The organism is Grimontia marina, from assembly GCF_900060185.1.
Lineage (GTDB): Bacteria > Pseudomonadota > Gammaproteobacteria > Enterobacterales > Vibrionaceae > Enterovibrio > Enterovibrio marinus.
The window spans coordinates 1-57,671 of the sequence record NZ_FIZY01000006.1; the positions used below are offsets into that span (position 1 = coordinate 1).

At 46.4% G+C, this 57,671-nt stretch carries 49 protein-coding genes (1 of these 49 running past the window's edge); 25 read left to right on the top strand and 24 right to left on the bottom strand.

Annotated elements, in window-relative coordinates; all coding sequences use genetic code 11:
• Positions 1–316 precede the first annotated feature (316 nt).
• From GMA8713_RS04485 to btuD, 14 genes are all read left to right on the top strand, one after another.
• The gene (locus GMA8713_RS04485) at positions 317–1,930 is read left to right on the top strand and encodes a methyl-accepting chemotaxis protein (protein WP_084387648.1); all 1,614 of its coding nucleotides are present in this window, start codon (positions 317–319) and stop codon (positions 1,928–1,930) included.
• A 344-nt stretch (positions 1,931–2,274) separates the two neighbouring features.
• Positions 2,275–4,203: a threonine--tRNA ligase gene (thrS, locus tag GMA8713_RS04490; protein WP_002540102.1), complete on the top strand. Its 1,929-nt coding sequence runs from the start codon at positions 2,275–2,277 to the stop codon at positions 4,201–4,203.
• 3 nt (positions 4,204–4,206) lie between these two features.
• Positions 4,207–4,752, top strand: a complete 546-nt coding sequence (infC, locus tag GMA8713_RS26545; protein ID WP_082111321.1) for a translation initiation factor IF-3 — start codon at positions 4,207–4,209, stop codon at positions 4,750–4,752.
• A gap of 100 nt (positions 4,753–4,852) precedes the next feature.
• Positions 4,853–5,047 carry a 50S ribosomal protein L35 gene (gene rpmI / locus GMA8713_RS04500; protein ID WP_002540100.1) on the top strand — a complete coding sequence of 65 codons (195 nt, stop codon included), beginning with the start codon at positions 4,853–4,855 and terminating at the stop codon, positions 5,045–5,047.
• Between the two features lie 41 nt (positions 5,048–5,088).
• A complete protein-coding gene (gene rplT / locus GMA8713_RS04505) occupies positions 5,089–5,442 on the top strand; it encodes a 50S ribosomal protein L20 (protein ID WP_002540099.1) in 354 nt (117 codons plus the stop codon).
• Between the two features lie 630 nt (positions 5,443–6,072).
• Positions 6,073–7,572, top strand: coding sequence for a sugar ABC transporter ATP-binding protein (locus GMA8713_RS04510; protein WP_062706161.1), 1,500 nt, complete (start codon positions 6,073–6,075; stop codon positions 7,570–7,572).
• 60 nt (positions 7,573–7,632) lie between these two features.
• The gene (locus tag GMA8713_RS04515; protein WP_062706163.1) at positions 7,633–8,670 is read left to right on the top strand and encodes an ABC transporter permease; all 1,038 of its coding nucleotides are present in this window, start codon (positions 7,633–7,635) and stop codon (positions 8,668–8,670) included.
• Positions 8,671–8,816: 146 nt separating this feature from the next.
• Positions 8,817–9,926, top strand: coding sequence for an ABC transporter substrate-binding protein (locus GMA8713_RS04520; protein WP_084387649.1), 1,110 nt, complete (start codon positions 8,817–8,819; stop codon positions 9,924–9,926).
• 415 nt (positions 9,927–10,341) lie between these two features.
• Positions 10,342–11,325: a phenylalanine--tRNA ligase subunit alpha gene (gene pheS, locus GMA8713_RS04525; RefSeq protein ID WP_062706165.1), complete on the top strand. Its 984-nt coding sequence runs from the start codon at positions 10,342–10,344 to the stop codon at positions 11,323–11,325.
• 19 nt (positions 11,326–11,344) lie between these two features.
• Positions 11,345–13,735 carry a phenylalanine--tRNA ligase subunit beta gene (pheT, locus tag GMA8713_RS04530; RefSeq protein ID WP_062706169.1) on the top strand — a complete coding sequence of 797 codons (2,391 nt, stop codon included), beginning with the start codon at positions 11,345–11,347 and terminating at the stop codon, positions 13,733–13,735.
• Positions 13,736–14,145: 410 nt separating this feature from the next.
• Positions 14,146–14,442 (top strand): integration host factor subunit alpha, encoded by a 297-nt coding sequence (gene ihfA, locus GMA8713_RS04535; RefSeq protein ID WP_062706172.1) that lies wholly within the window; start codon positions 14,146–14,148, stop codon positions 14,440–14,442.
• Between the two features lie 187 nt (positions 14,443–14,629).
• A complete protein-coding gene (locus GMA8713_RS04540; RefSeq protein ID WP_062706176.1) occupies positions 14,630–15,703 on the top strand; it encodes a succinylglutamate desuccinylase in 1,074 nt (357 codons plus the stop codon).
• Between the two features lie 62 nt (positions 15,704–15,765).
• On the top strand, positions 15,766–16,752 hold the full coding sequence (btuC, locus tag GMA8713_RS04545; RefSeq protein ID WP_062706179.1) for a vitamin B12 ABC transporter permease BtuC: 987 nt from the start codon (positions 15,766–15,768) through the stop codon (positions 16,750–16,752).
• The gene (btuD, locus tag GMA8713_RS04550; protein WP_062706182.1) at positions 16,749–17,504 is read left to right on the top strand and encodes a vitamin B12 ABC transporter ATP-binding protein BtuD; all 756 of its coding nucleotides are present in this window, start codon (positions 16,749–16,751) and stop codon (positions 17,502–17,504) included. The genes btuC and btuD overlap by 4 nt, the downstream gene beginning before the upstream one ends.
• A 326-nt stretch (positions 17,505–17,830) precedes the next feature.
• Here the strand turns inward: btuD and GMA8713_RS04555 are convergent, their stop codons facing one another.
• The 3 genes from GMA8713_RS04555 to GMA8713_RS04565 form a co-directional block, all read right to left on the bottom strand.
• Positions 17,831–18,283, bottom strand: coding sequence for a tellurite resistance TerB family protein (locus GMA8713_RS04555; protein ID WP_062706186.1), 453 nt, complete (start codon positions 18,281–18,283; stop codon positions 17,831–17,833).
• Positions 18,284–18,410: 127 nt separating this feature from the next.
• A complete protein-coding gene (locus GMA8713_RS04560) occupies positions 18,411–18,824 on the bottom strand; it encodes an OsmC family peroxiredoxin (protein ID WP_062706189.1) in 414 nt (137 codons plus the stop codon).
• A 575-nt stretch (positions 18,825–19,399) separates the two neighbouring features.
• A complete protein-coding gene (locus GMA8713_RS04565) occupies positions 19,400–19,756 on the bottom strand; it encodes a YibL family ribosome-associated protein (protein ID WP_062706192.1) in 357 nt (118 codons plus the stop codon).
• Positions 19,757–20,075: 319 nt separating this feature from the next.
• On the opposite strand from GMA8713_RS04565, the gene hrpA reads away from it, so the two are divergent.
• The 4 genes from hrpA (at position 20,076) to GMA8713_RS04585 (ending at position 27,076) form a co-directional block, all read left to right on the top strand.
• The gene (gene hrpA / locus GMA8713_RS04570; protein ID WP_062706496.1) at positions 20,076–23,978 is read left to right on the top strand and encodes an ATP-dependent RNA helicase HrpA; all 3,903 of its coding nucleotides are present in this window, start codon (positions 20,076–20,078) and stop codon (positions 23,976–23,978) included.
• A gap of 340 nt (positions 23,979–24,318) precedes the next feature.
• On the top strand, positions 24,319–24,930 hold the full coding sequence (locus GMA8713_RS04575) for a murein L,D-transpeptidase catalytic domain-containing protein (protein WP_062706195.1): 612 nt from the start codon (positions 24,319–24,321) through the stop codon (positions 24,928–24,930).
• A gap of 176 nt (positions 24,931–25,106) precedes the next feature.
• Positions 25,107–25,964, top strand: a complete 858-nt coding sequence (locus GMA8713_RS04580; protein ID WP_062706198.1) for a DNA ligase — start codon at positions 25,107–25,109, stop codon at positions 25,962–25,964.
• A 113-nt stretch (positions 25,965–26,077) separates the two neighbouring features.
• Positions 26,078–27,076 (top strand): substrate-binding domain-containing protein, encoded by a 999-nt coding sequence (locus GMA8713_RS04585; RefSeq protein WP_062706201.1) that lies wholly within the window; start codon positions 26,078–26,080, stop codon positions 27,074–27,076.
• 23 nt (positions 27,077–27,099) lie between these two features.
• Here the strand turns inward: GMA8713_RS04585 and GMA8713_RS04590 are convergent, their stop codons facing one another.
• The 6 genes from GMA8713_RS04590 to GMA8713_RS04615 are packed head-to-tail and all read right to left on the bottom strand — an operon-like array spanning position 27,100 to position 33,812.
• Positions 27,100–28,005 carry an SMP-30/gluconolactonase/LRE family protein gene (locus tag GMA8713_RS04590; RefSeq protein ID WP_062706204.1) on the bottom strand — a complete coding sequence of 302 codons (906 nt, stop codon included), beginning with the start codon at positions 28,003–28,005 and terminating at the stop codon, positions 27,100–27,102.
• A 23-nt stretch (positions 28,006–28,028) separates the two neighbouring features.
• Positions 28,029–29,603 (bottom strand): aldehyde dehydrogenase (NADP(+)), encoded by a 1,575-nt coding sequence (locus GMA8713_RS04595; RefSeq protein WP_062706205.1) that lies wholly within the window; start codon positions 29,601–29,603, stop codon positions 28,029–28,031.
• 2 nt (positions 29,604–29,605) lie between these two features.
• Complete coding sequence (locus tag GMA8713_RS04600; protein WP_062706208.1) at positions 29,606–30,556, bottom strand: YncE family protein; 951 nt, start codon at positions 30,554–30,556, stop codon at positions 29,606–29,608.
• A gap of 12 nt (positions 30,557–30,568) precedes the next feature.
• Positions 30,569–31,579 (bottom strand): AraD1 family protein, encoded by a 1,011-nt coding sequence (gene araD1 / locus GMA8713_RS04605; protein WP_062706211.1) that lies wholly within the window; start codon positions 31,577–31,579, stop codon positions 30,569–30,571.
• 8 nt (positions 31,580–31,587) lie between these two features.
• Positions 31,588–32,760: an L-rhamnonate dehydratase gene (locus tag GMA8713_RS04610; protein WP_062706214.1), complete on the bottom strand. Its 1,173-nt coding sequence runs from the start codon at positions 32,758–32,760 to the stop codon at positions 31,588–31,590.
• Complete coding sequence (locus GMA8713_RS04615; RefSeq protein WP_198159448.1) at positions 32,757–33,812, bottom strand: 4-hydroxythreonine-4-phosphate dehydrogenase PdxA; 1,056 nt, start codon at positions 33,810–33,812, stop codon at positions 32,757–32,759. Before GMA8713_RS04615 ends, GMA8713_RS04610 begins: the two co-directional genes overlap by 4 nt.
• Before the next feature lie 606 nt (positions 33,813–34,418).
• Between GMA8713_RS04615 and GMA8713_RS04620 the strand changes: the two genes are divergently transcribed.
• The 6 genes from GMA8713_RS04620 to GMA8713_RS04645 all read left to right on the top strand — a co-directional run bounded on the left by GMA8713_RS04620 (position 34,419) and on the right by GMA8713_RS04645 (position 40,931).
• Positions 34,419–35,516 carry an ABC transporter ATP-binding protein gene (locus tag GMA8713_RS04620; protein WP_062706218.1) on the top strand — a complete coding sequence of 366 codons (1,098 nt, stop codon included), beginning with the start codon at positions 34,419–34,421 and terminating at the stop codon, positions 35,514–35,516.
• 187 nt (positions 35,517–35,703) lie between these two features.
• Entirely contained in the window at positions 35,704–36,924 is a 1,221-nt protein-coding gene (locus GMA8713_RS04625; protein WP_232314352.1) for an extracellular solute-binding protein, read from the top strand.
• A gap of 53 nt (positions 36,925–36,977) precedes the next feature.
• The gene (locus GMA8713_RS04630; protein WP_062706224.1) at positions 36,978–37,946 is read left to right on the top strand and encodes a carbohydrate ABC transporter permease; all 969 of its coding nucleotides are present in this window, start codon (positions 36,978–36,980) and stop codon (positions 37,944–37,946) included.
• Between the two features lie 11 nt (positions 37,947–37,957).
• Complete coding sequence (locus tag GMA8713_RS04635; protein WP_062706227.1) at positions 37,958–38,785, top strand: carbohydrate ABC transporter permease; 828 nt, start codon at positions 37,958–37,960, stop codon at positions 38,783–38,785.
• Positions 38,786–38,787: 2 nt separating this feature from the next.
• Complete coding sequence (locus GMA8713_RS04640) at positions 38,788–39,756, top strand: c-type cytochrome (protein WP_062706230.1); 969 nt, start codon at positions 38,788–38,790, stop codon at positions 39,754–39,756.
• Complete coding sequence (locus tag GMA8713_RS04645; protein ID WP_062706234.1) at positions 39,753–40,931, top strand: cytochrome and DOMON domain-containing protein; 1,179 nt, start codon at positions 39,753–39,755, stop codon at positions 40,929–40,931. The genes GMA8713_RS04640 and GMA8713_RS04645 overlap by 4 nt, the downstream gene beginning before the upstream one ends.
• A gap of 12 nt (positions 40,932–40,943) precedes the next feature.
• On the opposite strand, the gene GMA8713_RS04650 is transcribed toward GMA8713_RS04645, so the two are convergent.
• The 11 genes from GMA8713_RS04650 to GMA8713_RS04700 all read right to left on the bottom strand — a co-directional run bounded on the left by GMA8713_RS04650 (position 40,944) and on the right by GMA8713_RS04700 (position 53,529).
• A complete protein-coding gene (locus GMA8713_RS04650) occupies positions 40,944–41,684 on the bottom strand; it encodes a FadR/GntR family transcriptional regulator (RefSeq protein ID WP_062706237.1) in 741 nt (246 codons plus the stop codon).
• Positions 41,685–41,914: 230 nt separating this feature from the next.
• The gene (locus GMA8713_RS04655; RefSeq protein ID WP_062706240.1) at positions 41,915–44,746 is read right to left on the bottom strand and encodes an FAD-binding and (Fe-S)-binding domain-containing protein; all 2,832 of its coding nucleotides are present in this window, start codon (positions 44,744–44,746) and stop codon (positions 41,915–41,917) included.
• A complete protein-coding gene (locus tag GMA8713_RS04660) occupies positions 44,743–45,423 on the bottom strand; it encodes a LutC/YkgG family protein (RefSeq protein WP_062706243.1) in 681 nt (226 codons plus the stop codon). Before GMA8713_RS04660 ends, GMA8713_RS04655 begins: the two co-directional genes overlap by 4 nt.
• Positions 45,420–46,850 (bottom strand): LutB/LldF family L-lactate oxidation iron-sulfur protein, encoded by a 1,431-nt coding sequence (locus GMA8713_RS04665; RefSeq protein ID WP_062706246.1) that lies wholly within the window; start codon positions 46,848–46,850, stop codon positions 45,420–45,422. The genes GMA8713_RS04660 and GMA8713_RS04665 overlap by 4 nt, the downstream gene beginning before the upstream one ends.
• The gene (locus GMA8713_RS04670) at positions 46,847–47,620 is read right to left on the bottom strand and encodes a (Fe-S)-binding protein (RefSeq protein ID WP_062706249.1); all 774 of its coding nucleotides are present in this window, start codon (positions 47,618–47,620) and stop codon (positions 46,847–46,849) included. Before GMA8713_RS04670 ends, GMA8713_RS04665 begins: the two co-directional genes overlap by 4 nt.
• Positions 47,621–47,842: 222 nt before the next feature.
• The gene (locus GMA8713_RS04675) at positions 47,843–48,667 is read right to left on the bottom strand and encodes an HDOD domain-containing protein (protein ID WP_062706251.1); all 825 of its coding nucleotides are present in this window, start codon (positions 48,665–48,667) and stop codon (positions 47,843–47,845) included.
• A 135-nt stretch (positions 48,668–48,802) separates the two neighbouring features.
• On the bottom strand, positions 48,803–49,522 hold the full coding sequence (locus GMA8713_RS04680; RefSeq protein WP_062706254.1) for a DUF3581 family protein: 720 nt from the start codon (positions 49,520–49,522) through the stop codon (positions 48,803–48,805).
• 78 nt (positions 49,523–49,600) lie between these two features.
• Positions 49,601–50,050, bottom strand: coding sequence for an NUDIX domain-containing protein (locus GMA8713_RS04685; protein ID WP_062706257.1), 450 nt, complete (start codon positions 50,048–50,050; stop codon positions 49,601–49,603).
• A gap of 81 nt (positions 50,051–50,131) precedes the next feature.
• Entirely contained in the window at positions 50,132–51,760 is a 1,629-nt protein-coding gene (locus GMA8713_RS04690) for a sensor domain-containing diguanylate cyclase (protein WP_062706260.1), read from the bottom strand.
• Positions 51,744–52,178, bottom strand: coding sequence for a type 2 periplasmic-binding domain-containing protein (locus tag GMA8713_RS04695; protein WP_084387650.1), 435 nt, complete (start codon positions 52,176–52,178; stop codon positions 51,744–51,746). The genes GMA8713_RS04690 and GMA8713_RS04695 overlap by 17 nt, the downstream gene beginning before the upstream one ends.
• A gap of 1 nt (position 52,179) precedes the next feature.
• Entirely contained in the window at positions 52,180–53,529 is a 1,350-nt protein-coding gene (locus tag GMA8713_RS04700; protein WP_232314353.1) for a hypothetical protein, read from the bottom strand.
• A 114-nt stretch (positions 53,530–53,643) separates the two neighbouring features.
• On the opposite strand from GMA8713_RS04700, the gene cobB reads away from it, so the two are divergent.
• Entirely contained in the window at positions 53,644–54,360 is a 717-nt protein-coding gene (gene cobB / locus GMA8713_RS04705; protein ID WP_062706269.1) for a Sir2 family NAD+-dependent deacetylase, read from the top strand.
• A gap of 51 nt (positions 54,361–54,411) precedes the next feature.
• Here cobB and GMA8713_RS04710 read toward each other — a convergent pair whose 3' ends face one another.
• The 4 genes from GMA8713_RS04710 to potA form a co-directional block, all read right to left on the bottom strand.
• Positions 54,412–55,452 carry an extracellular solute-binding protein gene (locus tag GMA8713_RS04710; RefSeq protein ID WP_062706272.1) on the bottom strand — a complete coding sequence of 347 codons (1,041 nt, stop codon included), beginning with the start codon at positions 55,450–55,452 and terminating at the stop codon, positions 54,412–54,414.
• 121 nt (positions 55,453–55,573) lie between these two features.
• On the bottom strand, positions 55,574–56,344 hold the full coding sequence (gene potC / locus GMA8713_RS04715; RefSeq protein ID WP_062706274.1) for a spermidine/putrescine ABC transporter permease PotC: 771 nt from the start codon (positions 56,342–56,344) through the stop codon (positions 55,574–55,576).
• Positions 56,341–57,198: a spermidine/putrescine ABC transporter permease PotB gene (gene potB, locus GMA8713_RS04720; protein WP_198159451.1), complete on the bottom strand. Its 858-nt coding sequence runs from the start codon at positions 57,196–57,198 to the stop codon at positions 56,341–56,343. The genes potC and potB overlap by 4 nt, the downstream gene beginning before the upstream one ends.
• Positions 57,182–57,671 carry the final stretch of a spermidine/putrescine ABC transporter ATP-binding protein PotA gene (potA, locus tag GMA8713_RS04725; protein ID WP_062706280.1) on the bottom strand. Its footprint extends 626 nt past the window's final position, so 490 of the gene's 1,116 nt are visible here — the last part of the coding sequence; its start codon lies off the right edge, out of view — the gene reads right to left on this strand; it ends in the stop codon at positions 57,182–57,184. The genes potB and potA overlap by 17 nt, the downstream gene beginning before the upstream one ends.

The window sequence follows — 57,671 nt, forward strand, 5'->3', positions numbered from 1 at the left end:
ACGGTGGCAACACCAAGATTGAGGCAGAGCGCGATGTTGCGATGCGACAGGCCGCAGTCGAATTTGAGGCGTAACACCTCTTTGATTTTGTTCATAGGGGTTCTCTTTTTTGCCATTGCCGCGTCCTAACCATCACTGTGAGAAGGGTAAGGATAGCGAGCGATTGATTTAAAAGAGAAAAATGGAGGATTTCGGGCATTCCGATCACGGTTTTCGCTATTCCGATCACCGATTTCGGAGTGAGGCTAAAAGTGATCGGATAATCGCGGAATCAGTGATCGGTTTAAACCGAAATGGGTGATCGGATAATCCCGAAATGACTGATCGGAATGCTCCGAAATATGCAGCCATTTATTTTGAAACGACTGCCCTCACGGCATCGCAAATCAAAGTCACTCACGAAGGACTTATGGAGCAAAAGAAACAAGAGCTTTCATCATATTTAGATGTGGCTACTTCTGCCATTGCACCTCTAAAAGCCAGAGACGCGTCTCGCGAAGAGGTGGTATCTGTTCTTCAATCCATTAACTTTGGTGAAAGCGGTTACATGTTTGGTTTGGACTCTAAAGGGAACCGTTTATTTTTAGGGGACACAGGCAAGGGGATTGGAAAAAACTTCTACGATGCTCAAGATACGAAAGGTAATTACCACGTTAGGGACCTTATCAAAAATGCCAAAACAGGTGCTTTTACGACCTATCATAGGCCTAAACTAAACGAAGAAAAACCTTTGCCAAAGCTTAGCCTTTCAACGTACTTACCTGAGTGGGATATTGTTCTTGGAACAGGCTTCTACACCGACGATGTTGATCTTCAAATCAGTTTGATGGATGAAAAGGCACAAGCCCTGATGCAAGAAGGGTTAATTAAAGTCACTGCGTTGTCTGTAGCAATTCTGTTATTATCAATGATTGTTGCCATCTTTATTTCTAGGACCATTATCAATCCGCTGCGAATGTTTGATGACTCTATCCAATCGTTCGCAGAAGGCGAAGCTGATCTGACAGCAAGAGTGCAACCTTTCACTATTCCTGAGTTCGCAAGGCTCAGTGCAAACTTCAACAAGTTCGTGGCCAGTCTCCAGGATATCATTACGAGTGTGAATGAGGTAAGCCTGAACGTGGTTGCTGAAACTGATTCAATCAAGGACAGGGCTAAACAGGTTGATGACTCTGCGCTGGAACAAAGACAAGAAACAGAGCAAATCGCGACGGCAATGACGGAAATGACAACGACGGCGATTGAAATATCAAACAATGCAAATCACGCAGCCGAATCGGCAAAAGATGCTGATATCAACGCGAAAGATGCTGCAATGATTGTCGGTAACGCGGTGAACTCAGTAGAAAAGCTCGCCGAAGAACTGTCACACGCCAGCAATGTCATGTCGCAACTGGAAGGAAGCGTAAAGAACATTACATCTTCCCTATCTGTGATTCAGGATATCGCTGAACAAACTAACCTTCTGGCTCTCAATACAGCGATTGAGGCGGCGAGGGCAGGTGAACAGGGTAGGGGCTTTGCTGTTGTGGCCGATGAGGTGCGAACGCTTGCGAGCCGAACACAGACCAGTGCTGGGGAAATCCATGAAATGATTCAGTCACTGAAACAGGCATCTGATTCTGCTGTAAACGCGATGGAATCGAGCCAGACAAGAGGAGGAGAGACAGTCAGCGAGGCAGAAAAAGCCAGAGAAGCCATTGGAAGGATAGAAGACTCAGTCGGCACTATTCTGGATATGAATGCTTTGAAAGCAACGGCAACCGAGGAACAAAGTATTGTTGGCCAAGAGATTTCAGAACGTATTGTGGTTATCTCTGATAAGAGCTCTCTATCAGCTGACTTAGCGAACCAAAACCGACAAGGCAGTGCAACACTCAATGGGTATGCCAATGAGCTGAACGGCCTTGTTTCACGGTTTACGGTTTAGCATTTACATAAAAAGTATATTCATTACACCGTCTGTTTTCGGGCGTTGATGCTTGTAGATCTTGTAGATGTTGGAAGATTCTGTTCAGCATGGCATTAAGGCTCTTTGACAGACGGTAATCGATGGGACTATCTGTTTCTCTAAGCGAGCTCTTGGTATTGCGTTATTCCTCCACACAGTTACAATCCTCCTTCTGTTCTCGTACACACATTTTGATTTGTACCAAAATTTGTACTGTCAGAACTTTCCCAAAGACTCATTATCCATAATGCATTGCTATTAATGAGAAAACTTTAAGCAAGTGCTACTTCGTGTGTAGCACCACTGTAAGATAGGACGAAATAATGCCTGTAATCACTCTTCCTGACGGTAGTCAACGTTCATTCGACAACCCTGTCTCTACTTATGATGTCGCTGCGGACATTGGTCCAGGTCTTGCTAAAGCATGTATCGCGGGTCGTGTTAACGGTCAACGCGTTGATGCGTGCGACCTGATTGAAAACGACGCGAATCTGGAAATCATCACCGCAAAAGACGAAGACGGTCTTGAGATCATTCGCCACTCTTGTGCTCACTTGCTGGGTCATGCGATTAAGCAGCTTTTCCCTGACGTGAAAATGGCGATCGGTCCAACCATCGACAGCGGTTTCTATTACGACGTTGACCTTGACCGTTCTCTGACTCAAGAAGACCTGGATGCGATTGAAAAGCGCATGAAGGATTTGGCGAAAACCAAATACCAGGTGATCAAGAAGAACGTGAGCTGGCAGGAAGCGCGTGATGCTTTTGAATCACGTGGCGAACCGTACAAAATGGAAATTCTGGATGAAAATGTATCTCGCGATGATCGTCCAGGCCTTTACCATCACGAAGAATACATCGACATGTGTCGTGGTCCGCATGTACCGCACATGGGTTTCTGCCAAAACTTTAAAATCCTGAACGTTGCTGGTGCATACTGGCGCGGTAACAGCGATAACAAGATGCTGCAACGTATCTACGGCACGGCTTTCAACGACAAGAAAGAACTGAAAGCTCACCTGCAGCGTTTGGAAGAAGCCGCAAAACGTGACCACCGTAAACTGGGCAAGCAGCTTGACCTTTACCACATGCAACAAGAAGCACCGGGTATGGTGTTCTGGCATCACAACGGTTGGGTTGTTTTCCGTGAACTGGAAACTTTTGTTCGTGCAAAACTGAACGAATACGATTACCAAGAAGTGAAAGGTCCGCTGATCATGGACCGTGTTCTGTGGGAACGTTCTGGTCACTGGGACAAGTACGCCGACTACATGTTCACCACTCAATCTGAGAACCGTGAATACGCACTGAAGCCAATGAACTGCCCTGGCCACGTTCAGATCTTCAACCAAGGTTTGAAATCTTACCGTGACCTGCCACTGCGTATGGCTGAATTCGGCAGCTGTCACCGTAACGAGCCATCAGGCGCGCTGCACGGCCTGATGCGTGTTCGTGGTTTCACGCAAGATGACGCACACATTTTCTGTACCCCAGAGCAGGTGCAACAGGAAGTGACGTCTTGTATCAAGATGGTTTACGACACTTACCAGACTTTCGGTTTCGACGAGATCGTGGTTAAGCTGTCTACCCGTCCTGAAATGCGTGTAGGTTCTGATGAAATGTGGGATCGCGCTGAGAAAGCACTGGCTGAAGCACTGGAATCTATGGACATTAAGTTCGAGATTCTGGAAGGCGAGGGTGCATTCTACGGTCCTAAGATTGAATTTACTTTGCATGACTGTTTGGATCGTGCGTGGCAGTGTGGTACTGTGCAGCTCGATTTTGCTCTGCCTGAGCGTTTGGGCGCAACGTACGTTGGCGAAGACAACGAACGTCACACCCCTGTGATGATTCACCGTGCAATTCTGGGTTCACTGGAACGTTTTATCGGTATTCTGATTGAAGAATACGCGGGTCATTTCCCAAGCTGGTTAGCTCCACAACAAGCTGTAGTGATGAACATTACCGACAATCAAGCGGAATATGTTCAGGAAGTAGCGAAAAAACTGCAAAAAGCAGGATTTAGAGCGTCTGCAGACTTGAGAAACGAGAAGATTGGCTTTAAAATCCGCGAACACACTTTGAAGCGCGTACCTTATATGTTGGTTTGTGGCGACCAGGAAATGGAAGCTGGCGAAATCGCGGTACGTACACGCAAAGGTAAAGACTTGGGTAAATATAAAATTGACGAATTCGTTTCTCTGCTCGAGAACGAAGTTCGCACCCGAACTCTTAATATTTTGGAGGATTAAGGTATTAAAGGCGCAAGAAAAGTCCCGGCTAAACAAAATGCTCACCGTCTTAACGAAGAACTTCGTGGTCTGCGTGAAGTACGTCTGACTGGTATTGATGGTGATCAGCTTGGTATTGTTTCATATGATGAAGCGATTAAAGCGGCAGAAGATGCTGGTGTTGATCTGGTAGAAATTAGCCCTAATGCCGAGCCGCCAGTATGTCGTGTGATGGACTACGGTAAGTTCATCTACGAAAAGAGTAAGGCTGCGAAAGAGCAGAAGAAAAAGCAAAAGATTGTCCAGATCAAGGAAGTTAAATTCCGTCCTGGAACCGATATTGGCGACTATCAGGTAAAACTACGCAACCTGGTTCGCTTTATTGAAGAGGGTAACAAGGTCAAGGTTACTATCCGTTTCCGTGGTCGCGAAATGGCGCACCAGGATATCGGTGTTGACGTTCTGAACCGACTGAAGGAAGACACTGCTGAAATCGCTTCAGTAGAAAGTTTCCCTTCAAGAATTGAAGGTCGTCAAATGATCATGGTTCTTGCCCCTAAGAAGAAGTAATTTCGGCATACAAGTAACGAGAGGCTATGCCTTCGGGCATAGCCTCTTTGTTCGCCAAATTACACTGTTATTAATTGCATACAATGCGGAGTTATTCATCATGCCTAAGATGAAAGCAAACAAAGGCGCTGCTAAGCGTTTCAAGAAAACTGGTGGCGGTTTCAAGTTCAAGCACGCAACTAAGCGTCACATCCTGACTAAGCGTACTACTAAGAACAAACGTCAACTGCGTCCTAACTCAATTCTGCCTAAGTGCGAAATGGGTGCAGTTGCGCGTATGCTTCCATACGCATAATTTTCTTAGTATTTTTAACGAATTAGTTTAGGAGAGACATAATGCCTCGCGTAAAACGTGGTGTACAAGCTCGTGCACGTCATAAGAAAGTTCTGAAACAAGCTAAAGGTTACTACGGTGCACGTTCACGTGTTTACCGCGTAGCTTTCCAAGCAGTAACCAAAGCTGGTCAATACGCTTACCGTGACCGTCGTCAGAAGAAACGTCAATTCCGTCAACTGTGGATTGCACGTATCAACGCTGCGGCTCGTCAAAACGGTATGTCTTACAGCCGTTTCATCAACGGTCTGAAGAAAGCGTCTATCGAAATCGATCGTAAGATCCTGGCTGATATCGCTGTATTCGACAAAGCTGCATTCTCTGTTTTGGTAGAGAAAGCGAAAGCTGCTCTGTAATTTATTACAGAATAGACTTTGTGAGAAAGGGGAGCTTAGGCTCCCCTTTTTCTTTCTTTTTTCCTACCAGCGATATATCCACCCCCCTCAAGATGCGTGAATGCAGCAACTTCAGGTCGTTTGTTCATGCACTATCCAGCTATTTAGAACTCTTATCGTTCGCATTGCTGTCCGATGGTTTAGGCAAAATTAGTTTCATCTTTCAAGGCTTTTAAGCATTTCAATACACAGTGTTGCCTTCTCATTTTTCACTATCGTCCGCAGGATAGAAGTCTAAGATTAGTTTTCATGAAAATGTTGACCAGATATCTAGATATTTGACTTGAAACTGGTATGAATACTAGGCCAAATTTCTGCGGGATTACATACGAGAGTAAAATATTGTTATTAAGCCATGCGCGCGTCCTCGTCTATACTTCATCTTTAAGTGACAAGAAATGAATATAAGATGTTGTTATATATGAATATAATTACGTAATGTCTTTATTGCTCCAAACTTAAAGATGTTTTAATTATGAGATTTTAGATGTGTTATCAAAATCCAAAGAGACTAGGTGATCATAACTAGACTAGACTACTGGTACTTAATAAATACCAGTTTAGAATTGCACTGGTGTCGAAGGAGGAACGATGACCACAGCTGTACCATTACTTCAGCTTCAAAACGTTGATAAACGATTTGGAGGTAACCACGCGGTCAAGAGCGTGTCATTAGACATAGACCGAGGTGAAGTTGTTGCGCTGCTTGGAGAAAATGGCGCTGGTAAGTCCACTATCATAAAGATTTTGGCTGGCGTTTATAAGGCCGATCATGGAACTATTCGATGGGAAGGAGAAAGAATTTCTTCTGCGCGATCTCTTATTAATGAGAAATCACAACCTATCGCGTTTATTCATCAGGATCTTGGTCTCGTCGAATGGATGACCGTTGCTGAAAATATGGCTTTAGTGATGGGCTTTCCCAAGAAGCTAGGTTTCATTGACTGGGGAAAACTTAACATCGTTGCCTCTGATGCTTTGGCAAATGCCGGCATTTCTATTGACCCAGAAGCTAGAGTCTTTGACCTTTCGAGAACAGAAAAGTCACTTCTCGCAATTGCGAGGGCTATTGCAGTGAATGCAAAAATTCTCGTACTTGATGAGCCAACGGCCAGTCTCCCTGCGGATGACGTCCAACATCTCTTTCGCGTTATCAATAGATTACGGGATGAGGGAGTGGGCATGATTTATGTTACACACAGGCTTGATGAGGTCGTCGAAATTGCGGACAAGATATGCGTCATGCGTGATGGTAACCGCATAGAGGTTGGTAATGCCAAAGACTATGATATACGCCAGCTTGTTCATTTAATCGTTGGTGAAGAAACAAAAGAGCGTGTACCACACCATTGCGCGCCAAACTCTCCTACAACGCTCACTTGCACCAATGTGGTATTTGGAAATACAGGCCCAGTGTCTTTCTCGTTAAGGAAAGGAGAAATGATAGCCTTGGTCGGGCTTCGTGGGGCTGGCCAAGAAGACATCGGTCGGGGCCTATTTGGTGAATGTTCTTATGAAGGTGGACACATCTTTTTCAACGGTAAGGATTACGTCCCTTCTGACCCGTTGAAAGCCATTTCTAATGGTATTTCCTTAGTCGCAGGTGACAGGAATAACGAGTGCTTAATTCCCTCTATGTCTGTCCGTGAGAACCTCTTTGTTAATCCGGCACTAACGTCTGATAGCGCTATCGGTTTTTACGGCGGTAAAGAGGAAATAGGCAAGGCGTGGTGGAAAGTGCAGCTTTTTGATATTCGCCCAAAGGATGTCGACATAGAAGTCAGTGCGTTGTCGGGTGGAAATGCACAAAAAGTCGTTATTGCAAGGTGGATGGACCTTGAAAATCCGTTGCTCATCTTAGAAGACCCAACGACAGGCGTGGATGTTGGAGCTAGGTCAGAGATTTATGACCTTTTAGACAAAGCGCTGGAGCAGGGTATTTCTGTCATTGTTATCTCTTCCGATCTGGAGGAGGTATCGAAGATATGTCGTCGGGCATTGGTGTTTGAGCGGGGTAGAGTTGTTGGCGAACTCACGGAGAGTGACGTTTCGTTTTCAAATTTGCTGGCGATGTCTATGGGCAGCGCTTAAAACCCAACCTGAATAACAAGGCTTAAACATCGTTGACACGTATAAAGGATTAAAAGTGTTATGTCTAAAACATCAATAAAATCTACAGCTTTGGAGTCGAACGTCAATATCGCTCAAGATGGATTCGCAGCTTGGAGCCTACAGGGAATGACACGATACGGGCTGTTTTTTCTTTGTATTCTGATGGTTTTACTTTTCTCTGCATTGACCCCTTCTTTTGCTTCAATGCTAACCGTTCAGGCTATCTTGGCAAGCAAATCAAAGATTGCCCTGTTGGCGCTAGCAGCAACAATCACCATGATCGTTGGAAAGATAGATTTAAATGTGGGCTTCGGTATCGTTCTTTGGCACATACTCGCAATTAACCTTCAACATGAACATGGATTGTCTTGGCAGGCTGCCATGTTGGTTGTATTAGCGGCATCAGCGCTATATGGCTTTCTTAATGGTTTGCTTGTTGCTTTAGCGGACATAGATAGCTTTGTTGCTACGTTGGGCTCTGGAACTGTCATTTATGCAATTGCACTATGGTATTCAGGAGGTAGGCAGATCGTCGCTGATTTGCCTGACAGCTTTTATGCACTGCACCATACCGAGCTTTTTTCCATTCCTCTCCCAGCATTTTATGTAGTTGCGGCTGCAATCATTCTGTGGCTATTGACTGAAAGAACACCCGTTGGTCGTTGCATGTATGCAGTAGGTGGTAATCCTACTGCCGCTAGATTAAATGGCATCTCGGTTAACCGTTATGTGATCGGCGCCTTTGTTGGCTCTGGCCTACTTACTGGTTTCACGGGTGTTTTAGTAGCGGCAGAGCAGGGCGTTGGACAGGCAAGCGTTGGTTTAGATTTCCTGTTGCCATCTTTAGTGGGGGCATTTCTCGGTTCAACAACTATCCGTCCAGGGCGGGTTAACGTCTGGGGAACTGTTATTGGAATAAGCATTCTGGCCATTGGTATTGCGGGTATCCAGCAATTTGGCGGTGCATTTTGGGTTGAACCGCTTTTTAACGGGGCAACTTTGTTGTTATCGATTTCTTTGGCGGGTTATGCCCAACGCCGCAGAATGAGTAGTCGGAAAAAACCAAAGAAAGGGTAGCGTTCGGCAAGGTTCCCCATACCCAAGACGAGGAATCGTGATGTTGAATGACGTTATCTATAGATGCTGTTGATGGATGCAGTAGGCATAGTCCAAACATCCATCATTTCACTAAAAAATGGTAATCCAAACGAAAGGAGTAAGTTATGGTAAGCCTTAGAAAGTCAGTTGCTTTAGCGTTATGCATATCTCTTGGTTATATCCCTTGGCAGGCGTCAGCTGATACTTTCGTAGACAATGCGAAGGAGATTGTAGAAAAAGCAACAGCACCCAATGCACCTTGGACTGGCCCAACAACAGGTCCATCACTGCAAAAAGATAAGTACATTGTATACATTGCCTCTGACATGAAGAATGGTGGTGTTTTGGGTGTGAAAGATGGTTTAGAGGAAGCAGCAAAAGCTGCTGGTTGGAAACTGGATGTTTTTGACGGAGCTGGCTCGGTAAAAGATCAACTAGCTGCGCTAAACCAAGCTATAGCGAAAAAACCTCATGCGATTATCGTGGGTGGCTGGAACCCGAATGTTGCAAAATTTCCTTTAAAAAAGGCAAGAAAACAGGATATTGTTTTAGTTGGCTGGCATGCGGTGACTGACCCTGGCCCAGTTCCCGAGTTTGACATGTTTTATAACGTGACGTCAGATTCACAAGACGTTGCAAAAATTGCTGCGATGTATGCAGTTGCAGAGTCGGAAGGGAAAGCGAAGGCGATTTTCTTTACTGACTCGCTCTATCAGATAGCCCTTGATAAAGCGAATGCAATGAAAGCTGTTATCGAACAATGTGAGAAATGTGAAGTGGTTGAGTTTATTGACACACCGCTATCTGACACTTCAAATCGTATGCCAGCAATGACCTTTAGTTTACTTCAAAAATATGGCGACGATTTCGAATATGCACTCGGGATTAATGACCTTTACTTTGACTTTATGGCTGCGTCTTTGAAAACGGCTGGTAAAGGCGGCGTAGATGCACCTTACAATATTTCTGCTGGTGATGGCTCAGTCTCCGCTTTTCAAAGGATTAGAGAGGGTAATTCTCAAGCCGCAACTGTACCTGAACCACTTCGCCTTCACGGATGGCAGATCCTTGATGAAGTCAATCGTGCATTAGCAGGAGAGGCGCCATCGGGATACGTTACGCCAGTGCACCTTGTCACCAAGGAGAATATTGCATTTGATGGTGGTGACAGAAACGTATACGATCCTGAAAACGGCTACCAAGATGCGTACAAAAAGATTTGGGGTGTTAATTAACCCTTAATAGGAGAACCATCTGCTTAGCAGGTGGTTCTCTTAACCAAACTTAAAATGCTTAATTTATGCGATGCCTAGTTGTTGCATGCACTTCAACTCCACTTTTGAATGAAACTTAAGGAATCATTCAAGCAAGAAAATTGCTTAGGCGTTACAACAATTCACAATCTTCCTCCATAAAGTCCAATCTCATAAATAAATATGGCGATGAAATAGGCATGACAGGCACTTATCGTGTATTTCAGATTGGATTTAAGCCGCGGTTTAATTACTATGTATCGTTACGTCTTATACCAATTCTCAGAGCGTGATCTGCCGATGCGAATTCGTACTGGAAAGACGGATTCTGCTACGAGAATTGGTATATCTTTTACTCCCCCGTAGGACACTGTCTGGACAGGCAGATGAGGAAACGATGCAACAACTAGAAGAGATTCTATCCAACGCAACGGCTGCTATCGAAGCAGTTGATTCAGTTGCGGCTCTGGATGAGGTACGTGTTAAGTACCTGGGCAAAAAAGGCGAGCTAACCCTCCAGCTTCAGCAGTTGGGTAAACTTCCGCCGGAAGAGCGCCGTGAAGCGGGTGCAAGCATCAACAAAGCAAAGCAAGCAGTTCAACAAGCGCTGACCGAGCGTAAAGTTGCACTGGAAAGTGCAGAGCTTGAAGCAAAACTGGCTGCTGAGACCATTGATGTGACTCTGCCGGGGCGTCGTATCGAAAACGGTGGTATTCACCCAGTGACCCGCACTATCGAACGTATCGAAAGCTTCTTTGGTGAGCTTGGCTTTAGCGTTCAAACTGGCCCAGAAATCGAAGACGCATTCCATAACTTCGATGCACTGAACATTGCGGAAGATCACCCAGCACGTACTGATCACGACACTTTCTTCTTTAACCCTGATCTGATGCTGCGTACGCACACTTCAGGTGTTCAAATCCGTACGATGGAAACCAACCAGCCGCCACTGCGCTTTATCGCACCGGGCCGTGTTTACCGTAACGACTACGACCAGACTCACACCCCAATGTTCCATCAGGTCGAGGGTATGCTGGTTGACGAAAACGTAAACTTTGCACAGCTGAAAGGTATCCTGCACGACTTCCTGTGTAACTTCTTCGAAGAAGATCTGGAAGTACGTTTCCGTCCTTCATACTTCCCATTCACCGAGCCTTCAGCAGAAGTTGATGTTAAAGGCAAAAACGGTAAATGGTTGGAAGTACTGGGCTGCGGTATGGTTCACCCGAACGTACTGCGTTCTGTTGGCATTGACCCAGAAAAATACTCAGGTTTCGCATTCGGTATGGGCGTAGAGCGCTTGACCATGCTGCGCTACGGCGTAAATGACCTGCGTGCGTTCTTCGAGAACGATCTGCGTTTCCTGAAACAATTCAAGTAAGCATTGGGGTAATTGATAAATGAAATTCAGTGAATCCTGGCTTCGCGAGTGGGTTAATCCTGCAGTAAACAGCGAAGAACTGGCACACCAAATCACCATGGCGGGTCTGGAAGTAGACGACATTGAAGCCGTTGCAGGTGATTTTACCGGCGTTGTTGTTGGTGAGGTGGTTGAGTGTGGCCAGCACCCTGATGCAGACAAACTGAGTGTCACCAAAGTGAACGTTGGCGGCGAAGAACTGCTGGACATCGTTTGTGGTGCACCGAACTGCCGTCTTGGCCTGAAAGTAGCCGTAGCGACTGTTGGCGCTGTGTTGCCAGGCGACTTCAAAATTAAGAAAGCGAAACTGCGTGGTCAGCCTTCTCACGGCATGCTGTGTTCGTTCTCCGAGCTGGGCATTGATGTTGAATCAAACGGCATCATCGAGCTGCCTGCGGATGCAGTGATCGGTACCGACTTCCGTGAGTTCCTGAAGCTGAACGATGTGACTATTGATGTGGATCTGACTGCAAACCGTGCAGACTGTCTGAGCATCAAAGGTCTGGCACGTGAAGTGGGCGTTCTGAACCGTGCTGAAGTATGTCAGCCAACGTTCGAGAAAGTCACTCCGGCAATCGACGACAAAATCTCTGTTGCCATCGAAGCGCCAGCAGCGTGTCCACGTTATCTGGGTCGTGTGGTTCGCAACGTGAACGTTAAAGCGGCCACGCCACTGTGGATGCAGGAAAAACTGCGTCGTAGCGGTATCCGTTCTATCGACCCAATTGTAGACATCACCAACTACGTGATGCTGGAGCAAGGTCAGCCAATGCACGCATTCGATCTGGCGAAGATCGAAGGTGGTATTGTTGCACGTATGGCGAAACCAGGTGAAAAACTGGTTTTGTTGGATGGTAATGAAGCTGAACTGAGCGAAAATACACTGGTTATCGCTGACCACAACAGGGCGCTGGCTATTGCTGGTATCTTTGGCGGTCAGGATTCTGGCGTAAACGCGGAAACCACGACCGACGTTCTGCTAGAAGCGGCATTCTTTGCACCAGACGCTATCCGCGGCCGCGCGCGCAACTACGGCCTACACACTGATTCTTCACACCGCTTTGAACGTGGTGTTGATTCAACACTGCAAAACTACGCGATGGAGCGTGCTACTCAGCTGCTTATCGAAATCTGTGGCGGTGAAGCAGGGGAGATCGTGGGTCAGGAGTCTGACGAACACCTGCCTAAGGCGAACACTATTGCGCTGCGTCGCACCAAGCTGGACAATCTGCTGGGCCACCACATTTCTTCCGAAGATGTAGTGGAAATCCTGAGCCGCCTGGGCTGCGAAGTTGAAACGAGTGAACAAGGCTGGTCTGCGAAAGCACCGTCTTGGCGTTTCGACATGGCGATTGAGCAAGACTTGATTGAAGAAGTTGGCCGTATCTACGGTTACGACAACATTCCAAACCAAGCACCAATTGCGTCTCTGAACATGAACGAGCACAAAGAAGCCAATCAGTCTCTGAAGCGTGTTCGTGATCTATTGGTTGACCGTGGTTATCTCGAAGCGATTACTTACAGCTTCGTCGAGCCAAACCAACAGAAGCTGATTGTGCCAGATGTAGAGCCTTTGGTTCTGCCTAACCCAATCTCTGCAGATATGTCAGCCATGCGCCTGAGTCTTTGGACTGGCCTGTTGAACACTGTTGCTTACAACCAGAAGCGACAGCAGCCGCGCGTTCGTCTGTTTGAAGCTGGCCTACGTTTTATCCCTGCAGAAGGTGCTGAGAACGGCATGTTGCAAGAAATGATGCTGGCAGGGGTGATTGCAGGTCCTCGTTCTGAAGAGCACTGGGATATTGCCACTAACACAGTGGATTTCTTCGACCTGAAAGGTGATCTGGAAGCGATTCTGGAGCTGACTTCTAACGAACTCAACTACAGCTTTAAAGCGGCGAAACACCCTGCACTGCACCCCGGTCAATCAGCAGCAATTGAAGTCGATGGCAAAGTCGTGGGCTACATCGGTACGGTTCATCCAGAACTTGAGTGTAAGTTTGGCCTGAACGGCCGCACCATCGTATTCGAAATCGAATGGTCAGCGATTAACACTCGAGTCATTCCAGAAGCGGTTGTTATCTCCAAGTTCCCGGCTAACCGCCGTGACATCGCTGTGATTGTTTCTGACGCCGTTGAGTCAGAGGCTGTGGTTCGTGCTTGTTTGGAAACCGATAATGCACTGATCACTGGTTCTAAGCTGTTTGACCTTTACAAGGGCAAGGGCGTAGAAGAAGGCAAGAAGAGTTTGGCTATCGCTTTGAGCCTGCAATCCACTGAGCGTACACTGGAAGAAAGTGATATTTCTGAGGCGGTTGCATCGGTTGTCGCTCTGCTTGGTGACAAGTTTGGTGCGCATCTTCGCGACTAATTACAAAGATGTTAATAAAAAGCAGCCATGTGGCTGCTTTTTTTATGTCTAAAAGTTCTAACACATATTGTTCTGATAAATCTGTGTTTTATCATAATCTTAACTTGTTGTGTCAAGTAAACGATTAAAACCCCAGTAAAAACATTACTTAATGATTATATTCGCAATGGTATGTCTCAGTTTTTATGCATAGTTTAAGAATGAAAAGCTCACAAACAGAGCATTGTTCCAAATATTGATATGGAAAAAAGTTGGCGCAAATCAGCCAGTTGGCTTACACTATTTGTAAGTTGCTGCTAGAGATTATGCTGCCCGGCGAAGGAGCAAGTGAATAATTCTTTATGTAGTGCAATCATGGTGTAGATACGACGTATCACATTTGTGTTCAACATTTCTTGAGGGAATAACCTATGGCGCTCACCAAGGCCGAGTTGGCTGAGAACTTGTTTGAGAACGTCGGGATGAGCAAGCGGGACGCCAAGGAAACTGTCGAGGCGTTTTTCGAAGAGGTTCGTAAAGCGTTAGAAACTGGCGAACAAGTTAAGTTGTCTGGCTTCGGAAATTTTGACCTTCGTGACAAGAACGAACGCCCTGGCCGTAACCCAAAAACGGGTGAAGATATTCCTATTACGGCACGTCGTGTTGTTACGTTCCGTCCGGGCCAAAAACTGAAGGCGCGTGTCGAAAAAGCCAAAGTAGACAATTAATCGTCGTACGAGAGTTTTCCAAAGAACCGTGGTTATTTAACCGCGGTTTTTTATTGCCTGTAAGTTAGGGTCTGATGACCTCGTCGGATTGCTATATAGTCGCCTAATTACGTTTGTTATCAGTGTGTTTAATTTGTATATTGGGGCGAGATACGAAGAGCACATAAAATAAAAAGGACAGCTTGAAATGGACAGTCAACTCTCCGGGGGCTTTCTAAAGCACACGTTATTTCCACCCAGTAATTTCATCCCTAGCAGCATAACCCTTTCAAACGGTATTAACGTCAGTCATAACGCAATTGGTGTTGTTGAAATCACGCCACCAAAGGCTGATAAAGCCATTGTGGTATCGTCGGGTATTCATGGTGACGAAACCGCACCTATCGAGCTTGTAGACGACTTGGTTTCCAGTATTCTCGATGAAGCATTTCGGCCTACAACTCGCTTACTGTTCATCATCGCCCATCCAGACGCTATTCATGCCCATACGCGCTTCATTGAAGAAAACTTGAACCGTTTGTTTGCCGTTAAAAACCCTGTCAGAAACAAAGAATGTGAGCTTGCAAATGAGCTGCAGGCACAAGTTCAGACCTTTTTTGCAAAGGGTTGTGAAGAACCTTGGCATTTTGACTTACACAGCGCCATCAGGGCATCTAAACACTATATGTTTGGTGTGGTGCCGGCGTCTTCAAAAGCGACCGATGTCAGGCCACTTGTAGGTTTCCTCAAAGCATCCCATATGGATGCCGTCATGCTTAGTCGAACACCTTCATCAACATTCAGTTGGTATAGCGCTGAAAAGTTCGGCGCAATGGCTGCCACGTTTGAAATGGGACGTGTTGCACGCCTTTACGAAAACGACATGGGGGAGTTTGTGCCATTACGCGAAGCATTAGTGGCGCTGATGTGTAGTGAGGCACTTCCCGCTCCATCTTCAGAGAAGGGGTTCTCCAGCTATAAAGTGACGAGAACTATTACTAAAACCGATGATGCTTTTAACCTCGCTTTCAGTGATGACGCTGCTAACTTTACGTATTTTGCAGAGGGTGAAGAGTTAGCAGAAGAAAATGGCACTGTATTTTCCGCAATTGCAGGCGGTGAAGCAGTGGTGTTCCCAAATTCAAAAGTGGCTATAGGTCAGCGTGCAGCGCTATTGGTTCAGCCATTCGAGCCAGACCTGTCGGAACCGCTCTATGTCAACGTAGAGCGGGAGCCAGGGCCTATCGCTTATAGTGCCAATCACAGCAGGTCCTTAAGTTAGCGCTTTTCATTTTCATCTGTTCTATGTATGGTTGGCGGCAATTGTGATCAAAACCCGAAACCATGCATTTATTTCAACTTGTCCAGCGCCGGGAAAGGCGCTGGCATGCAGCACTTATCATCTCTCTTTGCCTTCTCACTGTCAGTGTACTTCTTTCGTTGTCCGCCGGTGAAATCTGGATATCTCCAATTTCTTTTAGTTCTCCTCTGGAACAGCAGCTCTTGACTGAACTGCGGATTCCCCGCGTTATTGCCGCTATTATAATTGGCGCATCTCTGGCGGTCTCTGGTGGGGTATTGCAAGTCCTGCTCGGAAACCCCTTGGCTGAACCGGGAGTGTTGGGAATATCCGGTGGTGCAAGCTTGGCTTTGGTTTTGGTGCTATTTCTCTTTCCAACACTTGCCACACCTTATGGTTTAATGGCATCTGCGATGATGGGAGCTTTGGCTTTCACAGCAATTTTGGTCATGCTGGCCAGAAAGAGAACCATGTCCACTGCCAGATTATTGTTGATTGGTGTGGCGTTGGGAATACTATCTAGTGCTATCGTGACTTGGGCATTCTATTTCAGCTCTGATCTCAATTTGCGCCAGCTAATGTATTGGTTGATGGGAAGCCTGTCCGGCGTCCATTGGCCGCAACTGACACTAACCGCCATTGTTGTTCCGGCCTTGATATGGCTTTGCTTTCAAGGAAAAAGGCTAGACCTGATGATGTTAGGTGAAACCCAGGCAAAGCAATTGGGGCTCGATACAGACTCACTGCGATGGCGTTTGATCCTCTTGGTTAGTCTGTTGGTGGGGGCGTCTGTAGCCATGGCAGGTGTTATTGGCTTTGTTGGTCTTGTTGTTCCACATTTTCTTCGTCTTTGGCTGGGAACAGAAAACAAGTTCTTGCTGCCGCTTTCGGCAGTTGCAGGCGCTGCATTGATGTTGGTTGCTGATACTATCGGCCGAACAGCAATTGCGGAAGCCGAGTTGCCAGTGGGTGCGGTAACGACCACCATCGGCGCGCCGTTGTTTATTTGGATGTTGTTAAGACGCGTATGATTATTGCAAAAGATATTGCGCTTGGTACGCGACTGCTACCTCTTAATTTCAGTATCAATGAAGGTGAGATTATTCACCTGTTAGGGCCGAATGGAAGCGGGAAAAGTACGCTTCTAGAACTGATATCTGGTCTAACCGTAGGGCAGGGAAGCGTTGAGCTTGGAGGGGTTGATGTACGCAATATTGACAGCTTGTCACTTGCTCGTCAGCGAGCCTATCTCAGCCAACAGCAGAGACCTGCTTTTGCTATTGGTGTTTATCAGTATCTAAGCCTCAGTTTATCTGCTATTTCTCAACAGAATTCACTAACAGTAGAGCGTGCCGTTGCTGAAGTTTGTGAAGAGTTGGGCATTGCCGACAAACTGAACCGCAACATTGAACAACTTTCTGGCGGGGAATGGCAACGTGTTCGCCTCGCCGGTATATGTTTACAGATCTGGCCAGACATTAATCCTGATGGCAAGTTATTGATCCTTGACGAGCCTGCAACTGCTTTGGACATCGCCCAGCAAAGTGTCATGTACAAAATGGTCAGGAATATTGCGGATAAAGGTGTATCAGTAGTGATGTCGAATCATGACTTCAACCGCACGCTATCGGATGCTGACAGGGTGATATTGCTAAAAAGCGGTAATATCGTCGCCCAAGGCATACCCGGTGACGTAATGGATGTGGAAACTCTTGAGGAAACATTCGGTGCTCAACTTCGCCGTGTGGAAGTAGATGGGCAAGTGTTGATACTTAACCATTAAAAAGATGCGATATAGGAACTGTATACCCAAACGACCTGAAGATGCGCGCATTCAGAGGTCTTCAATGCGTTCAATTCGAGGCAAATTTCACGAGAAGTAGTCGTTCTATTTCCGTGGGATTTAACGAAGAAGTGGGCGCATTTAAGGCCTCCCTTCGGGCGAGTTGACTGACGCCGTGCTCTTTGGTGTTCCTTTTTGATGGAGATGACAACACCTACAAAGGAACGCCGCGATCACAACGCCAGTCAATCTCGCTGAATCCTGCATCTTCAGGTTGTTTGGGTATATATGGTGAGTATGCGATAGTGACTTTCGAGGAACAGCAATTACTGTTGTCCAGTCACCTCTAGCTTTGCTTTTATGAACAAAGCATGGTCCAGATATAGCAGCTCTGCCGTTTTACGTATTACTGAATCCTCCAGTGGATCAAGCTCGCCGTCCGCATACGCGACCTCCCACATCGCTTTGACTAAATCGTACCGCTGACTTTGCTCTAACTGACGCAGTTTGTCGGTGTAGTCGTAGAGTGAAACAGATTGATGACTATCCTTTCTAGCATCCTCGACCAAGGTATCTGCCTCGTCTTCCTCTATATCAAGTAGTGAGCAGAGTAGACTGACCTTGGCCGTTTCCTCCCTGGGGTCTACCTGATGATCTGCACCAGCTACTTCACATAGCAGACCTGCCATTGCGCGTTGATATCGCATTTCATTTGAAGTGGCGCTGCCACCTTCTTCGTAAAATACTTCTTTTAAAATCGAAGACAGTTTTGAAAACATAACCGCCGCATCTCCTGATTTGCTGTCTATCAAAGAGTACGCGACAAAGAAACGTGATGTAAACCGTATTTATAAAGCATGAGGGAAAGACGCTCCTCAATGAAACCGTAAAGGAGCGTCAATAAGCTTAAGCGAGGGTCAATTGAAGTGTCACTTCAGCACCAGTGAACAGACGAGACACAGGACATTTTTGCTTGGCAATTGCTCCCAATTCTTGAAGTAAGTTGTCTTCCAGTCCATCAGCCGACACTTGAGATTCCAGTTCGATAAGCGTAATTTTTGGACCATCGTCATCACCTAAGTGAACTTTGGCTTGTGTGGAAATGGTTGGAACTAGCCCTTTTTCCGATAGAAGGGCGGAAAGAAACATTGAGTAACATCCAGCGTGGGCTGCACCTAACAGCTCCTCAGGGTTGGTACCTTCACCATTCTCAAAACGGGAAGCGAAAGTGAACGGACCCGTGACATCACCATATTTCATTACGCCTTTGCCTGACTTTAACGTACCTTCCCATACTGCATTGGCTTTTTGTGTTGGCATTTTTTTCTCCTAGTTTAAATTTACCCAGTCAATCGGGAACTTGTCCCAGCTACAGGGTCTTAACCTACTGACCTTAGGTTGCAGTTAGATTGTCTCAGTGCAGGGAGCTTAGAACAAACAATGAAAAGTTGCCCGGTAAGAGAGGATATATATGTCGGTGGGGAATAAAAAAACGCGCCATTAGGCGCGCAACGTAGCATTGGCAGACGACCGCACTACAAAACTGATTTTGGACTCAACGCGCTCTATTTCGCCATATTTTATGAGGAGTTATTTTCTCACTATAAAGACATTATCCTAAAGTCGTAGACGTAGTAGTGTACTTAGGTGATTTTTCTTAAACGTTGTAGGAACATAAAGTTATCGGCTGAAAAATCATAAAGTTGGGAGCTATCTAAGATAATTTTACTCAAATAACCTGACGATGGTTTTTCAGAGATCATCAATGCGTTCAACTCGGGGCAAATTCCACGAGGAATGAGGTGTTTTTAGTGAAGGGAAAGCGCGTCAGGAGAGTTTTTGGCTAAGTGATGCCATTCTTTTTTATAAAAGAGAATGGCATCAATTGGTAGAAATCAGAATTGCTTAGGTGCAAAACCTGTTACAACTTCCAACTTCAGTTCTTTACCGAGTTTTGTCAATGGGTGAACAACAACTAAACCACGAACAGATTTCTTCAGTTTACCCATGTCAGCTTGTTCTTGCTTAGTGATTTCACGAGAAAAAGGCATATCAAGTAGCGCTTTGCGCTCTTTGTTTATGGTGAAGTTTTGTTTGTGTGCCAGTTGGCTGATTTTCTTATTCAAGTCTTCAATGTCGTTAGTGAATTTAGTCACCATCACGTCGTCACCACGAGACTTAGCGGCATCAAGTTTGACTTGGCTTTTGTTCAGACGGTTTTTCAGTTGTTGAAGTTCTTGTTTAATGCTCATGGTAATCGACCACTTAGATTGATTTGGGCGCGGAGTGTACCATAGCCTAAGAAAGATGGTATACCCAAGCATCTTCCGTTAGATCGTAGACTCTCCATAAAATGCAGCCTCTTGCGGTTCTTCGCCAATCCTACCAAGTTTTTCTCCCTAACTATCTCTATGCCGCAAGGGTGGAAACGAGAAGTAAGATTGCCGATCGAGCTTGCGGTGTGTTGTGGTAGAATCTTCGCAATTTTTAAAACGGTACTGAGCCTTAATGAGTCTTACGCTCGTATCGTGAGTGGATTTTCTTCAAAACAGCATTTCTTTGGATATCGATTTGACCGCTTCAATCCATCAAAACAACGCTAAAACGCTTTTCGCTGCGCTTGATGATTGCATGCTGAAAGACAAGTTCCGTCTCAGCAAACGCATCAAGGGAGCACAACGCATTAAGAAAGACGAAGCCCGTCAGGCTGTCTTCGATGAGATCGCGCTGGACATCGCTAAGTCGATGCAAGTGCGCATGCAACGCTTGGCCAATAAGCCAAACATCACTTTCCCTGAGCAACTGCCAGTCAGTCAGAAAAAAGACGACATTGCAGAGGCGATTTCCAACAATCAGGTGGTGATTGTCGCCGGTGAAACCGGTTCGGGTAAAACCACGCAGTTGCCTAAAATCTGTATGGGGCTTGGGCTTGGTGTATCAGGCGTCATTGGTCATACCCAACCCCGCCGTCTGGCAGCGCGCTCAGTAGCAACCCGTATTGCAGAAGAACTGGAAACTGAACTGGGTAAAACGGTCGGTTACAAGGTTCGATTCAACGATCAGGTTTCAGAAGAGTCCCGTGTAAAACTGATGACGGACGGTATTCTGCTGGCGGAAATCCAGCATGACCGTTTTCTGAATCAGTATGACTGCATCATCATCGATGAAGCGCACGAACGCAGTCTGAACATTGACTTCATCCTTGGCTACCTGAAACAGCTTCTGCCAAAGCGTCCAGACCTCAAACTGATCATCACATCAGCGACTATCGACCCTGAGCGTTTCTCAAACCACTTCCGCGGTGCGCCAATCATTGAAGTGTCTGGCCGTACCTATCCCGTGGAAGTGCGATACCGTCCACTAGTCGAAGACAGTGAAGATACGGATCGAGACCAACTTCAGGCGATTTTCGATGCAGTCGATGAGCTGCATGACGAAGGCCCGGGCGATATTCTGATCTTCATGAACGGTGAGCGTGAAATCCGTGATACGGCCGATGCGTTGAATAAACGCAATCTGCGTGATTGTGAGATTTTGCCGCTCTATGCACGTCTGTCATCGGCAGAGCAAAACCGCGTGTTCCAATCTCACTCTGGTCGACGTATTGTCCTGGCAACCAACGTCGCGGAAACCTCGCTGACAGTACCAGGTATCAAATACGTGATTGACCCGGGTACGGCGCGTATTTCGCGTTACAGCTATCGCACCAAGGTTCAGCGCCTGCCAATCGAACCCGTTTCTCAGGCGAGCGCGAACCAGCGTAAAGGTCGCTGTGGTCGTGTGTCTGACGGTATCTGTATTCGCCTGTACTCAGAAGAAGATTTCCTGTCGCGTCCTGAGTTTACCGATCCGGAAATTCTGCGTACCAATCTGGCGTCCGTTATTCTTCAAATGACGGCCATTGGTCTGGGTGACATTTCTGCCTTCCCATTCGTTCAGCCGCCTGACAGCCGAAACATTTCTGACGGTGTTCGTCTGCTTGAAGAACTCGGTGCGCTAAAAGAAGGTAAGAAAGGCGATGATCACAAACGCTTGACCGAAACGGGACGTAATCTGGCGCGTTTGCCAATCGACCCGCGTTTGGCGCGTATGGTGCTGGAATCAGCCCGTCTTGGCTCATTGCACGAGGTCATGGTGATTGCGTCTGCGCTATCAATCCAGGATCCGCGCGAGCGTCCATCGGATAAACAGCAGCAGTCTGATGAAAAGCATCGCCGCTTTAATGATAAGGAATCAGATTTCCTCGCTTATGTGAATCTTTGGGAATACATCAAAGAGCAGCAAAAAGAGCTTTCCGGTAACCAATTCCGCAAGCAGTGTAAGAAAGACTATCTGAACTATCTTCGTGTTCGTGAGTGGCAGGATGTTCATTATCAAATTCGTCAGGTAGTGAATGAGTTGGGCTTTAAGATCAATCAGGAACCGTCTGACTATCAGTCCATTCATATGTCGTTGCTGGCTGGCTTGCTCTCGCACATTGGTTTGAAAGATCAGGAGAAGAACGAATATCAGGGGGCGCGTAATGCCCGTTTCAATATCTTCCCAGGCTCAGGCATTTTCAAGAAACAGCCGAAGTGGGTGATGGTGGCAGAGCTGGTTGAAACCTCTAAGCTTTGGGGCCGTGTTGCCGCTAAGATCCAGCCTGAATGGGTAGAGCCACTGGCGAAACATCTTATCAAGCGCAGCTATTCTGAACCGCACTGGGAGAAGAAACAGGCAGCGGTATTCGCGTTTGAGAAAGTCATGCTTTACGGCATTCCTATCGTTCCAAAGCGTAAGGTCAATTACGGCAGCATTGATTCGGTGGTCAGCCGTGAGATCTTTATCCGCTCTGCGCTGGTGGAAGGGGATTGGGATACCAAACACAAGTTCTTCCATCAGAACCGTAAAATGCTGGCAGAAGTCGAGGAGCTTGAGAAGAAATCACGTCGCCGCGATATTCTGGTTGATGATGACACGCTCTACGAGTTCTACGATCAGCGTATCGAACATACCGTTGTATCTGGTCGTCATTTCGACAGCTGGTGGAAAAAAGCCAGCCGTGATGAACCGGAAAAGCTGAACTTCGAGAAGGCCATGCTGCTGGCAGGCGATGCCAGCCATGTGACTGAGCTTGATTACCCGAACTTCTGGCACCAAGGCAATCTGAAGCTCAAGTTAAGCTATCAGTTTGAACCAGGTGAAGATCACGATGGTGTGACAGTTCACATTCCGCTGCCGGTGTTGAACCAGATTGAACCTGAAGGGTTTGATTGGCAAATCCCGGGATTACGTCATGAGCTGGTTGTTGCGCTTATTAAATCGCTACCTAAAACGTTACGACGTAACTTTGTGCCGGCGCCAAACTATGCTTCTGCATTCCTGCAGCGTGTTACGCCAATGGAAATGCCGTTGCTAGATGCGCTGGAGAAAGAGCTCAAACGTATGACGGGCGTGACTGTGCTTCGTGAAAGCTGGCAACTAGACCAATTGCCTGAGCATTTGAAGATCACTTATCGCGCGGTGGACCATAAGAATCGCAAGTTGAACGAAAGCTACGATTTGTATGAGCTGAAAGATGGCTTGAAAGAGAAAGTGCAGGAAACTTTGTCTCAGGTTGCGGATGACGATATCGAGCAACAAGGGCTGACGACCTGGAGCTTCGGCACGCTGCCGAAAATGTATCAGCAAAAACGCGATGGTTTTGAAGTAAAAGCTTTCCCAGCGATTGTTGATAACAAAGATTCGGTGGGTATTAAGCTTTACGAAACCGAAGAAGAGCAGCGTCAAGCGATGCAACAAGGTCAGCGTCGTTTAATCCTCCTTAACGTACCATCGCCAATCAAATACCTGCACGACAACTTGCCGAATAAGTCCAAACTCGGTTTGTACTTCAACCCTTACGGCCGCGTACTGGATTTGATTGATGACTGCATAGCCTGTGGTGTCGATAAGCTGATTGAGTCGCAGGGCGGTTTGAAGTGGCAGCCTGAAGAGTTTGAAGCGCTCAAGGAATATGTTCGTGCAGATCTTGGTGACACTGTAGTAGACATTGCCAAACAGGTAGAGCAGATCCTGACGACCGCATTCAGCATCAACAAGAAGCTGAAAGGTAAAATCGACTTCACTATGGCGTTCGCCCTGTCGGATATCAAAGCACAGGTTGAAGGCTTGATCTTCAAAGGCTTTGCAACGGAATGTGGCTGGAAGCGTCTGCCGGACATCCAACGTTATCTCAATGCGGTAGAGCGTCGTCTGGAGAAGCTGCCGATTGATCCTAATAAGGATCGTCTGCACATCCTCAAGATCGAATCTGTCACTAACGACTATAAAGAGCTGCTGAACAAAATCCCGAAAGGGCAGCGTATTCCTGAGTCGGTGAAGGAAATTCGCTGGATGATTGAAGAGCTTCGTGTCAGCTACTTCGCCCAGCAACTTGGTACGCCTTATCCGATTTCAGATAAGCGAATCAAGAACGCTATCGACGCTATCTAGATCTTCTTTACAGTCACGTTTCATCTTAGAGTCACTTATCTATAAAAATAGAAAGCCAGCGTTGTCGCTGGCTTTCTCACCTTTTGCCGCTATGGCAACATTCCTTCATACAGGTGATGACAAACGGCAAGCATATGCCTTTCTCACCGACCACATGCAGGTTACGCACGAAAGGAAGAATGCGCAGCTTGTAAACTGAAAAAGCTAACTTACTGAAAAAATATAATTAATCGTTTCAGATAAGGCTCTGGCACGAATTTTGGTGTGACATAAATGGGATTAGCCGATTTGCATTGTTCGGCACGCATTTTTTAATCACATACCATTTACGGGGAATGTTATGTTTAAGGCGTTGAAAGCGACTTTTGCGCTCATTTTATTACTGTTTTCTGCGAACGTATTTGCAGCCATTCTGCCAGATGCACATTCGATGTATCGGCAACTTAACCTCTCTGATGAAGTGACCTTTGATAAATTCCAGAAAGCCTACAATCACTTCCGCACACACAGAACAGGGAAATCTGTTTTTACTCTCATTGACTATGGCAAGCCCTCTTCTGAAAAGCGTTTTTGGGTCATTGATGCAGCGAAGCGTAAAGTACTGTTTGCTTCTTATGTCTCCCATGGCAAAAACAGCGGCTCACTGTATGCGGAGACATTTTCTAACGTGGTGAACTCTCGCCAAACCTCCATTGGCGTGTTCCGTGCTGCGGAGACTTACTACGGGAAACACGGCTACTCATTGCGTCTCGATGGTTTGTCTAAAGGCGTAAACGACAACGCACGCCAAAGAGCGATTGTTATCCATGGTGCGGCGTACGCCCATCCCAATGTCATTGCCAAAACTGGCCAACTTGGGCGTAGTTGGGGTTGCCCGGCACTGCCAAAATACTTATCGAAGAAGGTGATTAATACCATTAAAGATGGAACTTACATCTACGCTTTTGCTTGATGAGTCAATCCAGTATAAGAAGCGGTACATTCAGACGGATGCGCCGCTTTTTTGTTTTTCTCTGTAACAACAGGATGAGATTTTGATGAGGCATCCCAAATAGCTCACTCAAACTGGTATTCGGGCGAACAGGAGGAAAAATGGATTCAACATCCTGAAATCATTGAGTCGATACCATGAAAACAGCGCCACTCCTATTAGCCATCTCATTAGGCCTATTCGCGACTACAACCGTCTCTGCTACTACCTGCCTTCACTATAAGCCGCAACTTGCTATCCCTTATGAAAACGCAAAAATCAACAATTGGGAAAACTATCTCTTCAGTGAAAAACTCGATGGTATTCGTGCTTACTGGAGCGGCGAGTACCTTTTCACCCGTCAGGGTATACTTATCTATGCGCCGAAATGGTTTATTGATGCCTTACCGCAAATACCGCTGGAAGGTGAGCTTTGGATAGGACGTAACCGGTTTGAAGAAACCATGGCAGCGGTGATGGATGGCAAGCCCGATGATAAAGAATGGGATAAGGTGAAGTTTATGGTTTTCGATCTTCCTGCCAGCTTGGATAGTTTTGATGTTCGCTACAAGCAGTTTAAGAGTATGGCGCAGGGGCTGAACATTCCTCATCTAGGTTATGTTGAACACAAACCGGTTGAAAGCAAAGCGTCTCTGTTAGCGCTGCTTGAATCTGTAAACGAGTCAGGTGGAGAAGGCCTTATGCTTAGGAAGCGCAGCGGAATTTATCAGCCAGGCCGCTCAACGAATGTGATCAAAATGAAGCTCGTCGACGATGCGGAAGCGGAAGTGATTGGATATGTGAAAGGGAAGGGAAAGCATAAGGGTAGGATGGGCGCCTTGCTGGTGAGAATGCCAGATGGAAAGGAATTCAAAATCGGCACGGGATTCTCAGATGCTCAAAGGGAAAATCCGCCAGAATTGGGTGATATGGTGACCTATCGCCACAACGGTTTCACCAAAAACGGCATTCCCAAGTTTGCGCGTTTTATGAGAGTAGATGCCAGTAAGCAATAACCTTCATTTGTCGTCTAAGAGTTAATGTTATGGGTCACACTTTGCATATTCTCAGTGGCGAATAGCTGAATTAGCTCAAAAACTTATATCAAGAGATTTTTGAGGAGGTTGCTATGGAAAAGAATCGCCGTCCCACCATGAATGATGTGGCTAAACGTGTGGGTGTGACCAAAATGACCGTTAGTCGCTATCTCAAATATCCTCACAAAGTGGCAAAAAAGACCGGCGAAAAAATCCAGATTGCGCTAGATGAACTGGGTTATATTCCCAACCGGGTGCCTGACATTCTCTCAAACCGCAGCAGTAAAACGCTTGGCGTTATTCTTCCTTCCTTATGCCATTCGGTTTTTCAACAAGTGATTGCGGGAATAGAAACTGTGGCTGAAGAAAATGGCTATCAAGTGATGCTTGCACACGGTAGCTATAGCGCAGAGACTGAACAGCAGCGCATTGAATCGTTGCTCTCTTTCAATGTTGATGGACTTATCTTGGCTGACAGTGACCATACCCAGAAATCGCTAAAAATGATTCAAACGGCGGGTATTTCCTACGTAGAAATCATGGAATCAACACCGAAAAATACAGCACAAAGCGTGGGCATTGATAATGAGCTTGCTGCATTTTCAATGGTGACGCTTATGATTGAACGGGGGTTCGAGCACATTGTCTGCCTTAACGTGAAAAAGGGGATTCGCACTTCAAATAAGCTTCAAGGTTATGTGGATGCAATGGAAGATGCTGGATTGACGCCAAGAAGTATAACGGCGAAAGCGGAGTCGTCAGTTTCACTAGCCCGTAAAATGACCACTAAGGTTTTTGACCGGTACCCAGATACTGACGCCTTCTTCTGCACAGATGATGAGCTTGCTGCCGGGGTATTGATTGAATGCCAAAATCAGGGGCTGTCTGTTCCTGAGCAAATTGGGATCGCAGGCATACATGCGCTCGATATCGGGCAATCTATGATGCCGAAATTAGCCAGTGTCATTACGCCTGATAGAGAAACTGGGGAACATGCTGCGCTAGCTCTATTGAGTCAAATTCATGGCGCCCAAATTGACATAGAACCGCTTGGTTTTGACATTGATGAAGGAGAGAGCCTTAGCTCTTGAATCAACCCAAACGGCCTAAAAAATTAGGTCGTTTGGGCGTACTGGACTCCTTTCGTATTCAGTTTGATACCATAAAGTGACGTTGTTGCCGTGATGAATAGGTAAGACTGATCTTCACCGCCAAATGTACAGTTGCTGACCCGCTCAGGAACGGGTATTAGTCCAAGCTTCTCACCAGTTGGTGTAAAGACAGCGATTCCTTCATCACAACTGCAGAAGATGTTCCCGTGTATGTCTACTCGAAACCCATCTGGGATCCCAGGTTCCACAATACAGAGGGTTTCCCCTTTACCGAGTGAACCGTCTTCATCGACAGTAAACTGGCGGATTTCACGTCGGCCCTTGGTAGGAAATTCGACGATCGACATGTCGGCAACGTAAAGCGTCTGTTCATCCGGCGAGAAGGCGAGCCCATTGGGCCTCTGCACGTCTGTTGTCATGATGTCCAGATCCCCCGTTTGGGGGTCGAAACGATAGACATGACATCCTATTATTTGACTTTGAGCCTGAAAGCCTTCGTCATTCCCTAAAATGCCGTATGGCGGATCGGTAAACCAAATGCTTCCATCTCGCTTAACCACAACATCATTTGGGCTGTTCAATCTTTTGCCATCAAAATTATCAACAAGGATAGTGGTGACGCCATCAGGTGAAGTTTTGCTGATACAACGCCTACCATGCTCACAACTAATGAGATTGCCATTTAAGTCGAGATAATTCCCGTTAGAAAAATGAGAGTAAGCTTTTTCTATCGTTAGGCCTTCGGCCTCACTCCAGCGGTAGAGTTTACAACCTTTGACGTCACTAAAAAGTACTGCATTGCTTTCTCTCAACCAGACGGGACCTTCAGCCCATATTACGCCTGAGCAAAGTTTCTGCGGTATTTTACCTTCAGCGAAAATATCGTCGAAATGAATGGTGTAATCCATGAGGCACTATCCTGATTCTTTATTTATTCTGGCTGACCGTCTATCGTTCTACTGACATTTAGTGGGTTATCTGCTTTTAACTCATCAGGCAGAAATGCCTCTGGAACGTTTTGGTAGCAAACAGGACGAACAAATCTATCAATCGCGAGTGTACCCACCGATGTCGTTTGACTGTTCGATGTTGAAGGATATGGACCGCCGTGGACCATCGCGCTTGATACCTCTACCCCTGTGGGGAAGCCGTTAAACAGGATTCGTCCAACCTTTAGCTCCATCGCTGATACGATGCCATGAACACACTCGGGATCATCCTCAGAGTTAGCATGTACAGTACCCGTCAGCTGACCTTCAAGTCGTTGAATGACATCAATAATATCCGCCGTGTTCTGGCAGGTAACCAGCATGGAGAACGCCCCGAAGACCTCAGCATGAAGACTGTCGTCGTCCAGGAAGGCTTTGCTGGCGACTTCAACAAGTGCTGGAGTACAATGATTTACTCCACCAGATAGCCCTTCAGCAACCAAGCTAACATCATGGTGATTAACGAGATCATTTTTGGCTGCAGCATAGTTTTGTTGAATGTTGCCCGTGAGCATGGTGCCAGCACTATTGTCTTTCAGTTGTTGTTTGACCTGTTCAATAAACTTGGTCAATGAAGCGCTCGGAGTCGCTAAAACCAGCCCAGGGTTTGTGCAAAATTGTCCTGCGCCCATCGTCAAGGAAGCGGCGAACTGATTAGCTAAACCTTCCGGGTCTGCATCGAGTGCTTTTGGCATCAACACCACCGGATTAATGCTGCTCATTTCTGCGTAGACAGGAATAGGCTCCTTCCTTGATTGTGCTGTTTGCATCAACGCCAAACCTGCAGCTTGAGAGCCGGTGAATCCAACAGCTTTAACACTAGGGTGGGCAACAAGCTCGTGTGCGATGGAGTTACTATTGGCAAAAACCAGAGAGAAGGTCCCGGGGTGTAATTCACATGATTTAACCGCCTCGCCGATACAGCGCCCAACCAATTCAGAAACCCCCATGTGTGCTGGGTGTCCTTTTACAATGACAGGGCAACCCGCTGCCAATGCTGATGCGGTATCGCCACCTGCAACAGAAAAAGCAAGCGGAAAGTTACTGGATCCAAAAACGACGACCGGTCCTAAAGGTACTTTTTTCATACCAAGATGCGGGCGGGGAAGTGGTGTTCTATCTGGCAGAGCAGTGTCAATCCTAATATCCTGCCACCTACCATTTTCAAGGACATCAGCAAATAGGTTCAACTGCGCGCAAGTCCTTCCTCTTTCGCCGGTCAGCCTTGCTAGCGGTAGCCCTGTTTCTAACGTACCTCGTTCAAGAAGTTCGTCACCAAGAGACATGATGTTTTCTGCGATTGTTCTTAGAAATGCCGCTCTTTGTTTTGGTGATGTTTGTCTGTAACTTTCAAACGCTTTATCTGCTTCGGTGCATGCAAGCATCGCCTGCTCTGGAGAAGCGCCAGCAAATAGCGGTTCGATAGGTAAAGAAGTGGCAGGATTCATCGAATACATCTGACCAGTTTGACCAAAAACGTCTTGACCACCAATAAACATTACGCCCTTAACTGACATGATCAGGCTCCCGTTGGATGTGAAGAGGATTGCAGGATGAATGAAACGTCCGGTTCTGCGAGACAAGAGAATGAGCGTTTCACGTTGAGGTTGTTCGGGTCTAAGACGGCAACGGTGTCATTGGTCAAAGAGACAAATACATCGCCGCTGGTCGGATGAAAACTGACAGCAATAGGATCAGCAGGGAGGTCAATCGTTCCTTTGTTCTCAAGGGATAAACTGAAAATACTGATGGACTGCCCACCGTAGTTCGTGACATAGAGAAGGTCATCAGGAGACAGATAGGCTCTAGTAGGATCAGTACCTGTATCTGCGCGCGCAGTAACCTCTAGCGACTCTGTATCAATGGCGACGACTTGGTTATCGAGGCGGTTAGTGACGAATAGAGTTTGTTCATCATCAGATAGGCAATTGCCTTCTGGTTTTTTGCCCGGATACATGGCAACGGGCAAAAAGACTGGATCCCAAGGTCTGATTTTTGTCACAGTATGACTAAGAAGGTTCAAACAATAAGCAGTGCTACCGTCCCTGGTCAGTGAAAACAAATGTGTTTTTAGACCACCTGAAGGTAGCGCCCGGTCTGGAGCGTTAGCCGTTCTGGGAGATTCGAAAATGACCATGACATTTTGAGATTCGCTCATGGCATAAAGGCGGTCTTTGTCATCAAGCGCTAAGCCATGAATACGATAATATGGCCAAGTGCTAATGGTGTGGACATGCTCCTTGGTTTTCAAATCAATCACGAAAATACTACAACCTCCGTGGTCCTCAGTAATTCCTGAGTTTTGAACACCATAGTGTCCTACGTACGCGAACTCTCTTTTTGAATCGACAACAAACTCATGGGGAAACTGGCCCACCTCGATTTGCTTAATGGCTTCACCGTTTTCGACATCAAAGAAACCAATTGTGTGTGCGCTCTTTTGGTTTAAGAGCAAAATATCTTTTTTCATGTCTACTTCCATTTAATACATCACATCAACAACTACAACTGAGTCTATATTTTTGCTTTCCTGTACCAACCTGTTGCTGAGTGCTCGGCCGAACTGAGGCACTTCAATCTCAAACACGTCACCATCAATGGTCTTTATAGAATCCGCGAAGCTGAGTGTTGATGTGCCGAAAAAGTGTATGTTGACGTCTCCGGGGTGACGGAAAAGACTGTACTTGAAGTGGTGATGCTCTAGATTACGGATGTTATGGGACATGTTGCTTTCGCCCGTCACAAAAGGCTTTTCCCAGATGACGTCACCGTCGCGCAGAATCTTACTTGTTCCTTCAAGGCTTTGCGGAATGTCGCCAATCAGTAACTCTGGTCCAAAACTGCAGTTTCTAAGCTTGGAGTGCGCTAGCCAGAGGTAATTATGGCGCTCAGTGATATGGTCAGAAAACTCGTTTCCAATGGCAAACCCAATTCGATGAGGGTTGCCAACGCTGTCATTAATGTATGCGCCAACGATTTCTGGCTCTTCACCCGCATCCTGTGCGAATGAGGGAGAAGGCATTTTACCAAAGGGCTTTTGAACAATACTGCCGTTTCCTTTGTAAAACCATTCTGGTTGAGAGGCATAGCGCGACTCGGTTGCTATGCCGTCTTCTATACCCATCTTGAACATCTTCATGGAGTCCGTCAGTGTCGAATCATCCTGCTGGATTTTGCTGTGCATCGACGCACGTGTGTCTGCACTGCCTAAGTGAGTCAGACCTGTACCAGTGACAAAGGTATGGGCTTGGTCTGGGTGGTGCAGGGGAGAAAGCACTAAACCGTCTTCAATCAATTTCTGGTAGCTGAGGGTTTTTTCTGATAACAAGCTGTCAATCACGAATGTTAACGGTACAGAGCTTTCCATAGCCATGAGGGCTACGTCATAAGTAGTCAGTGTCTTTTTAAGTGGCATCACTTCATCTGCACTGAGCACCTTTGCCAAACTGGGCCCTTGATCTGACAGGTATTGGATTACACGGTAATGAGTCATTTTGTTACCTATTCGATGATGTTGAAGTGATCTAGATACTTGGTGGAAATCGAAAGACCCAGCCCTGGTAAGGTGTTATCTAAATCCACATAGCCATTAACCGGAGCGGGATCGCCTTCAAAGATGTAATAGAACAGCTCGTTACCAATTTCTACATCATGAACAGGGAAATACTCGGCGACGGGAGAAGCCAGTGTCGACATAGTTAGATGGTAATTGTGCATTTGACCTGCGTGAGGAATGACAGGGACACTATACACTTCGGCTAAGGCATTAATTTTACGTGCAGCCGTTATTCCGCCAACGCGGTTGGTATCATACTGAATGACGGAAATTGCTCGCTTGTCTAACAACTGTTTGAAACCATGACTGGTAAACTCATGTTCTCCACCGGAGATCGGGATGCTGGTCAACTGGTTCAACTCCGCATAGCCGTCGATATCATCTGGAATTACTGGTTCTTCAAGCCATCTGGGTTCAAAACGTTCAAGCTTTGGCAAAATACGTTTTGCGTACTCTAGGTTCCACCCCATGTAGCACTCGAGCATCAGATCATTGTCGTAACCGATAACTTCCCGGACGGCTTCAACGGCCATTAGATTTTGTTTAACACCTTGGTGCCCATCATTGGGACCGTGGCCGAAACGCATTTTCATCATGTTGAAGCCTTGATCGAGATAAGACTGTGCCTCTCTCTGCATTTCATCCAAATCAGTTCGGTATAGCTTGGAGGCATAAACAGGGATTTTTTCTTTCGTTCTTCCTCCAAGCAGTTTAAAGACCGGCTTGTTAGTGGCTTTGCCCATAACATCCCATATGGCTATATCAATGGCAGAAATTGCTGCCATACCAATCCCTTTACGTCCCCAGGCGATGGTCGAGCGATACATGCTCTGCCAGATGTGTTCATAATCGAAAGGATCTTGTCCTATAACGAGTGGAGCGAGATAATGGTCGATAATGTTTTTTGCGATACGGGGTGCTAATGCCACGTTACCAATGCCGACAATACCGGTATCCGTCTGTATCTCGACAACTGCCCAATCATGGAAACGAAATGTCCCCATTGAATCGCCTGTTCTCCAGAGCATATCTGTAGCGTTAGAACAGAAATTAGAAGCGGGTGGGACAGTATGGCCTTTCCACTCGAAAACTCGGGTTTTTATCGATGTGATTTTCATTTACTTCCCTCTTTAAGATCATCGATTGGAGGTGGGTTTTCCCTAAATTGTGATTCACCCATGACACAAGCTAAATTGAACGCCTTGCGCATAGCATTGAAATTAGCCTTGTTTTCACCGGCAATATCGAAAGCCGTTCCGTGAGCGGGAGTAGTGATAGGAATAGGGAGCCCACCTTGGACGGTCACGCCATTTTCAAAGCCCAACAGCTTAATCGCGATTTGTCCTTGGTCGTGGTACATAGTGACAACCGCATCGTATTTACCATCTCTGACCTTGAGAAATATGGTGTCCGCAGGAAAAGGCCCATGTGCGTTGACTCGCTTCTCCTTCAGGAGACTTACCGCTGGGGTTATGATCTCAATCTCTTCTCGACCACACGTACCGCCATCACCACCATGTGGATTAAGCGCTGCAACGGCTATTCTTGGATTGGATATACCGGCTTTGATTAGGCTGTCGCTGATTAAACAACCTGCTTGTACGATACGTTCGGTTGTAATGTACTTTGAGATATCTTTCAGAGGAACGTGTGAAGAAATCCTGGAAGTCCAAATTCCATCCAAGGTATTGAATTCGCAAAAGTAACTATTAACACCCAGAAAATCAGCGAAAAAATGGAGTTCATCTTCAAACGCCATTCCTGCCATTTTCATTGCATGCTTGTTGAGTGGTGCAAAGCAAATGGCATCTATCTTCCTGCCCTGTGCCGCATCTAGGCAAAAAGATAGTGCATCAAGCACTGATTTCCCGCTGGCTTGGTTCGCAACTGCTACCTCCAGAGACTCCTCAGGCATTGTGTTGACTGGTAGAAAATAAATCTTTTCGCCGGAACTCTGGCTGGTCTCGCCAAAGTCTGTAATGCGCGTCGCCTCTATATTTACGCCAACAGTTTTCTGCGCATTCTTCAAAAGCCATTCGTCACCAACAATAACAACCTTGCAAGCTCCTCGCTCGAAGTTTGGCTCTGCAAAGTTTTTTACAACCAGTTCAGGACCAATGCCTGATGGATCACCTAATGTCACTGCCACTACTGGCTCTGTTCTCACCATCTCTACTTTCCTGTGATTCGCTTTGCCCGTTCGTCTTCTACTTAAACGGAACGCTAGTTTAAGGGGTACGGCGTGTCCGTGAGCCGATAGAACACTTCTGAGCGCTCAATGTTTACAATAAATGGTATTTAAAACGTACCAGTTGGTTTTTCAGCTTACAAGGTGAACGAGGAGGTAATATTAATTTCAATTTGAACAGATGTAGATTTTTGAAGATATTTTTTCCTGTAACTTATTGATTTTTAGTGATGTAAATTAGCCAAAGATATGTAATTTTGGGATGTAAAATTATTTATGTTATTGATATATAAAGACTTAAAGATGTTAGGCTAAATAGAAACTCAACTGCGATAAATAAATTCCCTTATTGTCTCACTAGTAATATTTCATTCATCTATTACGTTAACTTGTTTGATAAAAAGCAAACTATGAACAAAAAATGATCAACAGGCGATCTGATTTGGATTTCTTCTGGTACATTTATCATACCAGTTGGTTGGAGGGTTATAAGTTAAATACCTTCAGCTGACTGATGCTACACGTTGCTCCGTTTCTTCTCGTGACAACAGTAACGAAGGATAGCTTTCACATTTTCAAGGATTGAACATGCCTCAAATTAGAATTAAAGAACTCGTCAAACGTTACGAACATGTAGAAGTCATCCACGGTTTAGATCTCACCTTTGAAGACAACGAATTCACTGTGCTGGTCGGCCCATCAGGTTGCGGGAAGTCAACGACGCTCAGATTGATTGCAGGGCTGGAAAGAGTGTCCTCTGGCGATATATACATCGGCGAGAGGGAGGTTAGCCAACTTGAACCGAGAGATAGAGACCTTGCCATGGTTTTTCAAGACTATGCGCTATACCCCCACATGAATGTCGAGAAAAACCTCTCTTTCGCACTCCGTCTGGCAAAAGTAGACAAAGCAGAAATTGACAATCGTGTGAGAAACGTTTCAGAGATGCTTGGCCTTGACCATTTACTTCACCGTAAACCTGGCGAATTGTCTGGAGGACAGCGGCAAAGAGTCGCAATGGGCAGGGCTTTAGCTCGTGACGCTTCTACGTTACTAATGGATGAACCTTTGTCTAATCTTGACGCGAAGCTGAGAGCACAGATGCGGGCTGAACTCATCCTGATGAGAAAAAAGGTAAACAAAAACATTATATACGTTACCCACGATCAGATAGAGGCCATGACCCTCGGAGATAGGATCGTAGTAATGAATGATGGATATGTTCAGCAGCACGGCACACCAGAAGAACTTTTTTGCCGCCCAGTGAACAAATTCGTTGCGGGCTTTATGGGCTCACCTTCTATGAACTTCTTATCGGGTGATGTGAACCACACAGAGGAAGGGGTTTTCATTGAAGGGGATGGCTTCCAATTCCGAGTAGACCCAACGCTTGAAGACAAAATAAAACAACTGTCATCTTCATCAGTGTATGTTGGTGTCCGTCCATCTTCATTTTCGACACAGCCTCTAGAATATTCGAACAAAATTAGACTCCCAGTATTAGTGACAGAGTACTGCGGCTCTAACTCCATCATTGTTTCTGAAATCGGCGGCAATCGGGTTGCTATTGAAGTGACCTCCGAAAGCTTGCCTAAACGGGACGAATACGTTGATTTTTATTTCAAGTATTCGGACCTCTATGTCTTCGATGCAAAAACCGAAAAAGCACTTTACCCAGACAACTGATCGTAGATAGGGAAGTGTTATTCATTACTCACCAATTACCCCAAGCAGTTATGCGGGAGGAGAAATGTTAAGGAATGCAAAAAATCTGAAGAGTTGCGCCATTTCATTGCTGGCTTGCACAGGAATGTTGTTTTCGGCCAATTCATTAGCGAACCCTTACCAACCATATGAGGGAGAAACGTTGGTCGTGAATTTTCCAGCGCATCCTCATTATGATGCGGTGATGAAGGTGCTGCCAGAGTTTGAAAAGCAAACTGGAATTAAAGTAGAAGTGGACCAACTGCAGTACTTGGCAATGCGCCAAAAGCAAACGTTGGAGCTGACGAAGAAAAAGGGTGACTATGACCTGATTGCGTATGTTGTTTTTTCGAAAGCAGATTACGTTTCAGCGGTTCAAATTGAACCCCTGGCTCGTTTTTTCATGAATCCAAAGCTGTCTGATCCAAACTACGATGCTGATGATCTCATCGACGGATATGTTCAAAACATCGGTGTTGCGGGTGGTAAAAAAGGGTATCTTCCGGGCCCGACGGGTGCACTGTTTGGTATTCCTTTTGGCTCTGAAACCTCAGTACTGGGTTATCGAAAAGACATTTTCGATAAGCATGGCCTGAAAGTACCTGAGACCTATGAGGAGCTACTTGAGACTACTTGTAAAATACAAGAGTTGGAGCCAGGCATGGTTGGCTTAGCAACGCGCGGAAAATCAGGTCACCAGATCTCCCACGCTTACCTTCTGCACTTAGCTCCTCTGGGTGGAAGAATTTTCGATGACGAGTGGAATCCGACCATAAACAGCCCTGAAGGAATCAAAGCCGCTGAAGCACTTAAGAGAATTTTGGAGTGTGGTCCTGAAGGCGGTACGTCGTTCGGTCTGTCTGAAGCAAAGAATGCTTTCTTGCAAGGCAAAGCAGCCATGTATCTCGACACCACAATTGTTGCAGGCGAAGTGAATGATCCTGAGAAATCTAAAATCGTTGGAAAAGTAGGTTGGGCGAAACATCCAGTGGGGGTACGCAGGGCTTCTCAAACAGGTGGGTTTGGTCTTGCTATTCCTAAAAATGCCCAAAACAAAGAAGCGGCTTTCTTGTTGATGCAATGGCTGACTTCGAAAGAGGCTGACAAGATGATCGCGCTTGCTGGGGGGAATCCATCACGATTCTCTACCCACAAAGATCCGGACGTCGTCGCTAAGTTCCCTCAAATGGAAATCTTCGGCGAAGCGCTCAAAGATGCAGATCCTGACTGGAGACCAATTATTCCCGTATGGGGTCAAATCAACACTGAGTTGGGCACCAATCTATCAAAAGCGATGACGGGAGAAATCACGATTAAGGAAGCGCTCGATAGAACCAACAACACCGCCAAATCGATTATGGAAAAAGCGGGTTATTACACTTATCAGTAAAAATAGGGTGGCAGGTTAACCACCTGCCTCCGGATACCCAACGGAACTGGAACATGGAAAATATGCGTTCATTGTCATTGGGAAAAAGCGAAAAGACAGAGCAGAGAACACTGCGCCACGTTCTAAATAGTGCTGCACCGTACTTATTCATGGCACCCGCAGCAATTATTCTCATTTTTGCACTTGTCTATCCGGTTGGTTACATGATGTTTGCCAGTTTCTATGATTGGAGGCCCAGTCAGCCATTTTCTGACGCTGAATTTGCGGGGCTGAACAATTATATCTGGCTGCTTCAAGATCCTGGTTTCTTAGAGTCGTTTTTCGTGACAGTGACATTTGCTTTTACGGTAGTGCTGCTCGAAATGGCCTTGGGTGTGGGTTTGGCACTGATGCTCGAAAGACCGATGAAAGGGATGTCGGTCTACCGGACGATATTTATCCTTCCGATGATGATCGCGCCTATCGCCGTGGGTTTGGTGTGGCGCTATATGTATAACCCGCAATTTGGAATCTTCAATAAGATGCTCAATGCCATGGGATTTGAGAGTGTTCCCTGGCTTTCAGACCCTTCTTGGTCGCTCTTTTCCATCATTCTCGCGGATATCTGGCAGTGGACGCCTTTTGTGATGATCCTTTCTTTGGCGGCACTTCAGTCACTGTCGAGTTCGGTTGTAGAAGCGGCGCGTTTGGATGGGGCGAATAACTGGAATTTAATCTGGCATATCAAAATCCCGCTGATGTTGCCAGTACTCATCGTCACACTACTACTTAGGCTGATCGATGCATTCAAAGTGCTGGAGGTCATTATGATCCTCACTAACGGCGGGCCTGGGCTATCAACAGAAATACTGTCCCTGAGGATTTTCAAAACGGTCACAGACAGCCAAGAGCTTGGCCTTGCTGCTGCACTTTCAAATATGCTTTTGGGCTTGGTGCTGATCATCACCATTGTGATGTTTGTGTTTAATAAAATGCGTGCAACACGCAGCAGTAGAATGAAAACTGCAGCAGAGAAGTATTAGGGAGATTGGGTATGAAACGAAGCACAGTAAACACAGTCCTGTATTACTCAGTACTTCTGTCACTGGTTGTATTTTCATTGGGGCCGATCGTCCTAATGTTCATCACTTCTTTCAAGTTGAAAGTCGACATCATGAGCGACAGCACTGCGTGGTTTTTCATTCCGACCCTACAGAACTATGCCACCATGCTTGACGATCGTTCGTTGGTAAACAATGTCAGCAACTCTCTCTATGTGGCTATCGTTTCAACTGTGATCACGTTAGTCGCGGGATGTATGGCAGCGTATGCCATTGTTCGCTATCGGTTCTTTGGCAGGGATGTGGTTTCAATGACGACCTTGGTGATGCGGATGGTGCCGCCAGCCGTCTTGCTAGTTCCAGTGTTCGGTATATGGACGTTCGACTATCAGATAGATGGGACACTCAACGGCATTGTCCTTATCTATACGGCGATGAACTTACCATTTGTGATTTGGATATTGCAGAGCTTCATTACGCAGATACCGATTCAGTTAGAGGAAGCAGCAAGGATGGATGGGGCAAATCCCTTTCAGGTCTTTTTCCACATCATCTTGCCTGTGATTCAACCAGGTTTAGCAGCGGCTTCCATCTTTACGTTCAGAATAGCGTGGAATGAATTTCTTATTGCCAACGCGATCTCTGACCGAAGTACGAGGACAACACCAGTGTATATCGTAAATTCGTTGACGGAATACAATATTGACTGGGGTGCAATCATGGCAATGGGCGTCCTCTTAGCGATTCCTCCCATCATTTTTACCTTTATTGCATCTAAACAGATTATTTCGGGGATGACAGCCGGTGCTGTGAAGGGGTAGCAATGAGGTGGCTGTTAAACAAGCTTGCTATCAAGCCGCTGTGTCGTTGGCAGAAAAGAGCCTTCGCATTTGGAGCGGTTCTGATAGCGATGGGGGCATGCATATTCGTTACATTGCTGGTTTACCCTCATATCGCGCTAGATGCGGAAAAATCTAATCTAACCTCACTCACCGTAGATATAAAAAATGGTGAGTATGTCTATCACTTATCCGGTTGTGCGGCTTGTCATACAAGTTTGGGTAATGGCTCGAAAGCAGCAGCGGGTGGTAAGAGGATAAAAACGCCTTTTGGAACGCTTTTATCTTCCAATATCACACCGGATGAGACATTCGGGATAGGTGACTGGAGTATCGCTGAGTTTGAAGGGGCGATGAGAAAGGGTATTTCTCCGGATGGGTATTTTTATTATCCAGCCTTTCCATACACAACATATGCGCGCATGAGCGATCAAGATATTGTGGATCTCAAAGCATATATCGATGCCGGTATTGCACCTGCAGCTGAAAACGTAGAAGAGAAAACACTCCCGTTTCCTTTCAGTATCCGTTCGGGACTTGGAATATGGAATATTTTTTATGCGGATGATGACAACATTGTTCCTACTTCTGACGGTGAAGCTTCTCCAGAATTAAGGCGTGGGGCATATCTAGTTGAAGCATTAGGGCATTGCGGAGAGTGCCATACACCAAGGGATGCTTTGGGCGGTATTTTGCGTGATAAATGGATGTATGGTGTGGAGATCGGAGAATTCAATCCTGCGCCGAGTCTATTGAACTCTCCTGATGCACTGGGAGATTGGAGCAAAGAGGATTGGCGTCGCTTTCTGAAAGCAGGACTGTTACCAGACGGAAATCACACTGGCGGAGAGATGGCTCTGGTTGTCGACGAGATCACCTCTAAGCTCAGCGATGAAGACGCGGATGCAATGACAGTATACTTTCAATCACTGCGGGGGGGAGATGAAAGGTGAAATGGTTACTATCACTTCTCATATTATTTTCTTTTGTATCCAGTGCAGATGAGCCAGCGCTATGTAATACGTATCAGCATCAGGCGCGTCTCATCGACAGCGATCTTATTCTCTGCTGGTCAGTGGGTGATGATGATTTGAAAGTCAAAGCTATTCATCCAGGAGAAGTCTGGATAGGACTTGGCTTCGGTAAGACAATGACAAACGCTGACGCGGTCATTGGATATATAGATAAAGCTCTCGTTATTGATAGCTACATGTCGGGCAGGCTTCAGGTCGATATCAATGACGATCCAGAGCAGAATATCACCGGCTCATCTATTGAGTTTAACAACGATGATACCACCCTGATATTTGAACGCATTCTGGATACCGGCGACATCAGGGACGCGGTGATTAATCCATCTCAATTTACTGATTTGTTGTGGGCTGTTGGTGGGAATAAGTCGTTTGGCCTTCACCCAGAATATGGGGTGCAGCAAATTCATTTTGGGAGTGGCGCGCAAGCAGAAAGAAGCTTTTCGGTTCTCATTATCCTCCATGCGCTTTTACTGGTATTGAGCTGGGGGATCTTGTCTCCAATCATTATTACAGTCACTCGTTATTTTAAGGTCACCCCCGGGCAAAATTTTCCAATTTCTCTCGATAACAAGTTTTGGTGGGTCACCCACTGGTTAGGTCATGCTGGTGTTATTGTATTGTCTATCATTGCATTTGGATTAAGTGTTTGGAGTATTGGCGGTTTTGACCTCTCAACCCTACATGCAAAGGTAGGTATAGTGGTGTTGGGACTATCAGTTATCCAGGGAGGATATGGCTGGGCAAGGGGAACAAAAGGAGGGCCTATTGATGATCATGGGAATCCAGTGCCCAGAAACATGTGGTATGGTGATCACTATAACATGACGCTGTATCGTCGGCTCTTTGAGTGGTTACACAAATCGATGGGCTATGTAGTGCTAATAGCTTCACATCTGTGTTTGTACACAGGATTCTTTCTCTTCAACCTTGGAGCCTGGGCGTATATTCTGTTGCTTGTTATGGAAGTTCTCATGGTTGGTGCGTATGTGCTTTTCAGTCTCCAACACCGTTGGATAGATACTTACCATGCTATATGGGGCTTTAGCCGCTCTCACCCTGGCAATAGATTTAGCAAGCGGCCTTATAAAGAGTAATCAATACACTTTTTAGAAACCATTTTTACCACGCATGACCTCTAGCGTGGTGTCGTAAACGCTATTGAGGTGATTGACCATCATCTCTTCTGCTCTATCTGGGTCTCGATTTTCTAAAGCCTGATAAATCCTCACGTGTTCTTTGTAACTCTTTTCAATGCTTCCATCGACAGACAGTACAACGCGCCTGAATTGAAGGCCAAATGCATAGAGCTCTTGAGCATATTTGTTGAGCAATTCATTAGGAACGCATTCGGCAATTAAACGGTGGAACTGTTTATCAGACAGTTGAAAATGAACGGGCTGATCGAACAGCTTTTGTTGTTGTTCAAGCAGCGACGCCATGCTCTTGAGGCCAAACTCATCAATATTTAGAGTCGCTTTTCTAACGATCGCCCGCTCGATGATTTTTCGGGTTTCAAATACCGTATCTATATCGTGATTGTTTATCTGAAGATCTGACAGACTTGGATTCAGTTCCTGACACTTTTCTAGAAGGTCTGTTGTTCTGTTAATGGTTGTTTTTGCACCGTGTGAGATGTTAAGCAAGCCGAACTCAGATATCAGCCCCAATGAACCGCGAACCGTTTCTCTACTTACACCAAAAGTGTTTGAGAGTTCTCGTTCACTTGGGAGTTCGTCACCGTCTCTCAGCAGTCCAGTGAAAATCATTTCTAAAATCTTTTCAGCGAGAATTTCTTTTTTGGTTTTGTTTCTTAGTTTGTGTTCATTATCTAAAAATAACAGAGACATAATAGGCAAGCCTTTTACTTTTATTCACGGGAGTGTCGACTGAAAACAAAAGCAGACTGATTGTTAACTGGTCTTTAAAGCATACCAGAAAACGAAAGGATGTTTGTAGTACTTGCGAGATCTGTATGGATATTAAGTAATCAGGCGTAATGATGATGAGGATATTCTGGAAAAAGATACAGAGCAGGGAATGTGCCCGCTGCTCTGTGATTGAGTAAAAATCGAGGTGTTCAGTTGTTTGGCGTCGAAGCCTCATCCAATAGGTACAAGATACTGCGGTATGGAATACCACTGTGATGAGTTAATCCAATCTCACAGGTTCTACTGTTGCTGAATCCACGCGTGCAACCATCCGGAATCTGGGTTTTGAGCGGTGAAAGGGCAGATTCATTGAGCTCTGGGGTAAAAAAGCCTTTATCGCCTGCAAAACCACAACACTCAATATGCTCAGGCACAATCACTTCCTTTGCACACGCTTTAGTGGCTTTCAGCAGAGTCTCTGCTAATCCCATACGTTTCGAACTGCAGGTGATATGAAGCATCACGGTTTCATCCAGTGGCTTGATATCCAACTCATCAATCAGATGTTCCATGATAAAGCCTGCTGGTTCCATGATATTCATGGTCTGGGAAAAGGTTTCCTTACTGAGTTTGGTGCAAGGGCTGGTGTCCATCAGCACTGGTACTTTTCCATGCTGGCTTACATGCCAAAGCGCGGCTTGAAGCTCCTCGCTTTTGTTCTTGGCGATAGAATTCATGCCTTTACTGTCATAAGGCATACCACAACAAAGTGATTTGAGCGCGTTTGGCATAATGACTTGATATCCCGCACGCTCGAGAAGTGACAATGTCACCTCAGTTAATGAGCGTTTGTCATCGCTGTTGACTTCATTGCCCATATTGCGTGAGGCACAAGAAGGGAAGTAAACGACTTTTTTCTCTTTAGCGATGGCAGATGGCTCGACCGGGGCACTATTAGCAACAGGAAAGCTTTCATACCAGATAGGTGTTTTGCCTTTTGTCAGTTTACGTAGTCCGTTAATAGCCGAACCGAGCGCTTTTTCGCCCACTGTTTTCTGCATGATCTTATTGGTGCTTAAACCGAACCGCGTCATTGCAGTGACGGCGGAGAAATGATCCGCGGTCCAAGTTGCTATCGGCGTAAAGCGTTTGTACTTTTCTGTTCGTACTCTCTTGATGAGATCGCCGGTGTTGATACCGACAGGACAGCGGTCGGCACACAAACCTGTTGCCGCGCAGGTATCCACACCCAAGTAGTCGAACGCCTTTTGAAGCTCTTTATGTCTATCTGTATTGCCTTCGCGCTCGAGACGGCTCAACTCGCGATAAATAACGATACGTTGGCGAGGCGACAGCGAAAGCGTCCTTGAAGGACACACAGCCTCACAGAAACCACATTCGATACAACGATCGACGAGATCGTCGGCTTTGGGCATCGGTTTCAGGTTCTTAACGTGTGCATGCGGGTCGTCATTGATGATCACACCTGGGTTAAGCAGCCCTTTGGGATCGAACAAGGTTTTGATGCAGTGCATCAGTGAATAGGCATCAGCTCCCCATTCCAGTTCGACATAAGGTGCCATGTTGCGACCTGTACCATGCTCTGCTTTCAAAGAACCGCCATATTTAACCGCAACGAGCTGTGCCACGTCGTCCATGAACTGACCGTAGCGCTCAACTTCTTCTGTGCTATCGAATCCCTGTGTGAAGACAAAGTGGAGATTACCTTCTAGCGCATGGCCAAAGATGATAACTTCGTGGTAATCATATTGGGTAAACAACGCCTGAAGCTCTCGTACGCCCGATGCCAAACGTTCAACAGGGAAGGCGACATCTTCAATAATGACAGTGGTGCCCGCTTCGCGAACAGCGCCGACGGCAGGGAACATACCTTTACGAATGCCCCAAAGCGTCGCGACGGTGTGAGTGTCTGAGGTGAATGCGACTTGATGCGGCACCTCATATTGCGCGATGGACGAGAGAATAGCGTCGCACTGTTGGTCGAGTGTTTCCTGATCCGCGGCGCGGGACTCCACCAGCAATGCGCAATGTTCGAGTGTGAGTTGTGGCAGAAAGTCAGGCATGCCGGGCTTGTCGGCGACGGAACGCAATGCACGTCCATCCATCATTTCTACCGAAGAAACTGGCGTTTTAGAAAGTGCGGTGACGGCATTTGATGCGGTTTCGATATCGTTAAACACCAACAAGGTTGATGCTTTGTTCGGGTGCTCTACCACTGTGTGGTAAGTGATCTCAGCAATAAAGCCCAATGTGCCTTCAGATCCCACCATCAAGTGCGTTAGCACATCGATAGGATCAGTGAAGTCAATCAAAGCGTTGAGTGCATAGCCAGTGGTGTTTTTTAAGCGGTATTTATGAGCGATACGTGACTTCAACTCGTGATTCGCGTTCACTTCATCACAGAGCGACTGAATACCTTCAATCAAATGCTGGTGGCTTTGTTTAAATTGGTCGACCGATTGGCTATTTGCGGTATCGAGAAGGGATCCATCGTGAAAAACGATCTTCATCGACTCGACGGTTTTATAGGTATTTTGCGCGGTACCACAACACATACCGCTGGCATTATTCGCCGCAATACCGCCGATTTTGCAGCTATTGATGGAGGCTGGATCCGGCCCGATCTTTCGGTCAAAAGGGGCGAGGTAGCGGTTGGCATCTGCACCGATCACACCTGGCTGTAGCCGGATTTTCTCACCGTCTTCGAGAATGGTGTGGTTACGCCAGTTATCTGTAAGCGTAATTAACACCGAATCAGACACCGCTTGACCGGAAAGGCTGGTGCCTGCTGCGCGGAAGGTAAACGGAACGTTCAGTTCGCCACAGGTTTGAATGATGAATACCACATCCTCTAAATCATCCGCCTGCGCGACAATTTTAGGGATTAAACGATAGAAGCTGGCATCCGTACCATAAGCCAAACGACGGGTTTCATCCGTGATGAGTCGCTGTTGCGGGATCCTTAGTTGTAACGCTTCATGAAGGGTCTTGTAGATTGAGTCAGCCAATGTTTGGCTCATGGTTGCTCCTTAACCAAAATCAGGATCAGGCGCTTCGGTCCGTGTGCGCCGTAGGCGAGTGTCTGTTGAATATCTGCCGTTTTTGACGGGCCAGAAATTAACACCAAATTTGTTGGTGGTTGGGTTTCCCATCCCGCTTCTTTCCAAAAAGGAGAAGCCATTAACTCGCTGAAATTAGACACAATGTCAGATTCATGAAGGATAGCAATATGAACAGGGGGAACCAGTGACAGGGCTCGCGGTTCGTCTTCGCCGGCAACAATCGCGAGGGTGCCAGTATCGGCAATAGCGGCTTTAATCACATTAACGCTGGCATCGACCTCTTGAAACAAGGTGGTTTTCAGCGCTTCCATGGTTTGGTCATATTTGAGCGCCATTGTGTCAGGGCATTGGTTTGCGATAACTTCCGCCAAGGGACTACTTTTCGAAAACAGCACTTTGCCGAATCCATTACTTTGAATGCATTCTATCAATGCCGTCTCAATGCTTCCTTTCTCGGTACGGATAATTTCCGTGTGGCTTGCTTCCATACACCCCAATAAACGCTCAACGCGGGCTTGACTGTTATCCGATGTCCAAGCTTGCCACGCTGGCAATTCATTGCTTTGCGGCGCGCGAGGTGCCGCGTTCAATTTGGCGAAGATCTCAGCGCGGGCTTGTTGACTCTGTGTTTTCATTTTTGGCCTCCGTTGCGCTGTGCGAGCTTGGCTTTAAGCGAGGTTTTGGCGAGTTTCGGCTTCACGCGACACTGCGTCCAGTTGCCGAGATGATTCGGGATGAGTCCGTTCATCTTTCTCGCGGCATCGAGGCCTGTGTGGTAGAGCGATGGGTGAGTGGCGGCGAAAGCGAAACTTTTCATCGCAGCCTTCTCTAGCGTATTGCTGGCCGCATTTTGCCCCATTAAAGCATTATGACCTGTTTCCGGCTTGTTCTTAGATTCCTGACGTAAACGCTGGTGCAGGGAAGGGATAGGAATGCGAACCGGACACACTTCCTCACAGGCACCGCATAAGCTGGATGCGGTAATCAGTTCTTTGGTGCTGTCGATACCCATCAGATGCGGAGAGATAATCTTCCCTATGGGGCCAGGATAGACTGTTCCGTAGGCGTGGCCGCCAATGCGGGTATAAACCGGACAGTGGTTCATGCAGGCACCACAGCGAATACATTGGAGTGTTTTGCGAAGTTCCTCATCGTGATAAGCCTGAGTCCGGCCATTGTCCAACAAAATAAGGTGGACTTCTTCGGGGCCATCCAACTCGCCTTCTTTGCGAGGGCTGCTGATCATATTGAAGTATGTTGTGATGTTCTGGCCAGTGGCGGAACGGGTCAAGGCACTATAAAGGGGTGGTACGTCAGACAGGAACTCAACCACCTTTTCGATACCTGTGATAGCAATATGGACGCTAGGAATCGTGGTACACATACGCCCATTGCCTTCGTTCTCAACCAAGCAAAGGGTGCCCGTTTCAGCCACGGCAAAGTTAACACCTGAAACACCAACCTCTGCTTCTTGATAGGCCTCACGAAGAGCGTTGCGGCCAGTTTGAATTAAGGTATCGACATCGGTCGTTGGCTTGAAATCGTTTAGGTTGTGTTCGAAAGTGTCCGAAACTTGCTGCTTGTTCTTGTGAATGGCGGGCATGATGATGTGCGAAGGGGTATCACCGTCCAATTGTACAATGTACTCGCCCATGTCGCTTTCTAAACAGCGTATACCTTGCTTTTCCATGTGGTGATTGAGGCCAATCTCCTCACTCACCATAGATTTTCCTTTCACCATGAGCGTGGCTTGGTGTTTCTCCGCAATGTCACTGAAAATGGCATTGGCCTCATCTGCATTAAGTGCCCAATGAACATGAATGCCGTTACGGGTGAGCTGGGTTTCTAGCTTTTCCAAAAGCTCTGGCAGCTTGCTTAAACAGCGCTGACGAATGGCTTCTGCCCGGTCGCGCACGGCTTTCTCTTCGGCTGCATCAGGAAAGGCGTCACGCCGTTTACCACGAAGGTAGTCCATCGCCCCACGGAAATTCTGTCTAAGCTCTTTGTCACCCAGTGCTTCTTTCGCCTGCAGGTGGAAATTTTCCGGTGTATTGTGACTCATTGTTCACCTCCTGCCACTCCAGTGCGCTCGGCCAAAAAACGGGCGATATGTTTACCCTTGAAGGTTTCTCCTTTGTATTCCAGTGCGCCATTGATATTGAGCATGCAACCCCAATCTGCGCTGACGAATTCAACGCCGCCAGTGTTTTTCAGGTTGTTTGATTTGTCCTCCACCATAGCTTCACTGATGTTCGGATGACGAACAGAGAAAGTGCCACCGAATCCGCAGCACTCTTCTTCATACTGGGGATGTTTCACTTCCACATTGTCGAGTTGTCCCAGCAAATGTGCGGTGTAAATGTGTACGTTCATTTCTCGTCGTGCGGCACAAGAGGTATGCATAGCGACGGTGGTTTGTTCACCTTGGTCTTTGAATTGTGCGCGGCAGATATTGGTCAGAAACTCTGTGAGCTCAAAGACTCGTGATGAAAAAGACTTGGCTGTGGCTTCAAGGGGATGATCTTTAAACAGGCGAGGATAGTGATGAACCATCATGCCACCACAGGAGCCGGATAGAATGACCACGGGAATGTTCTCTGGAAACAGAGACATTTGGTGTTCAGCGACGGCTCTGGCTTCTTCTGTATAGCCCGAGCTGTAAGCAGGCTGTCCGCAACAGGTTTGTTTAGGAACAAACTCGACGTTTATGCCTTGTTGCTCTAACAGAGAAATGGCGTCTAATCCAGTATCCGGGTCAAAAGCATCCACCAGACAAGTAGCGTAGAGGTAAATCTTCCGTGGTTTTGCAGGGTAGATCCGAGGTTGTTGCATGTGCTGTCCTCGCGACATTGCTTTCATTGAGATCTAGTCAGTCTTTCAGCGACTGGATTTTCTTATTATTGGAATTTGAGAATAATGCGTACACGATAGTTCGATAAATAGCATTGAATGAATTTATTGTTTCCAAAAACAATATAATGACAAGGATTTTGGTTGTTTCAGGCAAAAGAAAAGCGCCAATTTGGCGCTTTTCGCAGGGGAGAGCAGGGGGTTTTAAAGCAAAGAGCTCGCCATTTCACGACCTGCTCCTCGAATATCATCAAGCGAATCAACAATGCCCTCGTTAAGGCCAAGCATGCTGTATTCGAGTTGGTGATTAAGCCAGGTGATTTTGGCTTCTTCGTCTGGAAGACTATCCCAGTTATCATCAACCTTGGCAGAGAAATTAATGATAGCAGCCAGTTGGGAAAAGCTGTCACCCTGAACAGCCCCGTATTGGTGCGCAATGGCATCGACAAGCGTATCGGCGAATTTCCAGCTTCGCGCTAATTCACCACCGAGTTGTGCGTTATCGGTGCTTAGCACAATTTGTTGGGCTTCTGATTTGGTTTTACCCGCTTCTATGTGAAGTTCAACCTTCTGGGCTTTGTCTGGATATACGGTGTAAATCAGGAGGTCGCCAATGTTATGAAGCATACCTGCTGTAAATGCTTCGTTTTGATCTGATTTCAGTTCTTTAGCCACGGTTTTGCAAAGCGTTGCGACTTCGAAGGTGGCAGCCCAATACTCATTAATATCCAACCCTTCAATTTTAGGGAAAGTACTCATCAGCGCTGAAGCGGTAACTAGCGTGCGGATCGGCCCAAGACCCAACCGGATTACCGCTTCATCAACAGAGGCAACACTTCGGCCACGACCAAAGTGAGCTGAATTTGACAGACGTAAAACGCGGGCACTGATTACTTGGTCCATCGCGATTTTTTCGGAAATTTGGTTCATGTCTGAACCTTCACTATTCACCAAGTCCATCAATTCTTGAACAACTTTGGGAATCTTTGGGAGCCTATCGATATGAGAAAGTAGATCTGCAGTTGCCATATTTAACCTCAACGTAATATTGATAAATTAAATATAGAACAATGTATGAAAAGTGGTACCAAATATTGATCATAAGACATTGAAGCAACTGAAAAACCCAGTATGAGACTGGCTTCATATGGTATGTCGTACTAATTATACGAGTTGCGCTGACAAGAATTCAGATTTCCTAATATTGAATTTATCAACCAGTGCTTCAACAGCAGCTGTTTCGTATCCGCGTAGACCACTACATACCATTTTCTTTTTCCCTTCACCGATGACTTGGCCATTCTCTTTGAATATGAAGGCAAGAATCACGGCACCGCGCTTGCCGGACACTTCCATCGTAGAATTGGTCAGTTCGACGGTCGGGTTAGAAAAGCCCAGATGTTTAAAGTTGAGCTCCATGCTTTCATACATCACAAGGGGACGGTCTGGATTAATCATCATACCGCTTTGTTCCATAAGGGGAACCATGATGTGAGGGAAGTTCATGCCGGAAAATTTCACATAGTTTTGTGCAACATTGGCGGCGAGTTTCTCATTCACCAGATTCTCACCTTCACGCTGCATGGTCAGGTAGCATTTGCCATTCGAATCAATAACATCCAAATGTCCATTTTCGTCTTCACGAATGGTGAGCCCGAGGTTATCGGAAATCATACCCGAAAAACTGACTCGCATTTTCTGACTAATACCTGCTTTAGCAAGAAGAACAGAGAACAGCAGATCACCCGGCACACAGAATCGCTTTGAATCTTCGTCGTGTATTGGGTTGAAATCGCCCGCAACGAGTTTGGCGAAATGGCTGGCTTGTTGGCGAGTGAAAACGAATTGGCCGTCTTTCTTGCTGAAATAGTTATCTAACTTCATGATCTCTTATGGTGGATGTCCACTGTTAATCTTGTCGGGCATTGTAACTTAGCGACCAGGGGTAAATGGTCTAGCCAGTTATATAATGTGTCCTTGATAGATTCGGTCGAATGATTTTGTTTGAAGCGCTTCTACCATGGTCTTGGGGAAGAAAAGCAAATCCGGTAATTTATCTAATGACATCCAAACCATGCCAATCTGATCTTTATCTGGTTCTGACGCTTGGGTGATTTGTCGAAAATTGGTTGCTTCCACAAAGAGTTCGATTTGATGAAGGTGTTTTGGAAGATAAGTGGTATCCAATTGATCAGCAATAACTTCTCGGACAAAAAGGATATCCCCCATATCCGCTTCACCACCGGTTTCTTCTAACAACTCGCGCTTAAAAGCGATATCCAGCGTTTCATTGTGTCTGACGCCACCACCGGGAATAATGTACCAAAGGCCACGTTCGTCGCGGTGTTCAGCGAGTAAAATTGCGTTGTCCCGATAGCAGACTGCGCGAACAGAAACTCTGACTGGATGCATTGGTAAGTATCCCTTCCTGACGATGTGAACCAACAGCATACAGAGTTGCTGGGGAAGGATTCAATATGTTGTCACTTTTGACTAGCGATTTGCCGATGCTGTTGTTTCTTCCGCTTGGTAGAAACGGAAGAAGTTTTTACCATTGTTTTTCACGTAATACATGGCTTCATCTGCTTGCTCGATAAGCGCACTGATCTTTTCATCGTTATTTTGGTACACACTAATACCAATACTAGAGCCGACAGTCGCTGTCTGCTCATGGCCTATTTCGACAGGAAGGGCTACCTGGAATTGCAGATCAGACGCAATGTCTGAAACGGCGGTTTCGTAATTTGGGTTGTAAGAGAATCCAATCAAGAATTCGTCACCACCCCAGCGTGCCACAACATCCGAGCCACGGAAGAATTGTTTGATGCGCTTAGCGACCTCGATAATCACCTTGTCACCAGCATCATGCCCGTAAGTATCGTTGACATGTTTAAAACCATCGAGATCAATCATGAGAACGGCAAATTTACGTTGTTTTTTGTCGGCTTCTTGAAGCGAGACTTCGAGTTTGGCCATGCCTGCACGTCGGTTCAGGAGCTGTGTAATCGGGTCATGCTCTGATTCATATATAATATTTTGTTCACGCTCTGCGCGCTCTGTGATGTCGTACAGGACGACCTCGAGCAGACTATCATCTGGGTTATTAATGTCTTCGACTTTCGAAAACAGACAGTGCACCCAACGGTCAGCAGCACGGACTTTGTGTTTGAGCTGAATATCTACAGCACTGAACTGATTTCCAGGCTTGAGCCAGAACTCGTCAATAAACTCTTTAATCTCTGCCGGATCGTTAAAATAGCCTGTGAAGTCTGTTTTGGAGAATCGGTCAGTGTCGACAATAAATGTCTGGCCGAGCAGCCTCAGTAACGCAGGATTTGCGACGATTAGCCGGTTACTCGAATCAATGAGGCCAATACCTGCACTTGCACGTTCAAAGATAAAGCGGAATTTCTTAGAGAGGTTTTCGGTTTCAGATCGCAGGTCACGTTCATTATCAATCTGATTGTTTACCGCATCCAATAGACCATTAATGTCGCTGACTAATGCACCGATCTCGTTTTCTTTATGGCCAACAGGCACATCTATTCGTGTGGTATCACCCGGTGTAATCAAGTGAAAGCGATTAGCGATTTTTTTCATTGGTTCAGTAAGGATGCGGTTAACGATGATAAGCGTTAGTAAGGCGGTAATAACGGAATAGAACACCAGCACGATTACCTGGATCTTTGCCAGTGAGATTGCGGTGTTTTCGATAAATTTTTGATTTGGGTAGACCAAAAGGTCACCAACGAATTCATTTTCGTTAAATGGTGACAGGATAGGAAAAATGATCGCGGTGTCAGTTTGCTCCAAATCGCTGCTACCTGAGAAAGAGGCAGATAGCCCATCCTGACTGGTTAAGCGAGCAGCGGAGATAATGTCGTTGGCTTCAAGTCCACGTAGTACTTCCTCGGCCAGTTCTTTGTTACCCAAATACATCGCAATAGAAGCAGTTTGTTCGATGGTGGTGATAACCTGTTTAATCTGGCTACGCGAGCGGTCAACTTCTTGGTGATAAGAAATGTAGAACCAGGTTATAGACGCGAAGATCGAGAAAATGAGTGCGCCTGCGGCAACACCCGTTGCAACTCGAATATGGACACGTCTATTGAGAATCTTCAAATTTATATACCACTTTTAAACCATGAACCAAATCGCCTTTGCTGATATATGCAATCGCGTTTTTGTTTTGTTTAATCAAAGCGATAACATCTGCGGAAGAGCGTAGCGTTTGAGGGGGCTCTGACTTACCGGTGAAGAGCAGCCTTGCCCAGTATGCATTGACTTGAGCTGATGACTTACCGACTAACGTCCGATAGAAGTAATCGCGCTCTTGGCTTTGTTCTGGAAGGTCTGTTGTATATGCTGACTCTCCATTTGGGTAGGAGTTGGAACGGCCCATATACAGATCTACTAATTGACGGGAGGACAGAGAGCTCAGTGGATTTTCTGCATTAACGACCACAACTAACTCTGCACGGGTCCAAGGCGACCATGCTAGCCAAATTAAAGTGAGTAGTGTTAATGCCAATATTTTCATATCAAAACACAAAGCTCAGGCCAATAGAGATGGTATCGATATAGTCAGGTACAGGCTTTGTCAGGGCTTTTTCATTAACTGACCAACTGCCGATCCTATCGTTGTTCAACCAAGATCTTTCAATTTGTCCTTTTAGTGAGAGTTGTGAATTAATGTAATAGCGCGCCCCTATTCCCAGTGTTTCCTGATCGATGACTCGTGCATTCAGGTTGCTTTTGATTATTCCATACGCATAACTGATCTCAGGTATTGTTAGAGCTGTGATAGAAGGCGGTTCTAGTTCGTAGAAATCACCGACAGATTTGGCTTTTGAAGCAAAACCGTAAATGGTGAGATCATTAATCGTTTTCCCTAGGCTTGTATAACCAGCCATCAAATCGGGGAAAAACGGCCAATCAGCATCTGTGTAACTTAGCTCAGCTTGGATGCTCCAATCTTCAGTCTCATATTGAGCGCCAAGCGAGTAGTAATAGAAACGTGTCGTTTCGACTTCAAAATCATGTAATGTATTCTGAAGCGAAGGCCATAACCCCAAAATTTGGCTATTTGAAGATGCAAAAGTGATTAGAGATGACGCTGGGTTTCCCTCATCAACTTTGGCTGTTGCCGCTGAACCCGAGATATTCCATCGGTCAGAATAAAAGCTGAGTTTTGTGCCTATCATGGGTGACAGTGTCACTTCATAAGAGCTAAATATCGTGTTGATAGAGACCTCGGATTGGCCACCAAAAACTCTTGCTTCTATGATCCCGTCACTGAGAGGTGTGGTATATGCGATATCGCCGCCATTAAGACTAGTGACAGGAATATTGGCATAGAAATCGGTAACAGGTTTGGTCCAAAGGTATGCGAAGCCCACATCGCGATACTCTGACAACATGTAGATGGGGGTGGCGATACGACCAACGCGTACACTAACTGCTGGAGAGACTTTGTAACGGAGAAAGGCCCAGGTAATACTCTTGTCTAAATTGTTTTGGATGCGGTCTTTGATAACGCCCTGAACGACAAAATCCCAGTCATAGGAGAATCTGGCGTTGAGTTGCAGCCCAATGGAGGAGCCTGCATCCAGGCTCAATTCGCCATAAATAGGGTCCTTAGTTAGATCATAAACATAGCCAAAGTCATCTGTACCGGAATGAATAGCGGATAGGTTACCAAACCCACTCAGCTGCAAGTGTTCACTAGCCACAGCATTAACTGAAGCTAATGTAGCTACTGAGGCAGCGAATAATATGAGTTTGAGCGGTCGCAATGAGTTATTCCGAATCATGCTTGGGACACTTATTAAATATAAGACATATTTCGGATTTCTCTTGTTAAATGTTGTTTTATGTAGGATTTCGACCATGGTCTAGTCCCACTCTGCTGTTTTGCCAATACCAACAGTGATATAAAGGTTTAAAGCACATAAATCCAATACAGAAGAAGTGCGCAGGAACCAAGACCAGAAAGGAAGCTTTATATGCAATTTCCTTATAGAAACATTGTCATACTGACGGGGGCAGGTATCTCGGCCGAATCCGGAATTCGTACATTTCGGGCCCAAGATGGTTTATGGGAAGAGCATCACATCGAAGATGTGGCAACGCCTGAAGGTTTCGCCAGAAATCCAGCGTTGGTTCAGACTTTTTATAACCAGCGAAGAAGACAGCTGCAGTCCGGTGTTGCGCCGAACCCTGCGCATGAAGCACTGGCAAAGCTGGAGCGTGAACTGGAAGGGTCGGTGATAATCGTTACTCAGAACATCGACAACCTTCATGAACGGGCGGGGAGCGAAAACATCATTCATATGCATGGTGAGCTTCTAAAGGCGCGCTGTAGCGGCTCTAACCAAGTGTTGGATTGGAAGGATGACATTATGGTTGACGAACTGTGCCATTGCTGCCAGATACCTTCCTCTATGCGCCCACACGTGGTTTGGTTTGGCGAGATGCCGTTGGATATGGATAAAATACACACAGCTTTGGTAGAAGCAGACCTGTTTATTTCGATTGGTACGTCTGGGTCTGTTTATCCTGCTGCGGGTTTTGTGCACGAGGCTGCCATTAATGGCGCAAAAACGATTGAAGTGAATTTGGAACCGAGTGCAGTAGAAAGTGAGTTTGACGAAAAGCGCTATGGGAAGGCGAGCGTTTTGGTTCCGGAACTGGTTGAAGAGATTCTTGCACTGCAGGCTTGAGCTGGTTTGACAATGAGTGAAAAAAGCGGCCAATGGCCGCTTTTTCGTGTTCTACTGTCCCGCCTTTAGCTTCTGAAAGTACTCTTCATAAAGTACGTTCGCTTCGCCAACAGAGCTCTGCCATTCGCCTTTTTCCATGACATCTTGTGGTGGGTAGACGCTAGGATCGTCTTTGAATGCTTTTGGTAAGAGCGGGTAAGCCGCTTTAACCGGCGTTGGGTAACCAATATCGATAGCCAGTTTCGCTGCATTCTCAGGACGTAGCAAGAAGTCGATCATCTTGTGCGCTGCGTCTACGTTCTTCGCAGTCGCAGGAATTGATAGGCTGTCCATCCAGAAAATTGCGCCTTCCTTCGGCCACACTATGTCTACCGGTGCACCTTCACTACGTGCGATGTATGCCGACCCGTTCCACAACATACCCAGCGCGACTTCGCCGGCCATGTAAGGGTTTGCCGGGAAGTCAGAATTGAATACCAGCACGTTTGGCATGATTTTCTTCAACTCTTCGTAAGCGGCTTTGATTTCTTCCGGGTTGGTCGTATTTGCTGAGTAGCCGAGTTTGGTGAGCGCGATATGGAAGAATTCTCGAGCGTCATCCATCATCAGCAGTTGGCCTTCGTAGTCTGGGCTCCACAGATCGGCCCATGAGTTAACAAAGTCTTTTTCAATAAAGTCTGTATTTACACCAATACCTGTAGCGCCCCAAATGTAAGGGATAGAGTATTGGTTATTCGGGTCAAACGGTTTGTTCAGGTTGTTTGGATCCAAGCCGTCAAAGTGGCTGAGTTTGCTTTTATCGATTTTTTGCAGCATACCTTCATCGCGCATCTTCTTCACATAGTAAGTCGATGGCACAACCAGATCGTAACCGTCAGGGTGTGTTTTCAATTTGGCATACATGCTTTCATTTGATTCATAGGTTGAGTAAATGACTTTGATGCCAGTTTCCTCGGTGAACTGCTCAAGCACTTCGGTAGGAATGTATTCAGACCAATTGTAGAAATAGAGCTCTTCCTCTGCGATTGCAGTGTTAGAGAAAAGAGAGAAGGACAGGGCGCTTCCCAGCACAAACTTAGACCAGGGTTTCATCGACAACTCCTGTAGTTTTTCATTGGTATTATTGAGAATAACGGGTGGTTCAAGCCATCCGTGACTGAAAAATGCGAAAACAACAGAGGGGGACAACCGCAATGGTTGCTCCCTCGTATTATTATCTCACTTTGTCGCGTGCAAGCATTTGAGAGCAAATAACCAGCACGAGAGAGACGATAAGCATCAGCGTCGCCAGAGCATTCACTTCTGGAGAAACGCCAACCTTAACCATTGAGTAGATTTTCAGTGGCAAGATTTCGTAGCTTGGACCTGTCACGAACGAACTGACGATGACGTCGTCCAAAGACAGGGTAAAGCTCAACAACCAGCCCGCAGCAACAGCGGGTGCAGCCAGAGGCAGAATGATTTTCGTCAGAATCGTCCACTCACTTGCAGCCAAGTCTTTCGCTGCTTCAAGCATACGCGCATCAAAACCATTCAGTCGGCTGTAAACCGTCACCACAACAAACGGCAGGCAGAAGGTAATATGTGACAGTAGAAGGGTCAGGAAGCCCAGTTGCGCGCCCATCAGCACGAACAATGACAACAGCGAGATTGCCATTACGATGTCAGGAGACATCATTACCACGAACAGCATGCCGTTAACGAAGCCTTTACCACGGAAGCGGTAACGGAACAGGGCAACTGCCGTCAGGCTGCCAATAATTGCTGCGGCTGTTGCCGAAAACACCGCGATTGTCAGTGAATTCCATGCGGCCTGAACCAGGCTGTCGTTATTAAGCAGTAGGGTGTACCACTTTGTGGTGAAACCTTTCCACTCCATCCCGAACTTGCTTTCGTTAAACGAGTTAACGATAAGAATGACAATAGGGATGTATAAGAATGCATAAACCAGCGACATAAAGCTGGTACGGAAAAATTGACTCATTCCAGCTCTACCTTCTTGTTAATCAGCTTTCCAACCCGCCAGTAGGCGAACAGCAGTAGACCCATCAATACGGTCAGTGAAATACTCGCTGCGGAACCAAACGGCCAGTCTCGAACATTGAGAATCTGACTCTTGATGACGTTACCAATCAACAGGTTCTTTGCGCCGCCCAGCAGGTCTGATACGTAGAACATACCCAGTGCAGGAAGTAGAACCAGAAGACAACCTGCAATGATGCCCGGCATGGTCAAAGGTAGAATGACTTTGATGAATGCCTGAAGCTTGCTTGCGCCCAAGTCTTTCGCTGCCTCGAGGTAGCTGTTGTCCAGCTTCTCGATACTTGAGTAAAGCGGCAAGATCATAAATGGCAAAAGGATGTAAACCAGGCCAATCATTACCGCATACTCGGTGTACATGATGCGCAGAGGCTTATCGATAATGCCCAATGTCAGCAGGCCTTCGTTAAGCAAACCACGGGTACCCAGGAAAATTTTCAGGCCGTAAGTTCGGATCAGTGAGTTAGTCCAGAAAGGAATAATCACCATAAACAGCATCACTGGGCGCCATTTCACTGGCATGCGCGCAATAATGTACGCAAACGGGTAACCAATCAGCAAACAGAGCAGGGTTGCAATGGCTGCCATGTAAAACGAATGCCAAACCACCTTCGCGTAGAGCGGATCCATCAACTTGGCGTAGTTGCTCAAGGTGAAGGTCATCTCAATCAGGTTAGCGTCATCGCGGGTTAAGAAACTGGTGACAATAATCATCAGGTTCGGGATAAACACGAACAGCAGCAACCAACCTACAATCACGCCAATGATGGCGTTTTGGAGATTAAGCTTCTTCATCAGGCAGTACCACTTCCCAGCTTTCAACCCAGGTAATCGCAACTTTCTGATCCAATGAGTGGTCTACATCTGGATCGTCTTCATTGAAGAACTCACTGACCATGACAGACATACCTGATTCCAGCTCAAGTACTGAATCCAGCGTCATGCCCTTGTAGTTGCGCTCGCGAACGTAACCGATAATGCCATTGCCTGAATCTGCCGCTTCGATTTCTTCGATACGCAGGTCTTCAGGACGCAGCAGAACTTTTACGTGGTCACCCGCTTTGACGTCCAATTTACAGTAAACCTGACATTCACGGCCTTCGATAGTCGCGGTAATACGTTGTTCATCAATACGCGAAACGACATCAGCATCGAACACGTTGATTTCACCAATGAAGCGCGCCACAAAAAGGTTAGAAGGTTCTTCGTAGATTTCACGAGGGCTGCCATCCTGAACCACATCACCTGCTTTCATTACGATGATACGGTCA

Bases quoted from the DNA above. Each gene is read 5' to 3' on its own strand.
- GMA8713_RS04485 (WP_084387648.1), top strand. From the start codon at position 317: ATGACTGATCGGAATGCTCCGAAATATGCAGCCATTTATTTTGAAACG.
- thrS (WP_002540102.1), top strand. From the start codon at position 2,275: ATGCCTGTAATCACTCTTCCTGACGGTAGTCAACGTTCATTCGACAAC.
- rpmI (WP_002540100.1), top strand. From the start codon at position 4,853: ATGCCTAAGATGAAAGCAAACAAAGGCGCTGCTAAGCGTTTCAAGAAA.
- rplT (WP_002540099.1), top strand. From the start codon at position 5,089: ATGCCTCGCGTAAAACGTGGTGTACAAGCTCGTGCACGTCATAAGAAA.
- GMA8713_RS04510 (WP_062706161.1), top strand. From the start codon at position 6,073: ATGACCACAGCTGTACCATTACTTCAGCTTCAAAACGTTGATAAACGA.
- GMA8713_RS04515 (WP_062706163.1), top strand. From the start codon at position 7,633: ATGTCTAAAACATCAATAAAATCTACAGCTTTGGAGTCGAACGTCAAT.
- GMA8713_RS04520 (WP_084387649.1), top strand. From the start codon at position 8,817: ATGGTAAGCCTTAGAAAGTCAGTTGCTTTAGCGTTATGCATATCTCTT.
- pheS (WP_062706165.1), top strand. From the start codon at position 10,342: ATGCAACAACTAGAAGAGATTCTATCCAACGCAACGGCTGCTATCGAA.
- pheT (WP_062706169.1), top strand. From the start codon at position 11,345: ATGAAATTCAGTGAATCCTGGCTTCGCGAGTGGGTTAATCCTGCAGTA.
- ihfA (WP_062706172.1), top strand. From the start codon at position 14,146: ATGGCGCTCACCAAGGCCGAGTTGGCTGAGAACTTGTTTGAGAACGTC.
- GMA8713_RS04540 (WP_062706176.1), top strand. From the start codon at position 14,630: ATGGACAGTCAACTCTCCGGGGGCTTTCTAAAGCACACGTTATTTCCA.
- btuC (WP_062706179.1), top strand. From the start codon at position 15,766: ATGCATTTATTTCAACTTGTCCAGCGCCGGGAAAGGCGCTGGCATGCA.
- btuD (WP_062706182.1), top strand. From the start codon at position 16,749: ATGATTATTGCAAAAGATATTGCGCTTGGTACGCGACTGCTACCTCTT.
- GMA8713_RS04555 (WP_062706186.1), bottom strand. From the start codon at position 18,283: ATGTTTTCAAAACTGTCTTCGATTTTAAAAGAAGTATTTTACGAAGAA.
- GMA8713_RS04560 (WP_062706189.1), bottom strand. From the start codon at position 18,824: ATGCCAACACAAAAAGCCAATGCAGTATGGGAAGGTACGTTAAAGTCA.
- GMA8713_RS04565 (WP_062706192.1), bottom strand. From the start codon at position 19,756: ATGAGCATTAAACAAGAACTTCAACAACTGAAAAACCGTCTGAACAAA.
- GMA8713_RS04575 (WP_062706195.1), top strand. From the start codon at position 24,319: ATGTTTAAGGCGTTGAAAGCGACTTTTGCGCTCATTTTATTACTGTTT.
- GMA8713_RS04580 (WP_062706198.1), top strand. From the start codon at position 25,107: ATGAAAACAGCGCCACTCCTATTAGCCATCTCATTAGGCCTATTCGCG.
- GMA8713_RS04585 (WP_062706201.1), top strand. From the start codon at position 26,078: ATGGAAAAGAATCGCCGTCCCACCATGAATGATGTGGCTAAACGTGTG.
- GMA8713_RS04590 (WP_062706204.1), bottom strand. From the start codon at position 28,005: ATGGATTACACCATTCATTTCGACGATATTTTCGCTGAAGGTAAAATA.
- GMA8713_RS04595 (WP_062706205.1), bottom strand. From the start codon at position 29,603: ATGTCAGTTAAGGGCGTAATGTTTATTGGTGGTCAAGACGTTTTTGGT.
- GMA8713_RS04600 (WP_062706208.1), bottom strand. From the start codon at position 30,556: ATGAAAAAAGATATTTTGCTCTTAAACCAAAAGAGCGCACACACAATT.
- araD1 (WP_062706211.1), bottom strand. From the start codon at position 31,579: ATGACTCATTACCGTGTAATCCAATACCTGTCAGATCAAGGGCCCAGT.
- GMA8713_RS04610 (WP_062706214.1), bottom strand. From the start codon at position 32,760: ATGAAAATCACATCGATAAAAACCCGAGTTTTCGAGTGGAAAGGCCAT.
- GMA8713_RS04615 (WP_198159448.1), bottom strand. From the start codon at position 33,812: ATGGTGAGAACAGAGCCAGTAGTGGCAGTGACATTAGGTGATCCATCA.
- GMA8713_RS04620 (WP_062706218.1), top strand. From the start codon at position 34,419: ATGCCTCAAATTAGAATTAAAGAACTCGTCAAACGTTACGAACATGTA.
- GMA8713_RS04630 (WP_062706224.1), top strand. From the start codon at position 36,978: ATGGAAAATATGCGTTCATTGTCATTGGGAAAAAGCGAAAAGACAGAG.
- GMA8713_RS04635 (WP_062706227.1), top strand. From the start codon at position 37,958: ATGAAACGAAGCACAGTAAACACAGTCCTGTATTACTCAGTACTTCTG.
- GMA8713_RS04640 (WP_062706230.1), top strand. From the start codon at position 38,788: ATGAGGTGGCTGTTAAACAAGCTTGCTATCAAGCCGCTGTGTCGTTGG.
- GMA8713_RS04650 (WP_062706237.1), bottom strand. From the start codon at position 41,684: ATGTCTCTGTTATTTTTAGATAATGAACACAAACTAAGAAACAAAACC.
- GMA8713_RS04655 (WP_062706240.1), bottom strand. From the start codon at position 44,746: ATGAGCCAAACATTGGCTGACTCAATCTACAAGACCCTTCATGAAGCG.
- GMA8713_RS04660 (WP_062706243.1), bottom strand. From the start codon at position 45,423: ATGAAAACACAGAGTCAACAAGCCCGCGCTGAGATCTTCGCCAAATTG.
- GMA8713_RS04665 (WP_062706246.1), bottom strand. From the start codon at position 46,850: ATGAGTCACAATACACCGGAAAATTTCCACCTGCAGGCGAAAGAAGCA.
- GMA8713_RS04670 (WP_062706249.1), bottom strand. From the start codon at position 47,620: ATGCAACAACCTCGGATCTACCCTGCAAAACCACGGAAGATTTACCTC.
- GMA8713_RS04675 (WP_062706251.1), bottom strand. From the start codon at position 48,667: ATGGCAACTGCAGATCTACTTTCTCATATCGATAGGCTCCCAAAGATT.
- GMA8713_RS04680 (WP_062706254.1), bottom strand. From the start codon at position 49,522: ATGAAGTTAGATAACTATTTCAGCAAGAAAGACGGCCAATTCGTTTTC.
- GMA8713_RS04685 (WP_062706257.1), bottom strand. From the start codon at position 50,050: ATGCATCCAGTCAGAGTTTCTGTTCGCGCAGTCTGCTATCGGGACAAC.
- GMA8713_RS04695 (WP_084387650.1), bottom strand. From the start codon at position 52,178: ATGAAAATATTGGCATTAACACTACTCACTTTAATTTGGCTAGCATGG.
- GMA8713_RS04700 (WP_232314353.1), bottom strand. From the start codon at position 53,529: ATGGTCGAAATCCTACATAAAACAACATTTAACAAGAGAAATCCGAAA.
- cobB (WP_062706269.1), top strand. From the start codon at position 53,644: ATGCAATTTCCTTATAGAAACATTGTCATACTGACGGGGGCAGGTATC.
- GMA8713_RS04710 (WP_062706272.1), bottom strand. From the start codon at position 55,452: ATGAAACCCTGGTCTAAGTTTGTGCTGGGAAGCGCCCTGTCCTTCTCT.
- potC (WP_062706274.1), bottom strand. From the start codon at position 56,344: ATGAGTCAATTTTTCCGTACCAGCTTTATGTCGCTGGTTTATGCATTC.